A 57671-nucleotide genomic window follows, 5' to 3' on the forward strand; every position below is an offset into this window, starting at 1 on the left:
TCGGGATCCGCGCGGTCGCCGAGAGCGAGGAAGTAGGCCGCGTGGGCGTCGCGGGCCCGTGCGAGCGCGCCATCCTGCTCCAGCTGCTCGAGCGCGTACTCGCGGACCGTGGCCAGCAGCGAGAACCGCGTCGTCTCCACCCGGTCGTGCTGTCGGACGAGGCTGTTGTCCACGAGCGCGGCCAGCGAGGAGAGGGTGTCGGCCTCCTCGGCCGCGGGCTCGGCGGTGGCCGCGATGACGGACTCCGCCGCCTCCAGGCTGAAACCGCCCTCGAACACGCCGAGGCGGGACAGGGCCACCCGCTCGGACGGCTCCAGCAGCTGGACGCTCCAGTCGATGGTCGCCCGCAGCGTCCGCTGCCGCTCCGGCAGGTCGCGGGCGCCGCCGACGAGCAGCGGCAGGCGGCGGTCGAGGCGGCGCGCCAGCTCGGCGGGAGGGAGCACCCGGATGCGGGCTGCGGCGAGCTCCAGGGCGAGCGGGACGCGGTCCAGCGCCGCGCAGATCCGCTCGACGTCGGCCGCGTTCGACTCCGTGACCTCGAAGTCCGGGCGGACGGCGCGGGCGCGCTCCACGAACAGCGCGACCGCGTCGCCGTCGGGGAGCGGGCCGAGGTCGTAGCCGCGCTCGCCTCCCACCCGGAGCAGGGACCTGCTGGTGACCAGGGCGGCGACGCCCGGTGCGGCGGCGAGGAGGGCGGTGACCGCGGGCGCCGCGGCGAGCGCCTGCTCGAAGTTGTCGAGCACGAGCAGCAGGCGACGGTCGCGGAGCGCGGTCGTCACCTTGTCGTCGAGCGGCGCGTCGCCGGTGTCCCGCACGCCGAGCGAGCGGGCGAGGGCGACGGTGAGGCCCGCGGCGTCGTGTACGGGCGTGAGGTCGACGAAGACCGACCCATCGGGGAAGCGCTCCGCCATGCCGGCGGCCGTCGCGATGGCGAGCCGGCTCTTGCCGATCCCGCCGGGGCCGAGGACGGTGACGAGTCGTGCCCCTTCGTCGAGCATCCGCCGGACCGCGGCGATGTCGTCCTCGCGACCCACCAGCGGAGTGAGCGGCACAGGGAGGGACGTCGCCGGTGCGCTCGCGGGGACAGCGGGTGCCGAAGGTGCGGCTGCAGGGCCCGCCGCCGCCCGGCTGAGCTCGAACCGCTCGGCGAGCAGCACGGCGAGGTCCGCCTCCAACAGCACCTCGAGCTCCCCGGCCGACTCGAAGTACTTGAACGAGGCGTGGTCGTCGTCCCGGATCCGTGCCAGCAGCTCCGACAGCCGCTCCTCACGGGCCGGGGCCGGATCCTTGATGTAGATGAGCCGGGGGAGGTCGGGCGGGCAAAGGTTGTACTCGTCCTCCAGCCCCGACACCTCTTCGTCGGGCGCGACCCAGCCGTAGCGCTCCCAGTACAGCCCGACGAAGACGTCGCTCTGCTCCAGGTACGCGCGGTAGAGCTCCCGCGGCGGATGCGGGCGCGCACCCAGCTCGAACATCACCGGCGCCAGGTGCAGACGCTCGATCGCGGAGCGCGCCGCCCGGCGTTCGGCGGCGAGCTCCTTGAGGGTCGAGCTGACGAAGATCCGCAGCCGCTGGTCGGGCGTCCGGATCACGGGAGGCCCCGGAGTCATGCCCGCATTGTGGGACACCCGACCAGGCGTGCAACAGGGGGCGGATGCGGCGGGTGCGCCCCGGACAGGGGCTGACGTCGGCGGCCCCTCGCCGGAAGACTGGGCGGAGATCCCGAGAGAGGTGGACGATGACCGCAGTGCCCGGATGGTATGCCGACCCGAGCGGACCCGGCGGGCTTCGGTACTGGGATGGCGTGGCGTGGACCCAGCACGTGCAGCCGGCGCAGCCCGTGCCGGTCGCTCCTGCGCCCACGTACCCGCCTCAGGCGTACCCGTACTACGCGCCGACCGTGCCGGCCAAGAACAGCAAGGCGACCAGCGCGTTCGTCTGGGGCATCATCAGCATCATCAGCATCGTCATCAACCCGTTCGCCCTCCCGTCCATCCTGGCGATCGTGTTCGGCGCGCAGGGGCGCCGGGTGGCCGAGCAGCTGGAGGCGGCGGGTCAGCCGAACTCCGGGCGGGCCCGCGCGACCTCCGGACTCGTCGTCGGCATCGTCGGCGCCGCGCTCTTCGTCGTGTGGATGTTCCTCTACTTCAACCGCAACTGACGGCCGTGGGCCGGCTCGTCCCGGTCGCGCGGCACGTCATCCAGGAGGGTGCTGAGCGCCGCGGCCGATGCCGACCCCGGATCGGCGTGGTAGATCACGAGCAGCTGACCCCCAGAGTCCCCGATCGGCAGCTTCTCACGACTGAGCTCAAGCATCCCGAGCCGCGGATGGTCGAGCCGCGCGACACCGCCGCCCAGACCGCGCACGTCGTGGCGCGCCCACAGGCGGCGGAAGTGCTCGCTGCGCAGTGACAGCTCGCCGACCAGTTGGGCGATGCGGGGGTCCGCGACGTCGCTGCCGATGGAGGCGCGGAACGAGGCGATCAGACCGGCGGTGGCCTGCTCCCACTCCGGGTAGAGCGCACGCTCGGCGTCGTCGAGGAACAAGGACCGCAGACGGTTGCTCCCGGGCGCAATGGCGGGGGAGAGGGCCGTGGCGAGCGGGTTCGCGGCGAGCACGTCGAACATCCGGTCCTCGACGAAGGCGGGGAGATCCAGGGAGTCGAGCAGCTGCAGGATTCCCTTCGGCACCGTGCGGCGGACGGCGCGGCGGGCCGCAGGCGGCTTCGGCTCGGCCAGGCTCAGCAGGTAGGCGGTCGCGTCGGGGTCGAGGTCGAAGACGCGCGCCAGGGCGGTGAGCACCTGCGGGGACGGATGCCGATCGCGTCCCTGTTCCAGGCGCAGGTAGTAGTCGGCGCTGATCCCCGCCAGCGTGGCCACCTCCTCGCGGCGCAGCCCCGGAGTGCGGCGCACCCCTGTCACGCGCAGGCCGACCGCCGCCGGATCGACCAGCTCGCGGCGGGCGCGGAGGTACTCGCCGAGGGAGTTGGGATCGGAGCGCGTCGCCACGTGCCGAGTCTAGAAGTGTCCACAGGCCGCAGCCAGGTCCTCTCATCCCCAGGATCGCGGCGGCACTGCCTGTTCGCTTGACGGGCGCGCAGAGTGGATGCATGACCGATTCCGAACAGACCCTCTCCACCCTCCCCGGCGGCACCTACCGCGCCGGAGACCTCGACCTCACCCGCGTCGGCTACGGCGCCATGCAGCTCGCAGGCCCCGGCGTGTTCGGCCCGCCGGCCGACCGCGACGAGGCCATCGCGGTGCTGCGCGCCGTGGTCGAGGCGGGCATCACCCACATCGACACGGCCGAGTTCTACGGGCCCCACGTCACCAACGAACTCATCCGGGAGGCGCTCGCCCCCTATCCGGAGCAGCTCCACATCGTGACCAAGGTCGGCGCGGAGCGCGACGCCGACGGTGGCTGGCCCCACGCGCGCTCGCCGCAGCAGCTGCGCGATCAGGTGCACCAGAACCTCCGTTCGCTCGGGCTGGAGGCGCTCGACGTGGTCAACCTGAGGGTGGGAGGCTTCGACCGCCCGGAGCCCGGGTCGCTCGCCGACCAGTTCGGCGCGCTGGCCGACCTGCAGCGCGAGGGGCTCATCCGGCACCTGGGGTTGAGCACGGTGTCCGCCGAGCAGCTCTCCGAGGCCCAGTCGATCGCGCCGGTCGTGACGGTGCAGAACTTCTACAACATCGCCAATCGACACGACGACGCGCTGATCGAGCAGACGGCGCGCGAGGGGATCGCGTACGTGCCGTACTTCCCGCTGGGCGGCTTCAGCCCGTTGCAGTCCGGGGAGCTCGCAGCCGTCGCGACCCGGTTGGAGACGACGCCCCTGGCCGTCGCGCTCGCCTGGCTGCTCCAGCGATCGCCGAACCTCCTGCTTATCCCGGGCACGTCCTCGGTGGCGCATCTCCGTGACAACATCGCGGCCGCAGGGCTCGTCCTGCCCGAGGACGTGGTGCGAGAACTGGACGCGATCGGCTGACGAACGGGGAGCGCACATCGCCCGTTGCGTCGGATGCGAAATCGTATATCATTGCCGCACGGAGCGCCGCTCCGGACGATGATGTCAGCATTCCGGGAGTACACGACGATGAGCACATCCCCTTTCACGCCGACCGGCAGCTTCCGGTCGCCGACCGACCGCCGCCGCGTGGTCTTCGCCACGGTGATCGGCACCACGGTCGAGTGGTACGACTTCTTCATCTACGCGTCCGCCGCCGGACTCGTCTTCGGGCAGTTGTTCTTCGCCCCGGCGGGACCGCAGTTCGCGACCGTGCTGTCGTTCCTCACCGTGGGCGTCAGCTTCCTGTTCCGTCCGCTCGGCGCGTTCCTGGCGGGGCACTTCGGCGACCGGTACGGCCGGCGCCGGGTGCTCGTCGCCACGCTCATCCTGATGGGCCTGGCGACGGCGCTCGTCGGCCTGCTGCCGACGTACGAGGCGATCGGGATCGCCGCGCCCATCCTGCTGGTGCTGCTCCGCGTCCTCCAGGGCATCTCGGCGGGCGGCGAGTGGGGCGGCGCCGTCCTGATGGCGGTCGAGCACGCGCCGACCGCCAAGCGCGGCCTGTTCGGTGCGTCGCCGCAGATCGGCGTTCCGCTCGGGCTCCTGCTCGCATCCGGGATCATGGCCCTGATGACGGTGATCGCGCCTGGCGACGCCTTCCTCGCGTGGGGATGGCGGGTGCCGTTCCTCCTGTCGGTCGTACTCATCCTCATCGGCTACTGGGTACGCCGTCGCGTCGAGGAGAGCCCGGTGTTCACCGAGATCGCCGAGCGCCGGGCGCGCACCCGCATGCCGATCGTGCAGCTGTTCCGCAAGCACTGGCTGCTGGTGATCGTCGCCGCGTTCGTCTTCGCCGGCAACAACGCGGTCGGCTACATGACCACGGGCGGGTACATCCAGAACTACTCGACCAACCCGGAAGGTCCGCTGAAGCTCGAGCGCGGTCCGGTGCTCTGGGCGGTCGCCGCGTCGGCGGTGACCTGGCTGGTGGCGACGTGGGTCGCGGGCTGGCTGAGCGACCGCATCGGCCGTCGCACGACCTACATCGTCGGCTGGATCCTGCAGCTGGTCGGGGTGTTCACGCTGTTCCCGCTCGTCAACACGGGCAACGTCGGGCTGCTGTTCCTCGGGCTGGCGATCCTGACGATCGGTCTCGGCTTCACCTACGGACCGCAGGCGGCGCTGTACTCGGAGCTGTTCCCGGCCTCGATCCGCTTCTCGGGGGTGTCGATCTCGTACGCGATCGGCGCCATCCTGGGCGGGGCCTTCGCGCCGACCATCGCCACCGCGCTCGTGCAGGCGACCGGCAGCACGCTCTCGGTGACGTGGTACCTCGCCGGCATGACCGTGCTCGGCCTCCTCGCGACGCTCGTGCTGCGCGACCGCACCGGCATCCCGCTCGGCCCGGACCACGAGGCCGAGCAGGAGGTCAGCCCCATCCGCGGCATCCGCACTGCCGAGCCCGCCCCCGAGCGCGCCTCCGCGCGCTGACGCACCCGCTCGGCTCCGCCCCCATCCAGTCCGCCCCGCTATCGAGTCCGCAAAGAGTGCCCGCGACACGCCGTCGCGAGGTGCATTCTTTGCGGACTCGATGGCGTGTGGCGCCGCCGGCTCAGAGGGTGAGGAAGCGCATCAGGTGCGGGGCGAGGGCATCCGCCGAGACGTCGTGCGTCTGGCCGGCGACGATCTCGTAGGTCCCGTCCTGGGCGCCGGACGCGACGCCCTCCGCGCCGAGGCGCAGGAAGTCGGGGGTCTGCTCACCGGCGAGACCGAGAATCGGCACGGAGACCGCCTGCAGGAGATCGTCCGGCACACGGCTGTCGCCCATGGCGGCGTCGTCGTAGGCGAGCGTCGGCGCGAGCGCCAGCGTCGCGTCCCAGCCGGGCGAGTGGCGCATCCCCTCGATGCCCGCCTCCGGCACCCCGACGCGACGGAGGAACAGCGCGACGGCGCCCTCCCGGTCGTCCGCCGCGAGTGCGGCCTGCAGCTGCTGGGTGTACGCCTGCGCGGACGGCAGCATCGGGTCGGGCAGGTACGGCGGCTCGTAGACGGCCACGCGGGGGACCCGGTCCGGTCCGAGCGCGGCGGCCGCCGCCAGCGCCAGAGCCCCGCCCGACGACATCCCTAACAGCGACGCCGATCCGCCGGCCGCGTCGATCAGCGCGGCCAGGTCGTCGATCTCGCGTGCGACGGCGGTCGCGCCCGCGGCGGGGTCGGCCAGCGCGTCGGTGCTCTCGCCCCGGCCACGCCGGTCGTAAAGCACGACAGTCAGCCGGTCGCGCAGCGCTGCGGCGATGGGACGCATGGGGCCGGCATCACGGAAGCAGAGCGCGCCGTCGACGAGGATGACGGCCGGCCCGCTCCCGTCGAGCTCGTATGCGAGGGAGGTGCCGTCGGAGGAGGTGACCGTGCTCATGGCCGCCAGCGTATCCCTCCGCCCGCTCTCAGCGCCCCTGACGCCGCCGCACCCCGAAGCCGATGAGCACCGCGCCGCCGATCGCGACCAGCACTCCGGCGCCGCGGACGAGCCACTGCACGTCACCGGTCGCGGCGTCCACCAGCAGAGGTCCGACCAGTCCGACGACGACGAGCGCCACTCCGAGGATGAAGAACCAGGGTGACCCGTTCGTCCGCTCGACCATGCCCCGAGCCTACCGGCGACGGTCGCCCGGGGCACGGCCGAGCGGACCCGTCACGGCAGGTAGTACGTCGGGTTCGGCAGCTTCACGGTCCGGTCGGCGGAGCCGCCGATCAGGTCGCTGTACTGGTCGCCGAAATTCGCGACGATGTCGTACTTCCCGCCCGCGGCCGACTCGATGTGGGCCCGCGTCTGCGACTTGTACTCGATCGTCGTGCACTTCGCCGTCGCGCAGTGGATGTACGCCGGCTGCTGGGAGGCGCCGACGCCCGTCCACTTCGTGTAGAAGTTCTGCGCGGTGAAGCCGGTGTAGCCGACCTTCGCAAGGTTGCCCAGGGTGGCGGCCTTCTGGTCGTCGTTGCGCCCGGTCAGCCCGATGAGCGTGCAGCCGGCCTTCTGGGCGACCGCGGCGAGCGTGGTCATGTGCGGCGTGGCCGGGAAGCGCTGCTCCTGCACCCACACGTTCTGCTCGACAGGGTCGAACGTGAAGTGCATGTCGGAGACCTCCATGTCGTACGTCCACAGCGTGGTGTCGTCGGTGTCGAGGACGATCGCCGGATTCTTGTGCAGCTTCTTCTCGACGAAGCACTGCGCGGCGACCACGGGCGCCTGACGCTGGACGATGGAACGCAGCTCGCGGATGTACGGGGAGTCGGTCTTGTCGGCGATGCCCGTCCCGGGGTCGCCGTAGTAGGTCGCGATGGTCTTCTTCACGGAGTCGATGTTCGGGATGCCCTCACCGCCCTGCGTCGCGCCGCTGGAGCCGTCCGGCGCCATGGTGAAGCGGGTGCGCGGCGACAGCTGCGGCTCGTTGACGCCGGGGAGGTCCGGCGAGGGCAGGTAGTACGTCGGGTTCGGCAGCTTCAGCGCCTCCTGGGCGTAGCCGCCCTGCAGGTCGGACCACTGGTCGCCCACGTTGAGGGTGATCGTGTACCCGAGGTCCTGGATGTGCTTCCGCGTCAGCGCCTTGTACTCGACCGTGGTGCACTTCGCCGTCGCGCACGTGACGTACGACGGCTGCTGCGATGCGCCGACGCCCGTCCACTTCGTGTAGAAGCGGTCGGCGGTGAAGGCGGTGTACCCATCCTTCGTCAGGTTGCCGAGGGTCGCGGCCTTCTGGTCGTCGTTCCGGCCGGTCAGGCCGAACACGGTGTAGCCGATGGCGGCGGCCTGGTTGACGAAGTCGACCATGCCCGGAGTCGCGGGGAAGCGCTGGTCCTGGACCCAGACGTCCTGCTCCTTCGGGTCGAAGGTGAAGTGCATGTCCGCGACTTCCATGTCGTACGTCCACAGCGTGGTGTCGTCGGCGTCGAACACGATCGCCGGCTTCTGCCCGTGCTTCACCGCGCGGTCGTAGCCGGCCTGCAGCTGGGCCCTCTCCCGGGCGAGGATGCCGGCGAGCTCGCGGATGTAGGGCGAGTCGGTCTTATTCGCGATCCCGGTTCCGGGGTCGCCGTAGTAGGTGGCGATCGTCTTCTTCACCGAGTCGATGTTCGGGATGCCCTCACCGCCGGCGGTTGCGCCACTCGAGCCGTCGGGCGCCATGGTGAACGACGTCCGCGGCGCGAGCGCCGTATCGCCGTGGCCGCCGCCGTGGCCGGGATCCCAGGCCAGCGCCGCGGGCGCATCCGCGAGTCCGACGCCGAGCGCCAGGGCCAGAGCGCCGGCGCCCGCGACGAGCGCGCGCCGGAGCCGGGAGGGAGTGGGGAGAGAGTTCGCCATGGACCGCACCTTCGCCATCGGGTCGTCGGATTCCACCCCCGTACGGGGGCCGGGTGCAGCCTAGCCACCCTGCGGCATCGACGCCAAGCGCGCGGATGAGCACGGATGCGTGCAACGCACAGCGGGATTGAAGCGGACCCCGGTAACGTTGTGGCCCGTATGCGCACCGAAACCCTCGACACGGCCGCCCTCCGCGCGGACTTCCCGATCCTCTCCCGCGAGGTGAACGGGCATCCCTTCGTCTACCTCGACTCCGGCGCCACGTCGCAGAAACCGCGCCAGGTCCTGGATGCGGAACGCGCCTTCGCCGAGCGCTACACCTCGGCCGTGCACCGCGGCGCGCACACCGTCGCGGGTGAGGCCACGGAGCTGTTCGAGGACGCCCGCGCCCGCGTCGCCGGTTTCGTCGGCGCGCAGCCGGAGGAGCTGGTGTGGACCTCGAACGCCACCGAGGGCATCAACCTGCTCGCCTACGGGATGTCGAACGCCTCCCTCGGCCGCGGCGGAGCCGCCGCCGAGCGCTTCCGCCTCGGCGCGAGCGACGAGATCGTCGTCACGGAGGCCGAGCACCACGCCAACCTCGTCCCGTGGCAGGAGCTCGCCGCGCGCACCGGCGCCACCCTCCGCGTCATCGGACTCAGCGACGACGGCATGCTGCGCCTCGACCAGGCCGCCGAGCTGATCGGCCCGCGCGCCAAGGTCGTCGCCTTCGCCCACGTCTCCAACGTCCTCGGCGGCATCAACCCGGTCGCCGAGCTCGTCGAGCTGGCTCACGCGCAGGGCGCGCTCGTCGTCCTCGACGCGTGCCAGTCCGTGCCGCATCTCGCCGTGGACTTCCCGGCGCTCGACGTCGACTTCGCTGTGTTCTCGGGCCACAAGATGCTCGGCCCGACCGGAGTCGGCGCGCTCTACGGCCGCAGCGAGCTGTTGAACGCCCTCCCGCCGTTCCTCACCGGCGGCTCGATGATCACCCAGGTGACCCTCGAAGGCGCCGAGTACCTGCCCGCGCCGCAGCGTTTCGAGGCGGGCACGCAGCGCGTGTCGCAGGCGGTCGCGCTGGCCGCCGCCGTCGACTACCTCGAGGGCGTCGGGATGCCGGCGATCGAGGCGCACGAGGAGGCGTTGGGCGAGCGGCTCCTCGCCGGGCTCTCCGAGATCGAGGGGGTCCGCATCCTGGGTCCGGGCGCGGGTGTGCCGCGGGTCGGGCTGGCGAGCGTCGTCGTGGACGGAATCCACGCGCACGACGTCGGCCAGTTCCTCGACGACCGCGGTATCGCGGTGCGCGTCGGCCATCACTGCGCGCAGCCGGTCCACCGCCGCTTCGGCGCGACGGCGAGCACGCGTGTCAGCACCTACCTCTACAACACGGCCGACGAGGTGGATGCGGCGGTCGAGGCGATCGCCGACGCCCGCGTCTTCTTCGGCGTGGCGGGAGGCGTCCGATGAGCGACCTGCAGAACCTGTACCAGCAGGTGATCCTCGACCATGCGCGAGAGAAGCACGGCTACGGGATCGTCGGCGACGAGGCGGCGAGCTCGCACCAGTTCAACCCGACCTGCGGCGACGAGGTGACGGTCGGAGTCCGCACCGACGCCGACGGGCGCATCCGCTCGATCGGTTGGGAGGGGCACGGCTGCTCCATCTCGACCGCCTCCGCCTCGCTGCTGAGCGATCTGGTGCACGAGGTCGACCGGGAGGAGCTGGCCGCATCCATCGCCGCCTTCCGCGAGCTGATGCACTCGAAGGGCGCCCTGGAGGGGGACGAGGAGCTGCTGGGCGACGCGGTCGCTTTGGCGGGCGTCTCGAAGTACGTCACGCGCGTCAAATGCGCGATGCTGCCCTGGGTCGCTCTCGAGGACGCGCTGCTCAAGTCCGCCTGACGGCTACGGCACGGGCGACAGATCGACCTCGGCCGCGATCGCTTCGAGCGCCGACGGCAGCGACGGGAACGTCGTCCCGTAGACGAGACCCGACGGTCCCGCTGCGACCCAGGTCTCCGACCCCTTCGTCACCCGGCCGACGAGGTACCGCTTGTGGCCGCCGCGCGCCTGCCGCTGCGCGATGGGCAGGGTCAGCGGGAACGCGTAGACATCGCCCTGGGGGCTGACGACCAGCTCCCAGCGGGCGCGGCCGGGGTTGAACGTGCTCGTGAAGATGCGCGACATGATCGACTGTTTGTATCGCGCCGGGGCAACCCGTCGCCATGAAGATGACGACCTGTTGCGTCACCCTTCGCCGCGTTACGCGATCGGCTCGGCGAAGCGGGCGAGGAAGGCGCGCGTGCGGTCCTCCTGCGGTGCGCCGAACAGCTGCGCGGGCGGCCCCTGCTCGGCGATGACGCCCGCGTCGAGGAACACGACGCGGTCGGCGACGTCGCGAGCGAAGGCCATCTCGTGGGTCGCCATGACGATCGTGGTGCCGGACGCCTTGAGCGAGCGGATGAGCTCGAGCACCTCTCCGACGAGCTCCGGGTCGAGGGCGCTGGTCACCTCGTCGAGCAGCAGCAGCTCGGGGTCGGTCGCGATCGCGCGGACGATCGCCGCGCGTTGCTGCTGGCCGCCGGAGAGCCGGTCGGGGAAGTCCTTGGCCTTGTCGCCCAGGCCGATCCCGTCGAGCAGGGCGAGCGCCTTCCGCTCGGCCTCCGCCTTCGGGAGGCGGTGCACGCGGCGGGAGGCGAGCGTCACGTTGTCGAGCACCGACAGGTGCGGGAAGAGGTTGTAGTGCTGGAAGACGACGCCGATCCGCCCGCGGACCGCGTCCGCGTCGACGCGCGGGTCACTGATGTCCTGCTGGCCGAGAAAGATCTGCCCGTCGTCGAGCTGCTCCAGGAGATTGACGGTGCGCAGCAGCGTCGACTTGCCCGAGCCGCTCGACCCGATGAGGGCGACCACCTCGTGCTGGTGCACGTCGAGATCGATGCCGCGGAGCACCTCCACGTCCCCGAAGCGCTTGCGCACGCCGCGCAGGCGCAGGACCGGCCCGCTCATACGATGCTCCCGATCTGCTCGCGGCGGCGGATGCGCGCCGCGTACCAGTCCGTCAGCCGGATCATCGGGAGCGCGAGCAGGACGAACAGCAGCCCCGCCAAGACGTACGGGGTGAAGTTGTACGTCGCCGCGGTCTCGATCTGGGCGGCGCGCACCGCATCCACCGCTCCGAGCACCGAGATCAGGCCGACGTCCTTCTGCATCGCGACGAAGTCGTTCATCAGGGCAGGGGTCACCTTGCGGACAGCCTGGGGCAGGATCACGAGCCGCAGTGTCTGCGAGTGCGACAGCCCGAGCCCGCGGGCGGCGAGCCGCTGCGAGGGGTGCACGGCCTCGATGCCCGCCCGGAACACCTCCGAGACGTACGCCGAGTAGACCAGGATGAGCGCGATAGTGCCCCAGAACTCCGGTGGCATGCGCGGGAAGACGCCCAGCCCGGGCAGGCCGAAGCCCACGAGGTAGAGGACGATGATCAGCGGCATCCCGCGGAACAGGTCCGTGTACCCGGCGGCCAGCGCCCGCAGCGGGAAGAAGATGGGCCCGCGCAGTGTGCGCGCGGTGGCGAGCAGGATGCTGACGATCAGCACGCCGATCGCGGCGACGATGAGCACCCGGATGTTGAGCAGCAGCCCGTCGAAGACACGCGGCCACGCCTCGACGGCGACCGCGGGGTCGAAGAACGTCTGCTGCACCCGCGCCCACCCGGGCGTATTGATCACGAACACCCAGGCCAGGACCGCGACCACCAGGGTGCTGGCCAGGCTGATCAGCACCGAGCGCGTGGTCTGACGCTTGCGGTAGAGCCGGCGGTCGAGCTCCACCGCGCTGGGCGGAGGAGAGCCGGTCGACGCGGGAGGGGTGGACGTGGTGGTGCTCACCGTCGAAGGCTACTTCAGGACGGGCGCGTCGCCGTCGGCGGCGAGCCACTGCGTGGCGAGCTTGTCGAGCGTGCCGTCGGTGCGGAGGGCGTCGACCGCCTCGGTCACCTTCTTCGTCAGCGGGCTGTCCTTGGCGAGCACGAGGCCGAACTGGTCACCCTGCTGGCCGTCGACCTTGGGCAGCTGGCCCACGATCTTGCCGTCCTTGAGCTCCGCGTCGCGCAGGTAGAAGGCGGTCGGGAGGTCGACGACGATGGCGTCCACCTGCTTGTTCTCGAGCGCGAGCTTCGCGTCGTCGTTGGTGTTGAAGGCCTGCACGCCGCCGGTCGGGGCGATCTGCTTCTCGGCCGCGTCGAAGCTGGTCGTCGCGGTCTGGGCGCCGATGGTGAGCTTCTTGAGGTCGGCGATCGAGGAGGCCTTCGCGGCGGGCGATCCGGCCGTGGTCACGACGACCTGGCTGGTCTCGTAGTACGGCGACGAGAAGTCGACGGCTTTCTTGCGCTCGTCGGTGATCGAGAACTGCTGCAGGTTGAAGTCGAAGGTCTTCGGTCCGGGGGCGATCGCCTGGTCGAAGGTGGTGCGCACCCAGGTGACGTCGCCCTTCGTGAAGCCCAGCTTGTCGGCGACGGCGTACGCGACGGCGGCCTCGAAGCCCTTTCCGGATTGCGGCTTGTCGTCGAGCACCCACGGCGAGTACGCCGGCTCGGCGGTGCCGATGGTGAGCTTGCCGGCGGTGACGTAGCCGTCGCCGCTGGACGAAGAGCCGCTCCCGGCGGATCCCGCGGAGCAGCCCGCGAGGGCGAGCGCGGTGGCGGTGACGGCGGCGGCGACGGCCAGGATGCGGCGCGAGCGGGACATGGATCCTCCGGGTGGATGCACGGTGCGGGGCAGGGGGTCCTGTCAGGCTCTCGCACGCGCGCGCGAGGGGCAACTTCCTTGCGCTGTGTTACGCGCCGAGCCGGTCCAGCCAGACGGTGAGGATGCGCTCGAGTTCGGCCGCGTCGCGGGGGTCCAGCTCGTCGACCAGCCGGCGCTCGTTCGCCATGTGCTCGGTGAAGGCGGCGTCGATCGTCTCGCGGCCGCGCTCGGTCAGGGCCACCACGCGGCCGCGCCCGTCGGTCTCGGAGGCACGCCGCGTGACCAGGCTCGCCCGCTCGAGGCGGTCGATGCGCTTCGACATCCCGCCGGTGGTGATCATGGTGTGCTCGGCCAGCTCGCCGGGGTGCGCTCGAACGGGGCGCCGGCGCGCCGCAGGGTGGCGAGCACGTCGAAGTCGCCCTCGGCGAGCCCGTGCCGGTCGTAGACGGCGGTGAGCTCGTCGGTCAGCCGGGCGGCGACGCGGTGCAGGCGGCCGATCACTCCCTGGGGCGAGACGTCGAGTTCGGGCCGCTCGCGCCTCCACTCGGCCTGGATGGCGTCGACGGCGTCCGGTTCGCGTTCCATAGCCTTCACAATACCTTCCATGGAAGCTAAACTAACTTCCATGGAAGATACATCGCTTCGTGCATCCTGGCGATGGATGCTCGTGACGGCGATCGCGCCGGTCGCCTGGGGCTCCACGTATGTCGTCACCCGTGCCGTGCTCCCGGCCGAGCCGTTGTGGGGCGCCGTGATCCGCGCCCTGCCCGCGGGGCTGATCCTGCTCCTGATCGCGCGTCGGCGGCCGCACGGGGCGTGGTGGTGGCGGGCGGCGATCCTCGGCGTCCTCAACACCGGGGGCTTCTTCGCCCTCGTCTATGCGGTGGCCCAGCGGCTGCCGTCCGGCGTGGCCGCGACGGTGATGGCCGCCTCGCCGCTGGCGCTGATGGCCGCGGCGCGGATCGTGCTGGGCCAGCGGGCGCGCGCGGTGGCGCTGGTGGGCGGCGTGGCGGGCGTCGCCGGCGTGGGCCTGATGCTGTTCGGCGGCGACGGGCCGGTCGACCCGGTGGGCATCCTGCTGGCGCTCCTCGCTCTCGCCGGCTCGGCGACCGGCTACGCGCTGGCGACCCGCTGGGGCGGCGTCGACCTCGTCGCCTCCACCGCCTGGCAGCTGCTGGCCGGCGGTGTGCTCGTCCTCCCGGCCGCGCTCGTCGTCGAGGGGCCGCCTCCGGCGCTCGACGGTCCGGCGCTGGTGGGTTTCGCCTACGTGACCGTCGTCGCGACGGCGCTGGCGTTCGTCGCCTGGTTCGCGGGGCTGCGCCACCTGCCCGCGGGCACCGTCGGCCTCATCGGGCTGCTCAACCCCGTCACCGGCGTCGTCCTCGGCGCGGTCGTGGCGGGGGAGGAGCTCAGCGGCCGTCAGCTCGCCGGGCTGGCGATCGTGCTGGCCGGCATCGCCGTCGGGCAGGTGCGGCGGAGGTCTCAGTCGCCGAGCGACTCCAGGAACGTCCTCGTCGGTGCGAAGAACGTGACCCCGGTCACCGCCGTCGAGAAGTCCAGGATGCGGTCGTAGCTGCCGACCGGGTCGCCGACGAACATCCGCTCCAGCATCCGCTCGATCACCCAGAGCGCGCGCGAATAGCCGATGAAGTACGTCCCGAACTCGCCGTGGCCCGGGCGACCGAAAGGCATGTTGTCGCGCAGGATGTCGTGCTCGACGCCCGCCTCGTCCACGATCGTCGCGAGCGTCTTGTGCGACTTCTGGCCGTGCTCCGCATCCGGCAGCTCGATGTTCTCGACCTTGGTGCGGCCGATCACGCCCTCCTGCGAGGGCACGGGGAGTTTGCCCCACTTCGACAGGTCGTGCAGGTACTTCTGGATCACGACGTAGCTGCCGCCGGCGTGCTCCGGGTCCTCGTCCCCGACGGTCGTCGCCTCCGTCATGTCGCCTCCGGCCGGGTTGGCGGTGCCGTCGACGAAGCCGAGCAGGTCGCGAGCGTCGAAGTAGCGGAACCCGGTCACCTCGTCCACGACCTCCACCGCGTCGCCGAGCGCGTCGAGCAGCTGTCGTTCCAGCTCGAACGTGAAGTCCGCACGCTCGGCCCGGATGTGGAACAGCAGGTCGCCGGGCGTCGAGGCGGCCGTGTGCACCGGGCCCGCGATCTCGCGGAACGGGTGCAGCTCCCGCGGCGGCGCCACGTCGGTGAGGCGCGACCACAGGGCGGCGCCGATGCCGACGTTGCACGACAGTCGCGCGCCGAGGTCGCGGAAGCCGACCGTCTTGACCTGGTCGGTGATGCCGCTGAGCACATCCTTCACGGTGGCCAGGGCCTCGTCGGAGTCGCCGACCGTGACCACGAGGAAGACCGCTGCGCGCGACAGGGGCGCGTCGACGCTCTGCGGATCGATGGGGACGCGCTGCCAGGGCTGGTCGCCGGTGTTCGCCATGCCGCCATGCTGCCGTACCGGGGCGGCGCTCCGCCACTCGCGCGCGACTCTAGGCTGGGTGGATGACGTACCCCGCCACCGACACCGTCGTCACCTACCCCGACGGCGACCTCACCTCGACAGGCACTGTGCTCCACGTGGAGCCGCTGGAGGACGGCCGCACCGCCGTCGTGCTGGACCGGACGGCGTTCCACCCGGTCGACCCGGTCTGGCCCGACCAGCCGGCCGACGCCGGGTCGCTCTCGGTCGACGGGCGCACGTACGAGATCGTCGACGCGGTGGTCGGCGCCACCGACGGAACCGCGCTGTACGTCGGGAACGCGCCGGTGCGCACCGGCACCGAGGGCTGGGCGTTCGTCGTCTGCCACCTGGTCGAGGACGCGTCCGGGCTCGAGCCCGGCGCGACGGCGACGGTGACCGTCGACGCCGCGCGACGGCGGTCGCTCTCCGCCGGGCACACCGCCTGCCACCTGGCCTCGCTCGCCCTGAACGACGCCCTCGCCCCGCTGTGGACGAAGGACGCGCCGGAGGATGGACGCGGCCGTCCGAACTTCGACCAGCTCGCCATCACGACCTCCCGCATCCTGCCCGACGGGTCGCTCGACGAGTACCGGATCGGCAAGAGCCTGCGGAAGAAGGGCTTCGCCGCGGCCGAGCTCGCCCGGCGGATCGAGGACGTCTCCGGGACGATCGACGGGACGCTGGCGGGATGGGTGACGGCCGGTGCGCCGATTGCCATCGTCCGCGACGGGTACGGCCACGGGCTGGGGGAGCGCCGCCGCTGGCGAGCCGAGCTGCCCGACGGCGTGGTCGAGATCCCGTGCGGTGGCACGCACCTGCGTTCGCTGTCCGAGCTCGCGTCCGTCACGGTCGGCCTCGAGCTGTCGGAGGCGGAGGGCGCGCTGGGCCTCACCATGCGGACGACGGCGCACCCAGCCTGAGACGCTGCGGCTCGGCCCTGCTCAGTGCGGCAGGAACGGCAGCGCCACCGCGACCATCCCGAGCGCGGCCGCCAGGCCCCAGCCGAGGCGCACCCACTGCGCGCTGCGCACCTCCCGCTCGATCGCGCCGAAGCGCTCCAGGGTGTCGTCCGGGGCTGCGACCGGCCGCCAGGTGGCGGGGTCGTCGAAGAGGGAGGCGGCGCGAGCGACGGTCTCCGCATCCAGCCGGGCCGGGCGCCGTGAGAGCCAGCGCAGCAGGCCCCCCGAGCGGAGGACGGCCGCCCGCGCGGGCTTCTGCCGCATCCGCAGCTCCTTGGCGCCGACGACGACGATGACCGGCTCGACGGGCGCCTCGATGCCGGCTCGGAGCAGCAGGCCGCGGACGCGGGACGCCTCCAGGTCGGAGTTGCGGAGGTAGGGCTGCTTGACGCCGTTCACGAGGACAGACCGCTCGTAGACGGTGAGCGCGGCGCCGCGGTGGTGCTTGGTGTTGATCACGAAGACACCGCCCGGCCCGACGACGAGGTGGTCGACGTCGGCGTCGCCGGAGCCGACCGGCACGGCGTGGAATGCGCTCCAGCCCTGCGGCAGGCGCGACAGCAGAGCCCCGACCTCGCGCTCGCCGAGCGCCCCGTGAACCACGGCTGCGCGTCGTCGCTGAGCGGATGGCGCCCCAGGACCCGCGCGACCGGCGAGCGGGGCGGGGTCTGCGCGTGGAGCCGCACGACCTGCTCCATCACGGCCGCTCCGGGGGCCCTGTCGCGCATCCGCTGTCCACTCACCCGGCCACCATACGGAGGTCTCGGGCGGCGCCCCAGTCCCCAAGGCTGGGACGGAGCGAGGAGGCTACCCCTGTTCCGGGGACCCGTGTGTGCGGGGCAGGTCGTCGTCGCTCGGCAGGCGCTCCTCGAGGGACTCGTTGTGCTCGCGGACCGCCTCGAGGCGGTCCTCGTCGGTCTCGCCCAGCTCGCTGACGGCGTCGGTCAGCTCGTCGGCGTCGCGGGGGGCTGCGGTGTCGTCCGGTCGATCGCTCATGGCCCGCACTGTACGCCGAGGTGAGGGGATACCATGCGGGCATGAGCCGCATCGAAACCGGGATCGTCTCCTACACCCTCTCCGGCGACTACATCGCCCGCGTCGGCGCCGACTTCGACACCGAAGCGGTGGACGACGCCATCCTCGCCGAGCTCAACCGGATGCTGCCCGCCGGCGTCGTCGTCGAGCGGAGCGGCAAGGTGTTCGCCGAGGAGGAGGCGGCCGACGAGGCCCGGTCGCTGGACTGGGACGCCCTGCTGCAGCGCATCGACGTCGACCAGATCCTGGCCGAGCACGGGCGCTGACCCTTCCGTCAGCGTGACCGCTTGACCGCGTCGTAGGCGGCGAGGGCGGCCTGGCGCGTCTCCTTGAGGTCGACGATCGGCTCCGGGTACTCGTCCGTGTCCCACTCGGGGACCCAGCGGCGCACGTAGTCGCCGTGCGCGTCGAACTTCTCGCGCTGCAGCTCGGGGTTGAACACCCGGAAGTAGGGCGCCGCGTCCGCGCCGCTGCCGGCGACCCACTGCCAGTTGAACGGGTTGTTGGCCGGATCCGCGTCCACCAGCGTGTCCCAGAACCACTGCTCCCCGTGCCGCCAGTCGATCAGCAGGTTCTTGATCAGGAACGACGCGGTCACCATGCGCACACGGTTGTGCATGACTCCGGTTCTCCACAGTTCCCGCATCCCGGCGTCCACAAGGGGGATCCCGGTGCGACCCTTCTGCCAGGCCCTCAGCGCGGACGGATGCAGTCGGGGCCACGGGAAGGAGTCGTACTCGCGATGGATGTTCACGGTCGCCATGTCGGGGTGCTCGAAGAGCGTGTGGTAGGCGAACTCGCGCCAGCCGAGCTCGGAGGCGAAGGTGGCGGCGCCCTGCGCGGTCGCTTGGTCGCGGCGCTCCTCGGTCGCGTGCCAGACCTGGTGCGGGCTCAGCTCGCCCCAGCGCAGGCGCGGGGAGAGCCGCGAGGTGGCGTCCACGCCGGGGACGTCGCGCTCCTTGCGGTAGGCGCCCAGGTCGTCGGCCAGGAATCTCTTCAGCTGCTGGTGCGCAGCCTTCTCGCCGGGCTCCCACGCCTCGCGCAGGCCCTCGGCCCAGTCCGGATGCGTCGGCAGCAGGCCGAGGGCGTCCAGCGTCGTCGCCTTGACGGTCCCTGGGAGCGCCGCGCCGTGGAGGCTCCGCGGCGCCGGACCGGGCTTGCGCGGTGCCGGGGCCGCCAGGCACGCGCGCCAGAACGGCGTGTAGACCGAGAACGCCGTGCCCTGGCCCGTGCGGATGGTCCACGGCTCGAAGAGCAGGTTCGCGCCGAAGCTGGTCGCCTCGCGCCCGTCCTCGCGAGCCGTCGACTTGACGGCTTCGTCGATGCGGCGCTCGACGCCGCCGTAGCGGCGGTTCCAGAAGACGGCGGCGGCGTCGGTGTCCCGCAGCAGGCCGGTGATCGTCGGCTCGGACGGTCCGCGCAGGATGCTCAGGCTCGCGCCCAGGTTCTCCAGGTCGTCCGCGAGGGACGCCAGGCTGTGGTGGAGCCACCACCGGCTCGCGGCGCCGGGCGCCCGCAGCCCGGGCGTCTCGTCGTCCCAGACGAACACGCACAGCACGGGCCGGCCGGTCTCGGCGGCCGCGTGCAGCGCGGGATTGTCGGCGATGCGGAGGTCGTCGCGGAACCAGACGACGGCGGGGCGGTCCTGCTCGCGGGGCTCGCTCATCCGGTCGCGGTCACAGGTCGAGCGAGTCGCCGGGCTCGAGCGCGTAGAACGTGCCGCCGCCCTGTTCGGTCGCCCACTGCAGGCGCGCGTTCGCCATGTCCTTGCCGGCGCGCGCGAGCACCATCTCGTGGATGGGGAAAGCGCGCTTGGGCTTCACGGCCAGCACGTAGTCCATGGTCTCGGAGATCTTCATCCACGGGGCGCCGGCAGGTGCTGCAAGAACGTCGACCTCGACGCCCTCCGGGATGAAGAACGAGTCGCCGGCGTAGTAGAGCTGGTCGTTGATCAGCACGCCGAGGTTGTCCACCACCGGGATGCTCTCGTGGATGACGGCGTGACGTCCGCCGAACAAGCGGAGGGTGAAGGGCTCGACCTCGACGGTGTCGCCTGCGCTCACCACGGTGATGTCGAAGTCGGAGGCCGCGCGGGCGACGCCCTCCGGCGCGAAGATCTTCACGCCGGGGGAGAGGTCGAGGACGCGGTTCAGCTGCTCCGGCGTCCAGTGATCGGCGTGCTCGTGGGTGATGACCACGGCGACGGCGTTCGCGGTGTCGGTCAGCGGCGAGGTGAAGCTGCCCGGGTCCACGAACAGCTTGCGTCCGTCCTCTTCGAGGAGGAGTCCCGAGTGTTCGAACTTCGTGAGTCTCATGGGTCCCAGGAAATACCGGATGGGATGCGCACGCAAGCGCGGAACGGTTGAGGAATATACCCCTAGGGGGTACTGTTGGAGGCGTTATGGACGAAAGAGAACAGCACGCACCGGTCGCCGAGCACGAGCACGCGCATGAGCACCACGCCCACGAGCACCACGACCACGGTGAGCACGACCACTCGGGTCACGCCGGGCACGACCACTCCGGTCACGCCGGCCACGACCACTCGGGTCACGCCGGGCACGACCCTGCCATCTTCAAGCGCAAGTTCTGGCTCACGCTCGTCCTGACCATCCCGACCCTGGTCTTCTCCCAGGGGCTGCAGGAGATCCTCGGCCTCAGCGGGCCGCGCTTCCCCGGCAGCCAGTACATCCCCGCCGTCTTCGGCGTCGCCATCTTCTTCTACGGAGGCCTCGTCTTCCTCCGAGGCGCGGTCGACGAGCTGAAGGCGAAGCAGCCGGGCATGATGACCCTGATCTCGCTCGCCATCGTGGTCGCCTTCGGCTACAGCATCGCGGTGACCCTCGGTCTCCCGGGCATGGACTTCTGGTGGGAGCTCGCGACCCTCATCCTGATCATGCTGCTCGGCCACTGGATCGAGATGTCCGCCGTCATGGGCGCACAGGACGCGCTGGGCGAGCTGGCGAAGCTGCTCCCGGACACCGCGGAGCGCGTCGCGAACCCGCACGCCGAACCGCAGACCGTTCCGGTCTCCGAGCTCCGCGTCGGCGACCTCGTCCGCGTCCGTCCGGGCGCCGCCGTCCCCGCCGACGGCGAGATCGTCGACGGCCGCAGCGACATCGACGAATCCCTGTTGACCGGCGAGTCCGCCCCCGTCACGCGCACGACGGGGGAGCAGGTCGTCGCCGGCAGCATCTCCGGCAGCGGGTCGCTCGTCGTCCGCGTCACCCGCACCGGCGGCGACACCGCTCTCGCCGGCATCATGAAGCTCGTCTCGGAGGCGCAGGCCAGCAAGTCCGGAGCGCAGATCCTCGCCGACCGGGCGGCCGCCTGGCTGTTCTACGTCGCGCTCGCGGTCGCCGTCGTGACGCTGGTCGTGTGGACCATCCTCCGGCCGGGCGACCCCGCGTTCATCCTCGAACGGGTCGTCACCGTCCTGATCATCGCGTGCCCGCACGCACTCGGCCTCGCCATCCCGCTGGTCGCCCAGATCTCCACCGCCCTCGGCGCCCGCAACGGCCTCCTCATCCGCGACCGGCACGCCATGGAGGACGCCCGCCGCATCGACGTCGTCCTGTTCGACAAGACCGGGACGCTGACCGAGGGGCGACAGGGCGTCGTCTCCGTCGTCGCGGCCGACGGCGACGCCGACCGGCTGCTGGCGCTCGCCGCGGCCGTGGAGGCGCCGGCCGAGCACCCGATCGCGGCGGCGGTCGTCCGCCAGGCGCGCGAGCGCGGCCTGACGGTCGTGCCCGTCGCCGAGTTCGAGGCGCTCGGCGGACGCGGTGCGTCCGCCAGTGTCGCGGGCGAGACCGTCACCGTGGGCGCGCCGCGCCTGCTGGTCGAGCGCGGGCTCGAGCCCTCCGCCGAGCTGCGCGAGGCCGCCGACGCGGCCGCACGCGAGGGCCGCACGGTCGTCTACGTGCTCGCCGACGGCCGCGTCCTCGGGCTGATCGCCCTGGCCGACGTCGTCCGTCCCGAGTCGCAGGAGGCGGTGCGGTCGCTGCGCGACGCCGGCGTCCGCGTCGCGATGCTGACCGGCGACTCCCGAGCGGTGGCGGAGTCCGTCGCGGCGCAGCTCGGGATCGACGAGGTGTTCGCGGAGGTGCTGCCGGGCGACAAGTCGGCGACCGTGGCGCAGCTGCAGGCCGACGGCTCCCGAGTGGCGATGGTCGGTGACGGCGTCAACGACGCCCCCGCGCTGGCGCAGGCCGACGTCGGCATCGCCATCGGCGCCGGAACGGACGTCGCCATCGAGTCCGCCGGCGTCGTGCTCGCCTCGAGCGACCCGCGCGGCGTCGCTAAGGTGATCACGCTGTCCCGGGCGACGTACCGCAAGATGCTGCAGAACCTCGGCTGGGCCACCGGCTACAACGTCATCGCGCTGCCGCTCGCGGCGGGCGTAGCCATCGGCCTCGGCATCCTGGTGTCGCCGGCGTTCGGCGCCGCGCTGATGTCGGTCTCCACGATCGTTGTCGCGCTCAACGCCCAGCTGCTCCGCCGCCTCCGCCTCTGACGTCGGCGCTGCATAGCCGGGGTATCGGCGGCGCGTGTGTCATCATCGTGCACTGTGACCGTGACTCCGCGGGCCGTGGTCGTCGCGGTCAACCCGATGGCCTCCTTCGGCCACCGCCGTGACGTCGGCCCGCGCGTGGTCGAGCGGCTGCGAGCGGCCGGCCACCGAGTGGTGGCGATGGACGAGGCGAACATCGAGCTGCTGCGCCGCGAGACCGCCAAGGCGATCCAGGATGGAGCCGACGCCCTGATCGTCGTCGGCGGCGACGGCATGGCGAATCTCGGCATCGACCTGGTGGCCGAGACCGGACTGCCCCTCGGCATCGTCCCGAGTGGAACCGGCAACGACCTCGCGGACGGCCTCGGCATCCCCGTAAACGACACCGAGGCGGCGATCGGCGTGCTCCTGGCCGCGCTGCAACGGGAGCCGCGCACGATCGACGCGGGCACGATCCGCCACGGCGAGCTGACCACCTGGTTCGGCTGCGTCGTCTCGGCCGGATTCGACGCGACCGTCAACGAGCGCGCCAACCTCATGACGCGCCCGCGCGGCCGCAGCCGCTACGTCGTCGCTCTGATCCGGGAGCTCGCGACCCTCCACCCGCGTCCCTACCGCATCCAGGCCGACGGCCGCCTCATCGAGGTCGACGCCATGCTGGTCTCGGTCGCCAACAACCGCTCGCTCGGCGGCGGGATGCGCATCGCCCCCGACGCGGATCTCTCCGACGGGATGCTCGACCTGTTCATCGTCGAGCGGATGTCGCGCCTCCGGTTCTTGCGCATGTTCCCGAAGGTCTTCCGCGGCGAGCACACCGACCTGCCCGAGGTCACCCTGCTTCGCGCCGCTTCTGTCCGCATCGAAGCGGACGGGATCGTCGCCTACGCGGACGGCGAGCGCATCGGCCCGCTGCCGATCGACGTCACGGTCGCGCCGGGCGCCCTCCGCGTCCTCGCGTGAATCCTGCCGAACACCCCCGCGCGACGCGCCCGGGACGCCGCCCTCGTTTTGGCACCCGCATCCCATCTGTGGCATGATCTTCTAGTTGCAAGACGGCCCCATCGTCTAGCGGCCTAGGACGTCGCCCTCTCACGGCGGTAACGCGGGTTCAAATCCCGCTGGGGTCACCATCGCCCGCTTCCCTTGTTTTTCAAGGGAAGCGGGCCTTTTTAGTTTTCCACTCTCCATTCCTGTTCGGCTGGCTCCTGCAACTTAAGTCGGTTTCGTGTAAAAGTAGACCGAAATTGGACCACACGGACGGAGCCGGAATGACAGCATCGTTGGTCGTCGATGGACGCCCTTTTCTCGCCATCGGTGGAGAGGTGCACAATTCGAGCTCGTCGGACGCCGCCTATCTGGCCACAGAGTGGGGTCGGCTCGCACGCACGGGAATCAACACGGTGCTGGTCTCCGTTGCCTGGTCCGAAGTGGAGCGTGCGGAGGGTGAATTCTCATTCGAGATCGTGGACGAGCTGCTCCGGTGCGCGCGCGACGCCGGTCTGCGGCTAGGAGCTATTTGGTTCGGTGCATTCAAGAACGCGCTCTCGACCTATGCACCGAGTTGGGTCAGGGCCGACACCGACAGATTCCCGCGCACTATTCCGCAGCGGGACCCGCTGCCCACGCCGTTCAATTACGACGGCGCCACGGCGAAGCCCGCGCTCTCGGTGTTCTCGCCGGAACTCGCCGCGGCGGATGCGCGGGCGTTCACGGCGTTTGTGGAGCACCTTGCCATGGTCGACGACACAGGCACGGTGATCATGATCCAGATCGAGAACGAGATCGGGCTGCTCGGCTCTTCCCGGGATCATTCTGAATTGGCCGCGGCAGCCTGGCGGGGTCCTGTCCCTGCTGCGCTGATCGCTTTGGCGCACGAGGAGCCTGAAGCCCTGCCCGCCGGCCTTGCCGCTGCTCTCGCTGACTCTGCTCAGGGTGTGACGTGGGCCTCGCTCGCCGGGTCGGAGGACGACATAGACGAGACGTTCATGGCATGGGCGTTCGCCGAATACGTCGAACGGCTCGCCATGTCGGCGCGCCCGGCGACGCACGTCCCGTTCTACACCAACGCATGGCTCGGGCCGCAGGCCGGCCAGGACCGGCCCGGTCAGTATCCGAGCGGAGGGCCGACCGCCCGGATGCTCGGGCTTTGGCAGGCTGCCGCGCCCTCGCTCGACTGGCTGTCGCCGGATATCTACATCGACGACACCCGCGCCGTGCTCGAGGCCTACGCGCAGCGCTCCAACCCTCTGTTCGTTCCCGAGTCGCGGTTCTCCGCAGGCGACCTGTTCGTGGCTGTCGGAGCCCTGAACGCGATCGGCTACTGCACCTTCGGGCTGGAGGACGGCCGCGACGACGCGTTATTCTTCCGGGCCGCTCGCAGCCTCCTCGCGTTGTGGGATCTGATCACCACCCAGCGTGACAGCGCGGGCGTTTGGGGATTCGCCCTCGACGCGGACGAGGAGTCCGCGAGGCACGATTTCGGCGACGTCACCGTCACCGTTCGGAACGGCCCAGCCCTTTTCGCCAGGATGCTGCTCGATGTGGGAGTGCAACTCCCTGAGCCCGCGCCGCCGGCGTCCGAGACGCTTCCCGGCGCCATCCCCGTTCCCGCCGACTCGCGTCCGTTCGGCATCGTCATCCGGACCGGAGCGGACCAGTTTGTCGTCGCCGGTCAGGGCGCGCTTTTCGATTTTGACTCGGAGAATGGGCTTGTGGAGATAGACGAGGTACGCGAGCTCATCCCGGAGGGCGGCACCCTACGACCGGCGCGCTTCCTGAACGGCGACGAGTGTCTAGAGGTGGTTCCGCAATCGGGAATCGGGATCGCCGAGATCACACTCGTCCGGCCAGTCCCGGCACCGATAGGGGTCTCAGCGTGAGGCCCGGGCCGTCCTGATCACGCGTCGGTGGGTCCGCTCTTCGCTGCCCGCGCAAGCATCCTCGCGCCGTGAATGCCCGCGTCAAGGGTGCAGCTCCGCTGGATCGCGAAGCGACGCGCAGCGCCCTTGACCCGGTCACTCACGGCGCCATCATCAGCTGTCGGGCCGCCGGGGAATTGAGATTTCTGGGGCCACGGCTGGTGGTCGCGCCCATGAGGCGCCAACAAAGGGCGCTAACGCGCAGCGGCAACAAAATGGCAAAAAATGAATGAGTTTGGTGCGATCTTGGTGAATCATCGAGATCTCAAATTCCGCCAATTCACTGGGATCCAGGCCGGGCTCGGTCAAGAATCTCAGCCTTCTTTCGCCCTCTCACGGCGGTAACGCGGGTTCAAATCCCGCTGGGGTCACCAACAGCCCGGATACCAGTCATTCACTGGTGTCCGGGCTTCTTCGTTTCGCCGTTGCGGCGCGCGCCATTCGGCCCGCTGGCAACACTTTGCAAAAAGTTGATTTCGTCACCGCGTCATTTCGCCCAGCCGATTCGCCCCAGCGCAGCCCGCAGTAGACGCGTGTGAGGACGAGGGTGTCGTAGCCGTACTCTGCCTTGGAGCGTTCCCCGACGGCCTGCGAGCGCAGCGACCTGATCATGAGTGAGATAGCGCCTGCCCCGGCAAAGGGTGCGACTGACACGGTCAAAATCGTTATGGATAGTCGGACTGGGCCCGAATGAAAACCATGGTTTTCCAGCCATCCAGCGAACCGCACGCAAGCGGATCCCTCATCGTTCGGTGGGCTCGTCATCGGTGTCGGTGCCGCAGTACTCAGCCTGTGGTCTCGGAATACATGCGCGGGGTTGCGCCTTTTATCGAGTGCACTCAAAATAGAGTAAACTCGAAAAAATAGGATATTCATGAAAGCCATCGTTCTCTCGTCGTACAAGAAGCCGCTTGCCGTGGGCGAGCTTGCTGAGCCGGTTATGGGACCGCGTGATGTTCTCATCGACGTGCACGCGGCTGGTTTGAACCAGCTCGATGAGAAGCTCCGGGCGGGCGAGTTTGCGCAGGTGATACCGCTCCGATTACCGGCAGCGCTGGGGCACGATGTGGCCGGAATCGTTCTCGATGTCGGATCGGAGGTGCGGTCGTTCCAGGCTGGCGACGCCGTGTACGGGCGGGCGCGGGACGGGCGCATCGGAACATTCGCCGAACGGATCGCCGTCGACGAGGACGACCTGGCTCCGGTCCCTGCTGCGCTCACGATGGTGGAAGCCGCGTCCCTGCCCCTGGTTGCGCTGACTGCGTGGCAGGCACTTGAGGTGCGGGCGAATGTGCGCCCGGGACAGAAGGTGCTCATCCATGCGGGAGCCGGGGGAGTGGGTTCGATTGCGATCCAGCTCGCCAAGCACCTGGGTGCCACGGTCGCCACGACCGCGAGTGCCGGCAACGCCGAGTTCGTGGCGTCGCTCGGTGCCGACGTCGTCATCGACTACCGGACCGACGATTTCGAGAAGCAGCTCAACGGCTACGACGTTGGTCTCGACAGCGTCGGCGGTGAGAACCTGATGAAGTCGCTGCGCATCCTCCGGCCCGGGGGTCGAGCGATCGGCATCGCGGGACCTCCCGACGCGGCCTTCGCCCGTCAGCTCGGCCTGAACCCGGTGTTGCGGGCCGGCATCGCGGCGATCAGCCGCGGAGTGCGCCACGCGGCGCGGAAGTCGGGGGTGGACTACTCCTTCCTCTGGATGTCCGCGAGCGGCGATCAGCTGCGCGAGATCTCGGCGCTCACGGAGTCGGGTGCGATCCGCCCGGTCGTCGGTCGTGTGGTCCCGTTCGACGAGATCCCTGACGCGCTCGGAACGAGCGGGGTCCGCGGCAAGACCGTCGCCGCCATCCACCGCGATGCTGCCCGTCCATGACCCTGAGCGCCGACGCCGATGGCCCGTGCGCACCCTCAGCCCGAATCACACAGAACGGAGTCATCATGAACACACAGAAACCGATCATCACCTCATACGCGCAGGCACCGACCCGGAGCGTGAGCACGGGCGGAGTCACCTTCGCCTACCGTGAGCTGGGCCCGGAAGGCGGCATCCCCGTCGTCTTCTTCGTCCACCTGGCGGGCACGCTGGACAACTGGGACCCGCGGATCGTCGACGTGATCGCCCGTGAGCGTCACGTCATCACCTTCGACCAACGTGGCGTGGGGGCATCATCCGGCACCGTCCCGCGGACCATAGAGGAGGCAGCTGACGACGCTTACACCTTCGTCCGTGCGCTCGGACTGGACCGGATCGACGTCTTCTCGTTCTCCATGGGCGCCATGATCGCGCAGGACCTGGTGCTGAAGCACCCGGAGCTCGTCCGCCGACTCGTCCTCACCGGCACCGGACCCCGCGGCGGTGAAGACATGGACAAGGTGGTGCTCACCACTTACCTGGACGTCATTCGGGCCGCTGTGCGCCGCACCGATCCCAAGGAATTCCTCTTCTTCAACCGCAACGAGACAGGGAAACGCGCCGCGAAGTCGTTCCTCGCCCGCCTCCAGGAGCGCACGACCGACCGCGACACGGACATCGCGCTCCGGGCGTTCAACACCCAGCTGTTCGCGATCCGGAGGTTCGGCCGCGCCAAACCGTCCGACCTCTCCGCGATCACGCAACCCACCCTCATCGCCAACGGCGACAACGACCGCATGGTCCCATCGAGACTGTCTGAGGATCTGCACCGTCGGATCGCGGGGTCACAGCTGGTCATCTACCCGGACTCAGGGCACGGTGGCATATTCCAGTACCACGAAGAGTTCGCCCCGCTGGCGGCGGCGTTCCTGCGAGAGTGAACGGCACGGGCCCAGCGGGTTATGGTGATCACCTGTCGTTCCGCGAAAGGGATGAAATGACCGCCACCCCCGCCGTCCCCGGCCGGCGAGAGCGCAACAAGCAGGAGAAGCTCGACCGCATCATCGCGGCCGCGAGCACGCTCTTCGCTGAGCGTGGCGTCGACGACGTCACAACACAGGAGGTGGCCGAGGCCGCGGACATCGGGGCGGGCACGCTCTTCTTCTACGCGCGCACCAAGGGCGAGCTGTTGCTGATGGTGCAGAACGCGCTTTACGCCGATGCTCTCCAGGAAGGCCGGCATGCGGCCCAGGCGCTGGACCAACCAGTTGACGCGCTCCTCGCTATCGCGGCGCCGATCATCCACTGCAACCGCACGCAGGTCGAGAACGGGCGTACCTACCTCCGCGAGATGGTCTTCGGCGACCCGACGGAGCCCCACCATGCGAAGGCGCTCGAAATCGCCTCCGAGACCGAGCAGGTCATGGCCGAGACGATCGCACGCACAACCGGTGTAGCCGCCGACCAGGCCGCGGTCCTTGCCCACATCGCCTCCGCGGTCCTCTTCCTCGCGATGTCCACCAGCCCGGCCGACACCGACAGCCGGACCATCGCGGAGAACGTGCGCCGCCAGATCGCCGCCCTTTTCGTACCGGAATGCCCGTGACTCCGTGCTCCACTCATCCCGGTAAATCTGGTCGGCCATGTCGCCCTCTCACGGCGGTAACGCGCGTTCAAATCCCGCTGGGGTCACACGGAGAAATCAGCCGGGAGCGGGGTTTTTTCATGGGCTGACCGGTCCGTCGGTCACATCCCAGGAGTGCTGCTGCGGCCAGCTCGATGGGATCATCCCTGTCGTGCGTCGATGCAGACCGCCCGCTTCATCGACCCAGATGTGCATCCGCCGGTGGACGGTCGGGTAGGTCGGCCCCAGGAACCATGCCACCGGGTTCACCAGTTCGAGTGCGATACGCCACGCGGGCGGCATGACGAGGTGAAGCATCCACATCTCCGTGGGGCCGATGTCGCCGTCGAGATGCCAGTCGTCGTTCATGCGCCGCATCATCTCTGTGCGGAGTCTCTGGCCTGCGATCGTGTGCACGCCACCAATCATGACTGGTGCGGGGTCGCGCCACGTACGGCGGCGCGCATGTGGACGTCACCCTCGGCGACGTCTACGACGGCCGCTGACACTCGCCCTCACCGCGTCCCGCCCTCCGGCATCCACTCCTCCGGGTACCGGCCGCGGATCGCCGCCCCGAAGTAGCCGCCGGCCGACTCCGCCGCCTGCAGCTCCCGCCACACCCGCGCCGGCACGAGGAAGTACCGGTACACCGCCCCCGAGCTGAACTCCACCTCGAGCATCCGCAGGCCGGCGTCGTAGCCCGCCGACGCGATGACCGCGCTGTCGAACCCCACCCGTTGCACACCCGCACATTACGCTGTCCCGCGCGGCGACCCGGAGCCGACTAATATGGCCGAAGCGAAGGGGAGTATCCCGGACGGGCCCGCAGGGTTCCGGCGCTGCGCACGTCATCACGGCCCTCCATGTCGGCGGACCCGGGCGCAGGGGCACCGCGAGGTGCGGGAGAGACTTTCGGCCATGCCGCACGCCCTCCGAAAGGTTCCCCCGTGGAAGTCGCTTTGCCCCTCTGGTTCGAGATCGGCTCGTTCGTCGTCCTGCTCGCCATCCTCGCGTTCGACCTCATGATCATCTTCAAGCGGCCGCACATCCCGAGCCCGAAGGAGGCGGCCCTGTGGGTCACCTTCTACGTGGCCCTCGCGCTGGTGTTCGCGCTGCTGATGCTGCTGATCGGGGATGCGGAGCACGCCGGGCAGTTCCTCGCCGGCTGGCTGACCGAGTACAGCCTGAGCATCGACAACCTGTTCGTGTTCGTCATCATCATGGCCAGGTTCCAGGTGCCCCGGAAGTACCAGCAGGAGGTGCTCATGGTGGGCATCATCCTGGCCCTGATCTTCCGCGGCGTCTTCATCCTGCTGGGCGCCGGGCTCATCGCGAGCTTCAGCGCGATCTTCTACCTGTTCGGCGCGTTCCTGCTGTGGACGGCGTTCAACCAGGCGTTCCGCAGCCACGACGACGAGGGCGAGGAGGACTCCTGGTTCATCCGGTTCGCTCGCCGCCACCTCAAGGTCTCGAACCAGTACGAGGGCAACAAGCTGCGCACCACGGTGAGCGGGCGGAGGATGTTCACGCCGCTGATCATCGTGTTCCTCGCACTCGGCACCACGGACCTGCTGTTCGCCCTGGACTCCATCCCGGCGATCTTCGGCATCACGCAGAGCCCGTTCATCGTCTTCACCGCGAACGTGTTCGCCCTGATGGGCCTCCGGCAGCTGTACTTCCTGCTCGGGCACCTGCTCGACAAGCTGGTGTACCTCAAGTTCGGGATCGCGTTCATCCTCGCCTTCATCGGCGTGAAGCTCATCTTCCACGCCATGCACGAGAACGAGCTGCCGTTCATCAATGGCGGCGAGCACATCGAATGGGCGCCCGACATCAGCACGTGGACCTCGCTCGCGGTGATCGTCGGTGCGATGCTTGTCGCTACGATTGCAAGTCTGGTGAAACTGCGGATGAGCGGCATCACCGTCGCCGAGGCCATGCACGACGGCGACACGGAAGACACCGAAGAGGACGAGACCGAGACCGCGGCCGTCGACGGCATCCAGGAGGACCCCCGCACATGAGCTCTCTCGTCGGCGTGAGCGTCCGCAGCGACACGGGTGCGGTGCGGCACGTCAACGAGGACAGCGCTCTGGCGCAGGACCCGGTATTCGTCGTCGCCGACGGCATGGGCGGGCACGCTCGCGGCGACCTGGCGAGCAGCACGGCGGTCGAGAGCCTGGCGCGCACCCTCCAGGCGGGGACGAGGCCCACCCCCGACGAGGTCATCCGCGCGATCGACGAGGCCAACGCGGCCGTCCGCGCGCTGTCGGGCGCGGACGAGTCCGGGGCCGCGGTCGCCGGCACGACGCTGACCGGCATCGTCCGGGTACGCGTGCCCGAGCTCGCCGCCGAGCAGTGGATGGTCGTCAACGTCGGTGACTCCCGCGTCTACAGCTGGGACGGCCGGGCGCTGCGGCAGCTGACCGTCGACCATTCGGCGGTGCAGGAGCTGGTGGATGCGGGCCTGATCTCCGAGGCGCAGGCGGCCGTGCATCCCGAACGAAACGTCATCACCAGGGCGTTGGGCGCCGAGGACTTCGTCGACACGGACAGCGCCCTCATCCCCGAGCAGGGGCGGCAGATCTTCCTCATCTGCTCCGACGGACTGACCCGCGAGCTGAGCGACGCGCAGATCGCCGCGATCCTCGCCGAGGGTCCGACCGACCCGGCGGCGGCACTGGTGGCGGCCGCGAACGCGGCAGGCGGCCACGACAACATCACCGTGATCGTGGTTGAATCGGTGACCGGGGAGGATGCTCCGGCTCCCGTCGACACGCGCGACCGCGTGGACGGCGCAGGCGGCCGCGAGCTCGAAGACACGCAGCCGAGGGAGTAGGTCGTCCGTGTTCGAGGTTCAGCAGACGGCAGCAGGGGAGTGGGCGGTCGTCGCGGGCGGTGGACGCGCGCTGCTCGTCGCCGAGACCGACGCCGGCCGGCTGCAAGCCCTGCTGGACGCTGTCCGCGCGGGCTTCGCCGAGACGCTGGATGCGCTGGTCGCGCGAGGACTGAGCCGCACGCCGTCGTTCGCGCTGCTGGACGCGTCCGCCGAGACGGTGCTGCTCGCCGTGCGAGGCGGCGCGTCCGCGACGGCGACGGAGGGCGGCCGCGACCGTGAGGTGCGCGCGACCGGCGTCTCGTCGTGGGTCGAGACCCAGCTGGCCGAAGCGCAGGCAGTCGCGCTGGGCGAGCGCGCCGACGCCGGGGCCCTGCCTCTCGTCGAGGGCGTCGTCCGTGCGTCGGGTCTCGCGTGGTCGGCGGCCGACCCGGCGGAGGAGGTCGGCGCCACGGTGGCGGCGCCGCCGAAGCGCGAGCGCGACACCGGGCCGGTGGATGCGGTCATGGCCGAGCCCGATCCGCAGACCCGCGTCCCCGAGGCGACGCTGGCGGACGTCGCGCCCATCGCATCCGCGCCCACGGTGGCCGCCCCGGTCGCCGAGACCACCGGCTACGACCACCTCTTCGGCGCCACGATGGTCCGCAGCGTCGAGGACGCCGCCGTGCGCCCGGACGAGGAGGAGGCGGCGCCGCCTCGCATCGACCTGCCGGGGTTCATCACCGACTCGTTCCCGCCCGCCGCAGGGAGACTGGAGGGCGACCACGACGGCCTCACCGTGATGAGCGGCGACCTGCCTCAGCGCACAAACGGCACTCCGGCCGACCCGGATCCCGCGCCCGCTGCTCCCGACCGCCTCGCGTACGCGCTCCTCCTCTCCGACGGCCGCCGCGAGCCGCTGACGGTGCCGATCGTCGTCGGCCGGGCGCCGAGTGTCTCCGCGGTGCCGTCGCTCTCCGGCGCCCGTCCGGTCACGCTGACGAGTGCCGAAGACGACATCTCGCGCTCGCATGTCGCCGTCGCCGTCGAGGGCGACAGCGTCGTGGTGACCGACCTGCACTCCCGCAATGGCACCGTCATCGTGCTCCCGGGTGCGTCCCCGCAGAAGCTCCGCAGCGGCGAGCCGACGACCGTCGTTCTCGGCACGCTGATCGACCTGGGGAGCGGCGCGACGCTGACGGTCGAGGCGGCCGGATGAGGCGCATGGCGTCGCAGCCGCCCGAGCTCGACGGCTTCCACTTCATCCGTCTGCTCGGGTCCGGCGGGTTCTCAGACGTCTTCCTGTACGAGCAGGAGCTGCCCAAGCGGAGCGTCGCCGTGAAGGTGCTGCTGACCGACGGCGTGGACGACGCGGCCCGCGCGCGGTTCGTGGCCGAGGCGAACGTGATGGCGCGGCTCTCCGCCCATCCCTACATCGTCACCATCTTTCACGCGGGTGTCGCCGGCGACGACCGTCCGTACCTGGTGATGGAGTACTGCTCCGGCCCGTCGCTCGCCGACCGGCTGAAGCGCGAGCGGATCGGTGTCGAGGACGCCCTGCGCACCGGCGTCCGCCTGTCCAGCGCTGTCGCGACCGCGCACGCCGCAGGCATCCTGCACCGCGACATCAAACCGGCGAATGTGCTCACCACCGCGCTCGGCTGGCCGGCGCTGACCGACTTCGGCATCGCGTCCGCGCTCGAGGAGCTGCCGGTGCACACGACGACGCTGTCAGAGCTGCGGCGCGAGCCGTCGGACACGGCCACCTCGGGGAGCCGCAGCGTGGGCCTCAGCGTGCCGTGGTCGCCGCCGGAGATGTTCTCCGACGACCCGGACCCGGACGTGCGCAGCGACATCTTCTCCCTTGCCGCGACGGTCCAGACGCTGCTCGCCGGGCGGACTCCGTTCGAGGTCCCGGGCCGGTCGAACGGCACCCTCGATCTGATGGGCCGCATCGAGCGCGGGATGATCACACCGCTCGACCGCACCGACGTCCCGTCCTCGCTCACCGCCTCCCTCCGCCGCGGCATGGCGACACGGCGCGAGGACCGCTACCAGTCCGCCGTCGACTTCGCCCGCGCTCTTCAGCGGGTCGAGCTGGAGCTGGGCCTGGCTCCGACCAGCATCGACGTGCCGAATCTCAGCGTCGGGGATGCGCGTCCGGCACCCGGGGGAGCGGCGACGAGCAGGAGACCCGGGCGCGGTCGGTGGCGACCATCCGCGCGCAGCCCGGGGAGCGCCCCGCGCCGCCCGTCCGGGACGTCGTGGAGCCGGAGGCGCCGGAGCCCGCGGCGACCCGTGTGCGCGGCGTCGCCGAGGTGGCCCCGCAACCGACCTCGACGCCCGCTCGCCAGAGCGCGGTCGCCGAGCACACCGTGCTGCGTTCGCGACCGACCCCGCCGGCGGACGACGTCGCCGCACCGCCGTCGTCCGACGGCGCTCTCGTCATCGCCCCGCGCGACCCCCGCCGCCGTCTCCTCACCTGGATCGGCGTCGGTGCCGCCGCGGTCGTGGTCCTCGGCGTCGCGGCCACGATCCTCGCGAGCGTCCTCGCCCCGGCCGCCGCACCGCGCACGCCCGCCGCGGGCCCCGGCGGCGACGACGGCGGCATCGCCGTGACGGTGGTCCCGCCGCCGGTCCTGGTCTCCGCCGTCCGCGCCCCCGACGGCGCCAGCGCCGCCTTCACGTGGAAGACCGAGGGCGCGAAGAAGGGCGATCAGTACACCTGGGTGCAGGAGGGCACGACCAACGGCCCCTCGGTCACGACCGACCCGACAGTGACCGTGACCGGACTCACTCCCGGCGTCCCCGTCTGCATCGACATCGCCACCGTCCGGGCCGGACGCACCTCCGAGCAGCTGAAGGCGTGCGCCTCGTGACCGGCGCGGCCACCCGCTCACGGTCGAATACTGCGGCGAGCTGTACACCGTCGATCCGGGCACGGAGTTCGGCATCGGCCGCGAGGCCGAGCTGACCATCGACGACAACCCGTACCTGCATCGCCGCTTCCTGACGGTGGTGCACGACTTCGGGATGTGGTGGCTGAGCAACGTCGGCACCCTCCTGACCGCTACGGTCACGGATGCCACCGGCACCATGCAGGCGTGGCTCGCTCCCGGTGCCAAGCTCCCGATCGTCTTCCCGACCATGCATGTCATGTTCAGCGCCGGCGCGACGACCTACGACTTCACGATCACGAGCGACGAGGACTGGTACGCCACCGCCGTCCAGGTGGACGCCTCGCACGGCTCCACGACGGTGCTCCCGGTCACGCTGACCACGAGTCAGCGGCAGCTCATCGTCGCCCTCGCCGAGGGCGTCCTGACGCAGACCGTGCCCGGCCGGGGCACCATCCCGAGCTCGGCCGAGGCGGCGGAGCGGCTGGGCTGGAGCATGACCACGTTCAACCGCAAGCTCGATAACGTCTGCGACAAGCTCGACAAGCTCGGCGTGGCCGGTCTCCGCGGCGGCCGCGGCAAGCTCGCGACCAATCGTCGCGCGCGCCTGGTCGAGTATGCGGTGACCACACGACTCGTCGGCGTGGAGGACCTGCCCCTCCTTGAGGGGGACCCCGCACGCCTTGACCCTGCCGCGACTCCGCGGGAGGGTGGGGCGGACGACTGACGCGCGAGGCGCGTGGCCCGGCGGGAATGGGGAGTCCTCCCCATTCGGACGCGTCACCGGGCCGTGTTAGCGTGGACGCGTTTCCAGCCCGGGGGATAGCAGAGTCTTGGTTTCGTTGAGCAGGTGGATCCGTGAGCGCAAGACGCTCGCGATGATCACCGCAGTCGCCGTCGTCGCCGGCGTCCCGCTCGCCATCGCCGTGCTGCACAGGGGCTTCCCGGTGAACGCCGTCGAGCTCGACACCCGTGACGTGTGGGTCACCAACGGTGAGAAGCTGCTCGGCGGCCGGCTGAACCACCAGATCGACGAGCTGGACGCGGCGGTCACGGGCGCGAGCGCCGACCTGGACGTGCTCCAGGACGGGTCGGCGTACTTCCTGACCGACCTCCCGCACGGCACGGTCGACCGCATCGACCCGGCCTTCGTGTCGCTCGGCGGCCGCATCCAGATCCCGGAGGACTCGCAGGTCGGCTACGGCGGCAACACCCTGTCGGTGCTCGCGCCGAACGGCTCCCTCTGGGTGCTGGATGCGTCCGGCCGCCTCGACTTCGATAAGGCGAAGACCAAGCCGGTCGCCAAGGTCGGGAGCGGGGCGAAGCTGGCGGTCGCGAAGTCGGGCAAGACCTTCGTGGTCGCCCCGAAGAGCAAACGGCTCGTCACCGTGGACCACCCGAACGCGACGCCGCAGACCCGCGACTTCCCGGTGCCGGGAGCATTCCAGCTGACCGCGGTCGGCGACCAGCCCGTCCTGCTGGACACGCAGCGCAACCGGGTGATCACCGGCTCCGGCACGACGGTCGACCTGCCGGCGAAGGGGTTGAAGCTCCAACAGCCTGGGCAGGACGATCCGGCGGCGCTGGTGGCCACCGCGAACAGCCTGCTGACGGTCCCGCTCGGCGGCGGGAAGGTCGTCGCCGCTCCCGCGGGCGCCACGGCGAAGGGCGGCCCGGATGCGGTGTCCGCGCCCGTGCGGCTCGGCACCTGCTCCTACGGCGCGTGGTCCGGCTCGGGCCGCTACCTCTATTCGTGCGACGGCAAGAAGCCCGTCGGGCTGGACATCGACCAGCCGGTCCAGGGTGACGACCTCGAATTCCGCGTCAACCACGACGTGATCGCGCTCAACAACCTCCGCGACGGCAACGCGTGGGTGGTCTCCTCCGACATGCGGCTGGTGCAGAACTGGGCGCAGCTGAAGCCCAACGACACCACCGTGCAGGGCGACACCGGCGAGGAGAAGCCGGTGGTGCAGTCCTTCGCCGACACCCTCGCGCAACGCACCGAGGTCAACCGGCCGCCGGTCGCGGTGAACGACGCGTACGGCGTGCGGCCCGGCCGCTCCACCGTGCTGCACGTGCTGGCGAACGACACCGATCCGGACGGTGACGTGCTGACCATCTCGGACGTCTCCGCCATCCCTGCCGCGCAGGGCGTGCTACAGCTCGTCGAGGGAGGCCGCGCCATCCAGTTCACGCCGAAGGAGGGGCTGAGCGGGACGATCTCGTTCCGCTACTCCGTCGACGACGGCCGCGGCGGCACCGCCGGAGCGCAGGTGGATGCGACGCTCAAGCAGCCGGCCGAGAACGCGGCTCCCGCCTCCACCCGGTCGAGCACCGCGCAGACCGAGGTCGGCCAGTCCGTCACCTACAACGTCCTCAACGACTGGATCGACCCGGACGGCGACGACCTCAGCCTGGTCGCCGCGACGGCGACCACCGAGGACGACGTGCGGTTCAAGCCGAACGGCGACGTCACCTTCACCAGCAAGACCGGCCAGGCCGGATCGAAGGAGGTGCGGGTCACCGTCTCGGACGGCCGCGCGTCCACCACCGGCAGCCTGATCGTGACGGTCAAGCCGGCCGGCACCCTGGACCCGGTGGCGGTCACCGACTTCGCGGACGGCTTCACCGGACGGCCGGTGGTGCTGCATCCGCTCGACAACGACCAGTCGCCGTCAGGCGAGCCGCTCACGCTCGTCGGAGCCTCCCTCGACGGATCGGGCGCCCAGGTGACCGCCGACGCCACCAAGAGCACGATCACGGTGAAGACCAACTCCCCGGGCCAGTACTACATCGAGTACACGCTCGGCGCGGGCCCCAAGACGACGACCGGCCTCGCCCGCGTCGACATCGCGGCGCAGGGCGCCAGTGAGGCGCCGCCGATCGCGGTCACCGACAAGGCGTACGTGCGGCCCGGCGAGCCGACCTCGGTCGCCGTGCTGGACAACGACGTGTCGCCGTCGGGTCGCGTGCTGGCCGTCCGCTCGGTGGCAGTAGGGAAGGGCGCGGAGGACCTCAACGTCGAGGTGCTCGACAACGCGGTCGTCAAGATCACCGCCCCGACCGTGCTCACGCAGCAGGTGCAACTGACGTACGTCGTCTCGGACGGCGTCGCCGAGGCGACGGCAGGGATCACGGTCGTGCCTGTCCCGCCGCTGGTCCAGCACCAGCCTCCGGTCGCCGTCGACGACCAGGTGCCGGTCCGCGCGGGCGATGTCGCCACCGTGCCCGTGATGGACAACGACTACTCGCCCGACAACGCGCCCTTCACGCTGGATGCGCAGCTGCGGGATGCGAGCGGCGCCGGCGATGGCGCGACGGCCTTCGTGAGCGGTGAGACCGTCCGCTACCAGGCGCCGACCACGTCGGGCCAGTACAACGTGGTCTACGGCATCACCGACAAGTACGGGCAGAAGGCGCAGGCGACGGTCACCTTCGTGGTCGAGGCGCCGACAAGGGGTCCGACCGCGCCCCGCAGCCGGCGCCGCTGACGGTGCGTGCATTCGCCGGCTCGTCCGTGCCGGTCGATGTGCCGCTCGACGGCATCGACCCGGACGGCGACTCGGTTACGCTCTCCGGCCTCGCCACCCAGCCGACGCTGGGACGCATCTCCGACTCCACCAGCCGGTCCTTCACCTACGAGGCCTACCCGGACTCGGCGGGCACCGACACCTTCACCTACCAGGTGAAGGACACGTACGGGAAGACCGCCACCGGCACGGTATCGATCGCCGTCATCCCTCGCCCGGACCAGGTGCGGCCGCCGATCGCGGTCAACGACCCGGTGCAGGTCAAGCCCGGCCGGACGATCGCGGTGCCGGTGCTCGACAACGACTCGGACCCGAACGGCTACGCCATCGCACTGCAGAAGAAGCTGCTCCAGGTGGACGACGGACTCAAGGCGTCGGTGCACGGCAAGATCGTGCTCGTCACCGCGCCGAAGGAGGAGGGCTCGTTCGTCGTCCGCTACCAGATCACGAACGGTCAGGGCGGAGTCGCGAGCGCGTTCATCCAGGTCACGGTCACGCCCAACGCGAAGGACGTACCGCCGACCGCGGTCGACCACGTGCTGGAGGCCGACGAGGTCGCGGACAAGAGCAGCGTGAAGGTGAACGTCCTCGACGGGGCGACCAACCCGTCCGGGCTCGTCGATGCCCTCAAGGTGGATGTGACCGGCCCGAACGCATCGGCGGCGACGGTCGGCGACGACGGCACCCTGACCGTCAAGCCGGGCGAGCAGCGGATCGCGATCGCCTACACCCTCACCGACCCGGTCACCTCGCTGAAGGGCACCGCGTTCGTCGTCGTGCCGCCCAAGGGCGACGCGACCGCCCCTCCTCGCCTCCGCGACGGACTGCCGCAGCAGATCGTGCAGTCCGACGGCTCCAAGAGCTGGAGGCTGTCCGACATCCTCACGGTGCCCTCCGGCCGCGGCTACAAGCTCACCGGCGCCTCGGGCGTCAGTGCGACGAACAGCGCGGGCGGATCGTCCTACGGCGACGAGCAGACGCTGACCTTCACGGCGGCGAAGGGCTACCGCGGGCCGGCCGCGATCACCTTCAAGGTGAACGACGGTCGCGAGGCGGGGACGACGGCCGACCGCGTCACGACGCTCGTGCTGCCGATCACCGTGGGGGAGCCTGACCAGTCCGACGTCGCGCCGACGTTCACGTCGCCCAGCGAGAGGATCGAGCCGGGCGAGGCTCCGCTCTCGGTCGACCTGCGGGCGTCGAGCTTCCACCCGAACCCGGACATCCTGAGCAAGCTGACGTACGCCGGCGGGACGTCGCCGAACCCGAGGATCCAGTCGTCCCTCAGCGGATCGACGCTCACCCTCTCGGCGCCGCTCGGCGCACAGGCGGGCGAGACCGCGTCGATCCCGGTGACGATCAGCTCGGGCACGCACACCATCCAGGGCACGGTGAACGTGCAGGTCGTGAGCTCCAGCCGGCCGGTCGCCACGCAGAAGAACCCGCCGCAGACCGAGGAGGTCAAGCGCGGGCAGACGGCCACCCTGAACGGCGCCGCGAGCGACGACCAGTGGGTGAACCCGTTCCCCGGGCAGGCGCTGATGATCACCGACGCCACGGCGCAGAGCGCGCCGTCGGGGGTCACGGTGACGCACACCGGGTCGTCGATCAGCGTGAGCGCATCCTCGGGTGCGGCGATCGGCGCGGTCAGCGTCGTGTACCACGTCGAGGACGCGACCAAGGATCCGAAGCGGACCGCCTCGGCCATCGGGCAGCTGCGGGTGACGATCCACGACGTGCCCGCGAAGCCGAGCGCGCCGTCGAACCCCCGGGCGAGCGACGGGAAGGTCACGGTGGCGATCAAGGCCCCGGCCGACAACGGCAAGCCGATCACGAATTACCAGGTCACCGACGGCACGCACACGGTGACGACGCAATCGGTCGGGGATGTGACGATCGGCGGCCTGACGAACGGGAAGTCGTACTCCTTCACGGTGCGCGCGCAGAACGCGGACGGATGGAGCGAGCAGTCCGCGGCGAGCCCGGCGGTCACGCCGTACGGCACCCCCACCGCGGTCGGCAACGCCAAGATCAGCAGCAGCGGCAACGCGCCGAGCGACCTCACGCTGAGCTGGAGCGCGCTCTCCGACCCGAACGGCACCGGAGGCGGGAAGGCGACCTATCACTGGCGGCTCAACGGCGGCGGCTGGAACGACACCACCTCGACCTCGGCGAAGGTCAACAACAAGGGCGCCGGGAGCTACTCCTTCGAGATCTACGCCTCCAACCCGGGCGGCAAGGACGGTCCGCACTCCACGTCGAACACCGTGCAGGTCAACGACCCGCCGCCGCCGTCGCCCTCGGTGGACCTCGCGAAGGGCGACCTCAAGCCCGGATATGTCCACAGCTACACGTACGACGTGACTCTCCACAATTTCAAGGCGAACTCGTCGTTCAGCATGCAGGTGCACTGCAATGGAGGAACGCTGTCCACCCGCACGATCAACACGGACGGCAGCGGATATGGGCACTACCACGGCGACCCCAACAGCAGCATCGAGCCGTGGTGCGGCTACCCCGGTGCGTACGTGGTGGTCGGCGGCGTCCAGAGCAGTGTCCAGGACTGGTCCAAGTAAGGAGAACACGCAGTGGCAGTCACACAGGAGCAGGCGGACTGGTTCGCCGGGGCGTTCGCGCAACTCGTCGCGAACGTCGACAAGGCGATCCTCGGCAAGGAGCACAGCATCCGCCTGGTGATCACGGCGATGCTCTCCGGCGGCCACGTGCTGCTCGAGGACGTGCCCGGCACGGGCAAGACGGTGCTCGCGAAGGCGCTCGCCAACACGGTCGAGGGCACGCAGTCGCGCATTCAGTTCACTCCGGACCTGCTGCCGTCCGACGTCACCGGTGTGACCATCTACGACCAGTCGACCGGGCGCTTCGAGTTCCACGCGGGTCCGATCTTCGCGACCGTCGTGCTCGCCGACGAGATCAACCGCGCCAGCCCGAAGACGCAGTCCGCGCTGCTCGAGGTGATGGAGGAGGGGGTGGTCACGGTCGACGGCGTCGGACATCCCGTCGGATCGCCGTTCGTCGTCATCGCCACGCAGAACCCGGTGGAGCAGGCGGGCACGTACTCGCTCCCCGAGGCGCAGCTCGACCGCTTCCTGATCAAGACGTCGCTCGGCTATCCGGACCACGCGACGACCGTCGATCTGCTGCTCGACTCGTCCAACCGGGCGCGCGCGTCCGCGGTGCGGCCGATCATCGCGGCGGACTCGGTGTCGACGCTGGCCCAGCTCGCCTCCGAGGTGCACACCGACGCCAGCGTGATGGGGTACCTCAGCGAGATCGTGACGGCCACGCGCGACGACAAGGACTCGGCCCTCGGTGTGAGCATCCGAGGCGCCCTGGCGCTCGCCCGCGCGGCGAAGACGTGGGCGATCGCGGCCGGACGCACCTACGTGACGCCGGACGACATCCGAGACCTCGCTCTGCCGGTGCTGGCCCACCGGGTGATCGTCGACCCCGAGTCGGAGTTCGCCGGGGTGACCGCGGCCGACGTGGTCGAGCGGGCGGTGGCGTCCGCGACGCCGCCGGCGTACCGCGCGGCCTGAGAGCCCCTTCCCGAAGCCGACCCGACCTCCGACACGACAGGACCGAATGACCACCGACAGCCCCGCCCGCGCCCGGCGCCGCCGCGCGTCGGCCGCCGACCAGGCGCGCATCGCCGTGTCGCAGGTCGGCGTGGCGCTCGGGCACGCTGCCGGTCGCGTCGGCGGGTGGGCGGCGCCGTTCGGTCGTGCGGTCGGTGTCCGCGTCCGCCCCGTCGTCGGGGTCGTGAGCACGCTCGGGTGGATCGTGCTCGCGTCGGCCGTCGTCTCGGTCGTCCTGGCGGTGTGGCTCGGCTGGGCGGAGTTCGTCTTCATCGCGGCGACCCTGCTCGCGGCGCTCGTGATCGCGACGGCCTTCGTCTTCGGGCGGTCGACCTACCGAGTGGGCATCGAGCTCAACCCACGGCGCGTCGTCGCCGGTGACCGGGCGCTCGGCAGGCTCACGGTGGCCAACAGCGGAGCGCGGCCGGTGCTGCCGACGCGGATGGAGCTGCCGGTCGGCGAGGGTCAGGCCGACTTCACCATCCCGCGACTCGCGCCCGGGGCCGAGACGGAGGAGCTCTTCGCCGTCCCGACCGCGCGGCGGGCGCTGATCCTGGCAGGCCCGGCGATCTCGGTGCGCGGGGACCAGCTGGGGCTGCTGCGGCGCACCAACCGGTGGACGGACCAGATCGAGCTGTTCGTCCATCCCAAGACCGTCCGCCTCGCGGCCACGGCGCGCGGCCTGGTCCGCGACCTCGAAGGCCAGACCACGAAGGTCATCACGGACAGCGACCTGGCATTCCACGCGCTGCGCACCTACGAGCCCGGCGACGACATCCGCAACGTGCACTGGCGGACGTCGGCGCGCACCGGCCAGCTCATGGTGCGGCAGTACCAGGAGACGCGCCGTTCTCAGCTGCTGCTCGCGTTCGACGCGGAGCGGTCGCATTTCGCGTCCGACGAGGAGTTCGAGCTCGGCGTCTCCGTGATGACCTCCATCGGGTGCCAGGTGATCCGCGAGGAGACGGAGATGGACGCGGTGTGGCAGGGCGGCCCCATGCGCGTGGCGACGCCGACGGCACTGCTCGACGACTCCTGCCGCATCCAGCCGGTGGAGGGGGCGCACGCGAGCATCCGCGAGTTCCTGCGCCAGGCCACGCTGCGGCTGGCCGCACCGAGTCTCGCCGTGACCGTCGCCGGCTCGCAGGTCGACCCCGCCGAACTGCGCGGCGCCGCAGCGCTGTGGGGCACCGACACCGAGACGATCGTCATCCGCGTCGACGAGGCCGGGGAGCCGCGGCTCGCGCGACTCGGGCGCTCGATGCTGATCACCGTGTCGACGCTGCCGGAGCTTCCGGCCCTGCTGAAGCGGGCCGGCCGATGACCGCCGCGACCGGCACGACCCGGCGCACGACGGCGCGAGACGGGGCGACGGGCCGCGCCGCCGCCGCGCCGACGCTCGACAGGCTGCCGACGACGACGTGGATCGACGTCGTCGTGCTCACACTGCTGAGCCTCGTCGCCGTCGTCGGCTTCGAGCCCGCCTTCGGCCATTACGCCTTCGTCCCCGCGGCCGTCGGCGGCATCGTCGTCGGCGGGGGAGTCGCCCTGCTCGGGCGCCTCTTCCGTCTGTCGTGGCCGCTCACCGTCGTGGTGGCGCTGGCCGCATACTTCCTGCTCGGGACGCCGCTGGCGCTTCCCGGCCTCGCGCTCTACGGGGTGCTGCCGTCGCTCGACAGCCTCTCCGGCCTCGTGCTGGGCGCGGTCTTCGGATGGTCGGACGCGGTCACCCTCCAGGCGCCGCTGGAGGCGCCGCCCTATGTCGCCGTCGTGCCGTATGTCGCCGGCTGGCTCGTCTCGCTCGTGTCGGTGACCCTCGCAGTGCGCTGGCTGCCCCTTGTCCGCCGGCCGTCCGCCGGTCGCGCGGCCGTGCTGCTGACCGGACCGGCGCTGCTGCTGCTCGCCGCGATCCTGCTCGGCACACGCGATCCGTTCTTCGCGGGTATCCGCGGCGTCCTCTTCGCGGCTATCGCGCTCGTCTGGCTGTCCTGGCGCCGCGGCCGCTTCGCCCGGGACCGCGTGGAGACCGACTCCGCAGTGCGTCGCAGCCGACTGCTCGGCGGCGCGGCCGTCGTCCTCGGCGCAGTGCTGGTCGGCGCGCTGGCCGGGTCTGTACTCGCCCCGCCTGCGGCCTCCCGTTTCGTCGTCCGCGACGAGATCACGCCGCCGTTCGATCCGCTCGACTACCCGAGCCCGCTCGCCGGGTTCCGCAAGTACACCAAGGACCTCCAGAAGACGAAGCTCTTCACGGTCACCGGCCTCCGGCAGGGCCAGGTCATCCGCCTCGCGACGATGGACAGCTACGACGGCGTCGTCTGGTCGGTTGCGGCCCCGGGCAGCGACGCGGACGCCTCCGGCGCCTTCGAACTGCTCGGCAGCACGATTCCGAAGCCGCCGCTGTTCACGCCGGGCGCCTCGTCCACCGCGTCCATCGACGTGCTCGGATACTCGGACGTCTGGCTCCCCACCCTCGGCTACACGAACCGCCTCACCTTCGACGAGCACACGGGTCAGGATCCAGCGGCCACCGTCCGGGTCAATACAGCGACCGGGACGGCGGCCGTCACGAGCGGCGTGCGCGACGGTCTGACCTACACCGTCGGCGCCACCGCCCAGAAGGTGCCCAGCGACCGCGCGCTCGCCAAGGTCCCTCCGGCGAAGCTGACGCTGCCGCCCGTCACGAACGTCCCCGACGTGGTGTCCGCCAAAGCGGAGGAGTACGCGGGGTCGGCCGACACGGCCATCCAGAAGCTGCGGAACATCGAACGCTCGCTCAAGTCGCTCGGCTACCTCAGCCACGGCCGGGCCTCCGACCCGGTGCCGTCGCGCGCGGGCCAGGGCGCGGACCGGATGACGGACCTGCTCTCGAAGGCCCCGATGGTGGGCGATCAGGAGCAGTACGCGGGCGCTTTCGCCCTGATGGCCCGGCAGCTGGGCTACCCGACGCGGGTGGTGATGGGCTTCGCCCCCAAGGTGACCGGGAGCACCACCACGGTCACCGGCGACGACGTGACCGCCTGGGACGAGGTGGCGTTCGACGGGGTCGGCTGGGTGCCGTTCTTCCCGACGCCGACCAAGACCGACGCCCCCAAGAACCAGACCACCAAGCCGAAGCTCGAGCCGCAGCCGCAGGTCCGGCAGCCGCCGCCCGCCGATCCGCGCGCCGAAGACCTGCTGACGCCGGTGAAGACGAAGGACAACGATCCGAAGGACAAGGCGAAGCCGTTCCAGCTGCCGGCCTGGGCGTGGGTGGTGCTCGGTGTGATCGGCATCCCGCTGCTGGCCTACTTCGTGCCCCTCCTGATCGTGGCGGCGCTCAAGCGTCGGCGACGGCGCCGGCGCGAGACGACTGGACCGCCCGACCGACGCGCCGCGGGCGCCTGGGACGAGCTGGCCGACGGCTACGCCGAGCTCGGCCTGACCCTGCCCGAGAGGGCGACGCGCATCCAGACGGCCGATGCGCTCGAGCAGCAGTCCCGGGCCCAGAGCCTGCCCGTCCCGGACGGCGGACTGCGCGACCTCGCTCAGCACGTCGACGCCGCCGTCTTCGACGGGTCCGTCGTGACGGAGGAACGGGTCGATCGGGCGTGGCGCACGACCGACGACGCCCTCGCGCAGGCGACCACCGCCGCCGGGCCGCTGCGCGCCCGCCTCGCGGCGTTCCGCTACCGCCGCCCGCGCCGCGCCTGACGCCCCTCGTATAGTGGGGCGCATGGACGACAGCGGGTTCATCGTGCCTCCGCCCGGTCTCATCCCGTCGCGAACGGAAGCCGGAGATCCGACGGGCGATGCCGACTCCGTCCCCGGCCGTCCGCTGCCCGTCTTCACCCCGCCGCCCGGCCCCGGCGCGCCCGTCGCCCCTGCGCGCCCCGTCTGGCGGCTGCACCTGCCCGGCGACCGCAGCCTGCCGCTGACGCGCCCGGTCCTCCTCGGCCGCAACCCGGCTGCTTCCGCGGCGCCGCCCGGGGTCGCGGACGCCGAGCTCATCGCGCTCGACGACCCCGCGTCCACCGTCTCGAAGACCCACGCCGCGCTGCTGCCGGACGGTGACGCGCTCACCGTGATCGACCTCCACTCGACCAACGGCGTCACGCTCGCCGGCGTTCGCATCCCGGCGGGGGAGCCCGTCCCGGTCGCCCCCGGCAGCGAGCTCCTGCTGGGTGAGCTCCGGGTGCGCGCCGAACGCTCCTGACCCGGACCGACGCTGCTCGGGTGATAGCCTGTGACTCGTGTACGCGGGTCTTCTCCTCCTTAGCCGCCGCGGCGAGTCCTAGACATCAGGCCACTCTCGCCGCGGAGTCCGTCGACGGCTGATCCGTTCACACGCTAAGGAGTTCGCAGAACATGAGCACCATCGAACCCACCTCCGGGCCGCTGACGCTGGCCGAGAAGGTCTGGAACGACCACCTGGTCAAGAAGGGCGAGGACGGCTCGCCCGACCTCATCTACATCGACCTGCACCTCGTCCACGAGGTCACCAGCCCGCAGGCCTTCGACGGCCTGCGCATGGCCGGGCGCCCGGTGCGCCGTCCCGATCTGACGATCGCCACCGAGGACCACAACACGCCCACCATCGGCATCGACAAGCCGATCGCGGACCTCACGAGCCGTACCCAGATCGAGACGCTGCGCCGCAACGCCGAGGAGTTCGGCATCCGCCTCCACTCGCTGGGGGACGTCGAGCAGGGCATCGTCCACGTGGTCGGCCCGCAGCTCGGCCTGACCATGCCGGGCATCACGGTCGTCTGCGGCGACTCCCACACCTCCACGCACGGCGCGTTCGGCGCGATGGCCTTCGGGATCGGCACCAGCGAGGTGGAGCACGTGCTCGCCACGCAGACGCTCCCGCTGAAGCCGTTCAAGACCATGGCCATCACGGTCGAGGGCGAGCTGCGGCCCGGCGTGACCGCGAAGGACATCATCCTCGCCGTCATCGCCAAGATCGGCACCGGCGGCGGCCAGGGCTACGTGCTCGAGTACCGCGGCAGCGCCATCCGCGCGCTCTCCATGGAGGGCCGCATGACGATCTGCAACATGTCGATCGAGGCCGGCGCCCGCGCGGGCATGGTCGCACCCGACGAGACCACGTTCGCCTACCTGAAGGGCCGCCCGCACGCGCCCGAGGGCGCCGACTGGGATGAGGCGGTCGCCTACTGGAAGACGCTCCAGACCGACGACGCCGCGGTGTTCGACGCCGAGGTGTACCTCGACGCGGACGAGATCGAGCCGTTCGTCACCTGGGGCACCAACCCGGGCCAGGGCGTCTCGCTCAGCCAGGCCGTTCCGGACCCGTCCGTCATCGCCGACCCGAACCAGCGGGCCGCTGCCGAGCGGGCGCTGGAGTACATGGACCTCGAGCCCGGTACGCCGATGAAGAGCATCCCGGTCGACGCGGTGTTCATGGGCTCGTGCACCAACAGCCGCATCGAAGATCTCCGCGCGTTCGCGTCCATCATCAAGGGGCGCACGAAGGCCGACAACGTCCGCGTGATGGTCGTCCCGGGCTCCGCCCGCGTCCGCATCGAGGCCGAGGCCGAGGGGATCGACAAGATCGTCGAGGAGTTCGGCGCCGAGTGGCGGTTCGCCGGCTGCTCCATGTGCCTGGGCATGAACCCGGACCAGCTGGCTCCAGGGGAGCGCTGCGCCTCGACCTCGAACCGCAACTTCGAGGGCCGTCAGGGCAAGGGCGGCCGCACGCACCTCGTCTCGCCCCTGGTGGCCGCGGCGACCGCGATCCGCGGAACGCTTTCCAGCCCCTGGGACCTGGAGCACGAAGGCGGCGACACGCCGCAGGATGGCGGCACGGATACGCGCGTCGGAGAGAAGGTGGGCGCCTGATGGAGAAGTTCGAGACCGTCACCGGTACGGCCGTCCCGTTCCGGCGCAGCAACGTCGACACCGACCAGATCATCCCGGCGGTGTTCCTCAAGCGCGTCACCAAGACCGGGTTCGACGACGCCCTCTTCCACGCCTGGCGGCAGGACCCCGACTTCATCCTCAACCGGCCCGAGTACGCCGGCGCCACGGTGCTCGTCGCCGGCCCCGACTTCGGCACGGGTTCGTCACGCGAACACGCCGTGTGGGCGCTCCGCGACTACGGCTTCCGGGTGGTCCTCAGCCCCCGCTTCGCCGACATCTTCCGCGGCAACTCGGGCAAGCAGGGCCTGCTCACCGGCGTGATCTCCGAGGAGGACGCCGAGCGGCTCTGGGAGGCCATCGAGGCCCAGCCGGGAATAGCCGCGACCGTGGATCTGGTTGCCAAGACTGCGACCGTCGGAGAAGTCCAGGTGTCTTTCGACATCGACGACTACACTCGCTGGCGTTTGCTCGAAGGGTTGGACGACATCGCCCTGACCCTGCGCGACGAGGCGCTCATCTCCGAATACGAATCGGGCCGCGCGAGCTGGCGGCCCACGACCCTCCCGGTGAAACTTTGAACTCACTTCTTCAGGACGCCCAGGCAGCTGGGGCACGCGTCGGCCTCAAGGGCGACCGCATCACGATCAACGGCGGCATCCCCTGCGGGGCCGCATCGAGGTCCGCGGCGCCAAGAACTTCGTCACGAAGGCGATGGTCGCCGCGATCCTCGGTGAAGGCCCGAGCGTTCTGCGGAACGTTCCCGACATCTCCGACGTCCGCGTGGTCCGCGGGCTGCTCGAGGTGCACGGCGTCAAGGTGACCGACGGCGCCGAGGAGGGCGAGCTCCTGCTCGACCCGAGCGCGGTCGAGTCGGCGCACATGGCCGACATCGACGCGCACGCCGGCTCCAGCCGCATCCCGATCCTGTTCTGCGGCCCGCTGCTGCACAAGCTGGGCGAGGCGTTCATCCCCGACCTCGGCGGCTGCCGCATCGGCGACCGCCCGATCGACTACCACCTCGAGATGCTGCGCAAGTTCGGCGCGATCGTCGACAAGCTGCCGAGCGGCATCCGGATGACGGCCCCGAACGGCCTCAAGGGCGCCAAGCTCGAGCTCCCGTACCCGAGCGTCGGCGCGACCGAGCAGGTGCTGCTGACCGCCGTCCGCGCCGAGGGCATCACCGAGCTCAAGGGCGCGGCGATCGAGCCCGAGATCATGGACCTCATCAACGTCCTGCAGAAGATGGGCGCGATCATCTCGGTCGACACCGACCGTGTGATCCGCATCGAGGGCGTCGACCGGCTCGAGGGCTACAGCCACACCGCGCTGTTCGACCGCAACGAGGCCGCCAGCTGGGCCGCCGCGGCGCTCGCGACCGGCGGCGACATCTACGTCGGCGGCGCCCGCCAGCCCGAGATGCTCACCTTCCTCAACGTCTTCCGCAAGGTCGGCGGCGCGTTCGAGATCCACGACGACGGCATCCGCTTCTTCCACCCGGGAGGCCCGCTGAAGCCCGTCGTGATCGAGACCGACGTGCACCCCGGCTTCATGACCGACTGGCAGCAGCCGCTCGTCGTGGCGCTCGCCAAGGCGGAGGGCGTGTCGATCGTCCACGAGACCGTGTACGAGCAGCGCTTCGGCTTCGTGGACGCGCTCAACGACATGGGCGCCAAGATCCAGGTGCACAAGGAGTGCCTCGGCGGCCACCCGTGCCGCTTCGGCCAGCGCAACTTCAACCACTCCGCGGTCATCATGGGCCCGGTGCAGCTGACCGGCGCCGACATCGAGGTCCCGGACCTCCGCGGCGGCTTCAGCCACCTCATCGCGGCGCTGACCGCCGAGGGCCGCTCCACCGTGAGCAACGTCGGCATCATCAGCCGCGGCTACGAGAACTTCATCACCAAGCTGGAGCTCCTCGGCGCCGACTTCACGATGGAGGGTTGATCCTCCCGTCCGCGGCCGGGCATGCGCCGAGCGCCATGCCGGGTCGCGGATAATGGGATGGTGCCTGAAACCGTGACGCCTCCGAAGAAGCAGCGCTCCGAGAAGAGCCGCCCGTCCATCTTCTGGGTCCTGGCGGGACTCATCATCCCGATCGGGAGCCTGCTCGCGCGGTTCCGGATCGTGGATGGCGACAAGCTTCCCCGCACCGGCGCTTTCATCCTCACGCCGAACCACTACACCGAGATCGATCCGGTCATGATCGGCATCGTGTCGTGGAAGCTGGGGCGCCTGCCGCGCTTCCTCGCGAAGGACAGCCTGTTCAAGGTCCCTGTGCTCGGATGGTTCCTGCGCAAGTCCGGTCAGGTCCCCGTCTCCCGCGGGGGAGCGCCCGCGGCGCGGCGCCCCTCGAAGCCGCGCAGAAGATCGCCGAGGAGGGGCGGATCGTGATCATCTACCCCGAGGGCTCCCTCACGCGCGACCCCGACATGTGGCCGATGCGCGGCAAGAGCGGCGCGGCCCGGATGGCCCTGGAGCAGGACATCCCGGTCATCCCGATCGCCCACTGGGGCACCCAGCAGGTCATGGCGCGCTATGCCAAGAAGATCAGCTGGTTCCCGCGCAAGACGATCGACGTGAAGGTGGGCGACCCGGTCGATCTCTCCGCGTTCCGCGGCCGGCCGCTCGACAACTCCACACTGACCGAGGCGACCGCGGTGATCATGGACGCGATCACCGCTCTCCTCGAGGACCTGCGCGGCGAGAAGGCCCCGGCCGAGCGCTGGGATCCGACCAAGCACGACCAGAAGGAGACGGGCCGCTTCGATGGCTAGAGCAGTGAAGCCTCCTGTCGCCCGTCCCCGCCGCATCGCCGTCCTCGGCGCCGGCAGCTGGGGCACCACGTTCGCGAAGATCCTCGCCGACGGCGGCTCCGATGTCGTGCTGTGGGCGCGGCGTCCGGAGATCGCCCGTGAGATCAACGAGGTGAAGCGCAACAGCGACTACCTGGAGGGCATCAACCTCCCGCGCAACCTCCGGGCGACCGCGCGTCTCGGCGAGGCGATGCGGGATGCGGAGCAGGTGTTCGTCTCGATCCCCAGCCAGACCCTCCGGTCGAACCTGGAGGCGATGGTCCCGTTCCTGGGGCCCGAGACCGTGGTCGTCAGCCTGATGAAGGGCGTCGAGAAGGGCACCGGCCTGCGGATGAGTGAGGTGATCGCCCAGGGCCTGCCGATCGAGCCGGAGCGGATCGCGGTCGCCTCCGGCCCCAACCTCGCGCTCGAGATCGCCCGCGAGCAGCCGACCGCCGCGGTCGTCTCCTCGGCGAGCCTCGAGACCGCGCAGGCCGTCGCCATCTCGGCGACCAACCGCTACTTCCGCAGCTTCGTCAACACCGACGTGATCGGCACGGAGTTCGGCGGCGTGCTCAAGAACCTCATCGCCGTAGCCATCGGCATCGTCGACGGCGTCGGCTACGGCGAGAACACCAAGGCCTCGATCATCACGCGCGGCCTGGTCGAGATGACCGACTTCGCGGTGGCGTACGGCGCGCAGCCCGAGACGCTCTCCGGCCTCGCCGGGCTCGGCGACCTCATCGCGACCTGCGAGTCGCCGCTCAGCCGCAACAACACAGCCGGGCGCCTGCTCGGCCAGGGCTACGGCTTCCACGACGTCGTGAAGCAGATGAACCAGACCGCGGAGGGCCTCGCGTCGGTGGCGCCCATCCTGAGCCTGGCCGAGGCGCGCGGCGTGGACATGCCGATCGTCCGTCAGGTGAGCCAGGTGCTCGCCGGTACGCTCGATCCGAAGGACATCGCGCCGCATCTCACGACGGATTCGGACGAGCCGCAAGGCGAAAGGACATTGGATGACGGACAAGGTCGCGGTCGCGCTTCTCTTTGGGGGACGCTCAAGCGAGCATTCGATCAGCTGCGCGACGGCGGCGGGCGTCCTTGAGGCGATCGACCGCGAGCGGTACGACGTCATCCCGGTCGGGATCACGCACGAGGGTGCTTTCACCCTGCAGCCGGACGACGCCGCGCGCTTCGCGCTGAACGCCGAGAAACTGCCGGAGGTCGAGGACAACGGCACCCGCATCCTGTGGCCCGACAGCGTCGCCACGAAGGAGCTCACGGTCGTGGAGGCGGACGGCACACGCCGATCGCTGGGCGCCGTCGACATCGTGTTCCCGATCCTCCACGGCCCGTGGGGCGAGGACGGCACGCTGCAGGGGCTGCTGGAGCTGGTCGGCCTGCCGTACGTCGGCAGCGGCGTGCTGGCGAGCGCGCTCGGGATGGACAAGCACTTCACGAAGACCGTGCTGCAGCAGGCGGGCATCCCCGTCGCGCCCTGGCGCACCGTGAGGGCGTACGAGTGGAGGTCGGACGCCGACGCCGTCCGCGACGACGTCCGCGAACTGGGGCTCCCCGCGTTCGTCAAGCCGGCGCGCGCCGGGTCCAGCGTCGGCGTCACCAAGGTGACCGACTGGTCGGGCCTGGATCAGGCCATGGCGACGGCCCTGGCCGAGGACGACCACGTGCTGATCGAGTCCATGGTCACCGGCCGCGAGGTCGAGATCGCCGTGCTCGGCGGCCGACCGGGGGAGCCGGCGCGGGCGTCGGTCGCGGGCGAGATCGTCCTGAGCGGGCGCGACTTCTACGACTTCGCCGCCAAGTACCTGGACGCGCCCGGCATCGACCTGGTCTGCCCGGCCGACCTGACGGATGCGCAGCTGGCCGAGATGCGCGAGCTGGGCATCCGCGCGTTCGACGCGATCGGCGCGGAGGGGCTGTCCCGCGTGGACTTCTTCCTCACCGCCGACGGGTTCGTCGTGAACGAGATCAACACCATGCCGGGCTTCACCCCGATCTCGATGTTCCCGCGCTGCTGGCAGGAGAGCGGCCTCAGCTACCCGGCTCTCATCGACGAGCTCATCCAGGTCGCCCTGGCCCGCGCCGCCGCCTGAGCACGGGTGCCGGCCTACGGCGCCGGCGTCTCCGTCGGGTCGGTGTCCAGCGTCGACAGGCACTTCTGCGTCTGCGGCACGGTCTGCACCGCGCTCGCGAACTCGGGCAGCACTGAGGAGTCCGAGACCCCTGCGACGTGGTCGATGATGACCTCGGTTGCCGGGGTCCGCCCGAACGTCTGGTAGACGATGGTCTTGGCCGCCGGGTCGGTCATGAGCACCCAGTCCACGCCATTCACGTTCACGCACGGTTTCGTCGTCGCCCCGATCGGCGGCACCCCGCAGCGCAGGATGACGGCGGCCGGGTCGCCCCAGGCGCCGGTGGCCTGCGCGTCGGTCTCGCGCTTCGCCTTGTCTGCCACGGTGTCGGGCAGGCGGACGCTGATCTCGGCGCAGCCGGGCGCGTTGCTGTCGGCCGCGGGGTCGAGCGAGACGGTGGGCGCGCATCCCGCGAGGAGCAGAGCGGCGCCGGCGAGCAGGAGGGCCGGCAGGGCATGGCGACGAGAGGACATCCGTTTCAGGCTACCGTTTCAGATCATGGGAAACTCTGGGAGCGACGCGGCCGGCCTCACCCTCGGGAGGCGTCGGAGCGCGAGGCGCTTCGCCGCATCTTCCCGCGGCTGCCGGAGTCCCGGGCGACGCTGGTCGGGCCGGGCGACGACGCGGCCGTGCTCGCCGCCCCCGACGGCCGGTTCGTCGTGACGACGGACATGATGGTGCACGGCCCCGACTTCCGCCTTGCCTGGTCGGGCCCGGTCGACCTGGGCTGGAAGGCCGCCGCCACGAACCTTTCGGATGTCGCCGCCATGGGCGCCGTGCCCACCGCGCTGGTCGTGGCGATCGCCGCGCCGCCGGAGACGGAGGTCGCCTGGTTGGAGGGCGTCGCGGACGGCTTTCGGATGGCGTGCGCCGAGCTGGCCCCGGGCTGCGGGGTCGTCGGGGGCGACCTCTCCGTCTCGGCGACCCTGACGTTCGCCGTCACCGCGTTCGGCGACCTCGAGGGACGCGCGCCCGTCCTGCGGAGCGGCGCGCGCCCCGGGGATGTCGTGGCGGTGTCCGGCACGCTGGGGGAGGCCGCCACCGGACTGCGCCTCCTCTTCGCAGAGGCCGTGGATGCCGCGGGCGAGCCGGATGCGGAGCGCTTCGCCGCCGTCGCTGCCGCGCATCCCGAGACCGTCGGCGCGCAGCTGCGGCCGCGACCCCCGATCACCGACGGACCGCTCGCGGCGGAGGCGGGCGCGACCGCGATGCTCGATCTCAGCGACGGACTGGCGCTCGACGCGCGGCGCGTGGCCGAGGCGAGCGGCGTCGCGATCGACCTCGACGCGACCGCGCTGGGACCCGACCCCCGGACCGCGCTCACCGGCGGTGAGGACCACGGCCTGTTCGCCGCCTTCCCGCCGGACGTCCCGCTCCCCGGCGGCTTCCGCCGCGTCGGCGTCGTCCGCGCGGGCGAGGGCCTCTTCGTCGACGGCCGCCCTTTCTCCGAGCGCGGCGGGTGGGATCCCTACCTCGAATGGGACGGCTACCGCGGCTAGGCCGCCGAGGGGACGGGGGACATCCAGAAGATCGCGGTCTCGCCGTAGTCCTTGCGGCGTTCGAGTCTCAGGCCGGCGGGGAGCGTCGGCTCGGGGTCGCGCGCGCTGCGCTCGACGCACACGATGGCGTCCTCCGCGAGGAGCGAAACCAATACGCTCAACACGTCGAGCAGCTCGTGGTCGGGCAGGTCGTACGGCGGGTCGATGAAGACGACGTCGAACGGGCCGGAGGCGCCGGTCAGGTATGACGACACCGTTCCGGCCCGCACGTCGATGGTGGGCAGCGGATGCGGTGCGTGCCGCGACGCCGCGCGGGCGGACACAGCGAGCGCAGCGGCGTTGCGGCGGCACACCTGCGCCGCGGCCGCGTTCTTCTCCACCAGCACCGCGGACGCCGCCCCGCGGCTCACCGCCTCCAGCGCGAGCGCCCCCGACCCGGCGTACAGGTCGAGCACCCGGGCACCGTGGACGGCGTCCCGCGCGTCCAGGGCCGAGAAGATCGCCTCGCGCACCCGGTCGCTGGTGGGGCGCGTGCCGTTCTTCGGGACCTGCAGGGTGAGCGATCCGGCGAAGCCGGCGACGATTCGGGTCATAGCCCCACTAACCTAGCGTCGCGCGGGACCAGCGGCCAGAATGTGGGCATGGAGGAACGCCTGGAGCAGGCAGAGCTCGACGCCCTGTGGCTCCCCGGTGACCCGATCGCCTCCGCCGAACGGCTGGCCGCTGCCGCCGCCGAACCGGCACGATCGGAGGTCGTCCGGGCCGAGCTGCAGACGCAGCGCGCCCGCGCGCTCGGCCTCCAGGGCCGCATCGAGGAGGCGGAGGCGCTGCTCGACTCCCTGGAGCCCGCGAGCGGCGTGCTGGAGGTGCGGGTGCTGCTCGAGCGGGGCCACGTGCGGCTCGCCGCCGATCGACCCGACGAGGCCGTGCCGCTGCTCGAGGCGGCGCTGCGGGCGGCGCGGCGGGATGCGGACATCGCCCTAGCGGTCGAGACGGCCCTCGCGCTGGCCGAGGCCGACCGTCCGCACACCGACCAGTGGATCGAGGAGGGACTCGCCGATCTGGCGGGCACCGGCGACCCGCGCGTCCTTCGATGGGGCGTCGTCCTGCACGACGTCCGCGGTTGGGCCCGTCTCGATGACGGGGACGCGGAGGCGGCTCTGGTCTCGTTCGAGGACGCGGCGGACTACGCCGAACGCTACGGCACCGCCGACCAGCGGTTCGCCGCACAGTGGGCGACGGGCCGTGCGCTGCGGGACCTCGGCCGGGTCGAGGAGGCGTTGAGGCTGCAGGAGCGGCTGTACGCCGACCGGCCCGGCGAGAAGGCGGTCGAGGAGGAGCTCGCCCTGCTGCGCGCGATCGTCGCGCACCGGGACGCGGGGAGCGCGGGCGAGACGTCGGACGAGGCGCATACGATCGAGTCATGACCTCCGCTTCCGCCCCGGCCGGCACCGGGTCCGCTGACGCGGGCGCGCTGTCCCTCGACGCCCGGCTCACCGGCGTGCTCGGCGGTCGTACGGCCTCGGCCTTCGAGAAGGCGTTCGGGATGCGGACCCTCGCCGACCTGCTCAGCCACTATCCGCGGCGCTACGCGAAGCGCGGCGAGCTGACGGCTCTCGCGAACCTCCCGCTGGATGAGAACGTCACGATCATCGCCGAGGTGCTGCGCGTGCAGGAGCGGCCGATGCGGGCGCGGCGCGGCAGCATCCTCGAGGTGAAGATCTCCGACGGCGAGGGCATCCTCACCCTGACGTTCTTCAATCAGGCGTGGCGCTCCCGCGAGCTCGTGCCGGGGGTGCGCGGGATCTTCGCCGGCAAGGTGTCCGCGTATCGCGGCGCCCTGCAGCTGGCGCACCCGGACTACGAGCTGTTCGAACCGGACGCCGAGAACGCCGTGAGCCCCGGCAGCGCGGCGGCGAAGGACTGGGCGATGACGCCCATCCCGATCTATCCGGCGACCGGTACCGTGGCGAGCTGGCAGGTGCAGAAGGCGGTCGGCCTGGCCCTGGACGCGCTCGGCTCCGTTCCCGACCCGGTCCCGGACGCCGTGGTCGTCGAATGCGGGCTGGTGCCGTTCCGGGAGGCGCTGGAGGGCATCCACCGCCCGCAGAAGGACGCCCAGTGGCAGCGGGCGCGCGATTCGCTGCGGTTCCAGGAGGCATTCGTGCTGCAGGCGGCTCTGCTGCAGCAGCGGGCGGCGACACGGCAGGTCGCGGCCACGCCGCGCGTCGCAGCCCCCGGCGGACTCCTGGAGCGGTTCGACGCCGCGCTGCCCTTCGCGCTGACCGGCGACCAGGATGTGGTGGGCGGCGAGATCGAACGCGACCTGGCCGGCACGGCGGCGATGCACCGGCTGGTGCAGGGCGAGGTCGGCTCCGGCAAGACGCTCGTGGCCCTGCGGGCGATGCTCGCGGTCGCCGACTCCGGCGGCCAGTCCGCCCTGCTCGCTCCCACCGAGGTCCTCGCCGCTCAGCACCTGCGGTCGATCGCCGCGATGCTCGGCCCCGACCTCTCCGCGCAGCTCATGCCGACCCTCCTGACCGGCCAGCTCTCCGCTGCGGAGCGCAAGCGCGCGCTGCTCCGGACGGTGTCCGGCCAGGCGCGGATCGTCGTGGGCACGCACGCCCTGCTGGGGGACGCGGTCACGTTCTTCGACCTCGGGCTCGTCGTCGTCGACGAACAGCACCGCTTCGGCGTCGAGCAGCGGGAGGCGCTGCGGGCGAAGGGCGGCACGCCGCCGCACGTGCTGGTGCTGACCGCCACGCCCATCCCGCGCACGGTCGCGATGACGGTGTTCGGCGACCTGGACGTGTCGACCATCGCCCAGCTTCCCGCCGGCCGGCAAGGGATCGAGAGCTTCGTCGTGCCGCTCGCCGACCGCCCCGGCTGGGAGCGGCGCATCTGGGAGCGCGCGTCGGAGGAGATCGCGAAGGGCCGCCAGGTCTTCGTCGTCTGCCCGGCCATTTCGGGCAAGGATGTCGAAGACGACGGCGAGGAGCCGGAACCAGCGGACGAGACGGGCGACGGCGCCCCTCCGCGCCCGATCGCGAACGTGGAGTCCGTCGCCGCGCATGTGCGCGCCGACCCGCTGTTCCGCGACGCCCGCATCGGCGTCCTCCACGGGCGCCTGCCGTCCGAGGAGAAGGACGAGGTGATGCGGTCATTCGCCGCGGGCGCCATCGACCTGCTGATCGCGACGACCGTGATCGAGGTCGGCGTCAACGTCCCGAACGCGTCGGCGATGGTGGTGCTGGATGCGGACCGCTTCGGCGTCTCGCAGCTCCACCAGCTGCGCGGCCGCGTCGGCCGGGGCGACATCCCGGGCCTGTGCCTGCTGGTCACCGCCGCCGAGCAGGGCAGCCTCGCGCGAGAACGGGTGGATGCGGTGGCCGCGACCCTGGACGGCTTCGAGCTGGCGAACGTCGACCTCGAACTGCGCCGCGAGGGCGACGTGCTCGGCAGCCGCCAGTCCGGTGGCCGGTCGTCGCTGCGGCTACTGCGCGTGGCCTCCGACGGCGAGCTCATCGCCGAGGCCCGGGTCGCGGCGGAGGAGACCCTCGAGGGCGACCCCGCGCTCGCGCAGCATCCCGCGCTCGCCGCGGCGCTGGCCCGCCGCCTCGACGAGAGCGAACGGGCCTTCCTGGGCAAGTCCTAGGGTGCGTCGCTGAAGGCCCTGGCGCTGTGACGGGCAGCTCTCTTCACCTCGACCGGCGGAGCGGGTGGTGTGAAGACCGAGGACCGCCGCCGGTGAGTCCGGCGACGGTCCCTCTGGTGTTTCGTGTTGTTCAGTTCGTTGGTAGGTCACGCCTCGGCGATGTGGCGGCGGCGGCGCCGGACGCCCTCGGCTCCGGCGGCGGCCAGCAGCACCCCTCCGGCGAGTGCGAGGCCGCCGGGCTCGACGATCGGCCCACCAAGCGGTTGGGCCACGTTGAGCACCACGGTCGCGGTCGTGATCGTGCCCTTGTCGTCCTGCTGGACTGTGATCTTCGATCCGTCGGCGGGGGTCAGCGCTCCCGAGGCGGGCTGGCAGGACCAGGTCCCCGTCGCGCCGACGGTGG

47 protein-coding genes, 1 tRNA gene and 7 pseudogenes (2 of these 55 cut by a window edge) are annotated in these 57671 nt (G+C 71.0%); 35 read left to right on the plus strand and 20 right to left on the minus strand.

All coding sequences use genetic code 11. The features are described from left to right. A protein-coding gene (locus A0130_00610) for a hypothetical protein (GenBank protein ANF30381.1) crosses the window boundary here: on the minus strand, nt 1-1592 show its 5' portion. 970 nt of this gene lie to the left of the window's left edge; only the first 1592 of its 2562 coding nucleotides appear in the window; the start codon lies at nt 1590-1592; its stop codon lies off the left edge, out of view. A gap of 155 nt (nt 1593-1747) precedes the next feature. On the opposite strand from A0130_00610, the gene A0130_00615 reads away from it, so the two are divergent. After that, nucleotides 1748-2161, plus strand: coding sequence for a hypothetical protein (locus tag A0130_00615; protein ID ANF30382.1), 414 nt, complete (start codon nt 1748-1750; stop codon nt 2159-2161). On the opposite strand, the gene A0130_00620 is transcribed toward A0130_00615, so the two are convergent. Continuing rightward, complete coding sequence (locus A0130_00620) at nt 2143-3009, minus strand: transcriptional regulator (GenBank protein ANF30383.1); 867 nt, start codon at nt 3007-3009, stop codon at nt 2143-2145. The genes A0130_00615 and A0130_00620 overlap by 19 nt on opposite strands. A 101-nt stretch (nt 3010-3110) precedes the next feature. Between A0130_00620 and A0130_00625 the strand changes: the two genes are divergently transcribed. Together A0130_00625 and A0130_00630 are read left to right on the plus strand one after the other, a co-directional pair. Next, entirely contained in the window at nt 3111-3989 is an 879-nt protein-coding gene (locus A0130_00625; GenBank protein ANF30384.1) for an oxidoreductase, read from the plus strand. A gap of 108 nt (nt 3990-4097) precedes the next feature. Beyond that, nucleotides 4098-5501 carry an MFS transporter gene (locus A0130_00630; protein ID ANF30385.1) on the plus strand — a complete coding sequence of 468 codons (1404 nt, stop codon included), beginning with the start codon at nt 4098-4100 and terminating at the stop codon, nt 5499-5501. A gap of 121 nt (nt 5502-5622) precedes the next feature. On the opposite strand, the gene A0130_00635 is transcribed toward A0130_00630, so the two are convergent. From A0130_00635 to A0130_00645, 3 genes are read right to left on the minus strand one after another with little or no spacing between them, the layout of a single operon-like run. Continuing rightward, complete coding sequence (locus A0130_00635) at nt 5623-6426, minus strand: hypothetical protein (GenBank protein ANF30386.1); 804 nt, start codon at nt 6424-6426, stop codon at nt 5623-5625. 28 nt (nt 6427-6454) lie between these two features. After that, entirely contained in the window at nt 6455-6652 is a 198-nt protein-coding gene (locus A0130_00640; GenBank protein ANF30387.1) for a hypothetical protein, read from the minus strand. A 50-nt stretch (nt 6653-6702) separates the two neighbouring features. Continuing rightward, a complete protein-coding gene (locus A0130_00645; GenBank protein ID ANF33234.1) occupies nt 6703-8370 on the minus strand; it encodes a hypothetical protein in 1668 nt (555 codons plus the stop codon). A 159-nt stretch (nt 8371-8529) separates the two neighbouring features. On the opposite strand from A0130_00645, the gene A0130_00650 reads away from it, so the two are divergent. Continuing rightward, nucleotides 8530-9816 (plus strand): cysteine desulfurase, encoded by a 1287-nt coding sequence (locus A0130_00650; GenBank protein ID ANF30388.1) that lies wholly within the window; start codon nt 8530-8532, stop codon nt 9814-9816. Continuing rightward, nucleotides 9813-10250, plus strand: coding sequence for an iron-sulfur cluster assembly scaffold protein (locus tag A0130_00655; protein ID ANF30389.1), 438 nt, complete (start codon nt 9813-9815; stop codon nt 10248-10250). Before A0130_00650 ends, A0130_00655 begins: the two co-directional genes overlap by 4 nt. A gap of 3 nt (nt 10251-10253) precedes the next feature. Here the strand turns inward: A0130_00655 and A0130_00660 are convergent, their stop codons facing one another. The 5 genes and pseudogenes from A0130_00660 to A0130_00680 all read right to left on the minus strand — a co-directional run bounded on the left by A0130_00660 (nt 10254) and on the right by A0130_00680 (nt 13678). Beyond that, entirely contained in the window at nt 10254-10535 is a 282-nt protein-coding gene (locus tag A0130_00660) for a hypothetical protein (GenBank protein ID ANF30390.1), read from the minus strand. 75 nt (nt 10536-10610) lie between these two features. Next, a complete protein-coding gene (locus tag A0130_00665; GenBank protein ID ANF30391.1) occupies nt 10611-11357 on the minus strand; it encodes a peptide ABC transporter ATP-binding protein in 747 nt (248 codons plus the stop codon). After that, nucleotides 11354-12235, minus strand: a complete 882-nt coding sequence (locus tag A0130_00670) for an ABC transporter permease (GenBank protein ANF30392.1) — start codon at nt 12233-12235, stop codon at nt 11354-11356. The genes A0130_00665 and A0130_00670 overlap by 4 nt, the downstream gene beginning before the upstream one ends. A gap of 9 nt (nt 12236-12244) precedes the next feature. Next, a complete protein-coding gene (locus A0130_00675) occupies nt 12245-13093 on the minus strand; it encodes an ABC transporter substrate-binding protein (GenBank protein ID ANF30393.1) in 849 nt (282 codons plus the stop codon). 88 nt (nt 13094-13181) lie between these two features. Beyond that, nucleotides 13182-13678: pseudogene (locus A0130_00680) on the minus strand (transcriptional regulator). Nucleotides 13679-13754: 76 nt separating this feature from the next. Between A0130_00680 and A0130_00685 the strand changes: the two are divergent. Next, nucleotides 13755-14666, plus strand: a complete 912-nt coding sequence (locus A0130_00685) for an ABC transporter permease (protein ANF30394.1) — start codon at nt 13755-13757, stop codon at nt 14664-14666. Here the strand turns inward: A0130_00685 and A0130_00690 are convergent. Continuing rightward, a complete protein-coding gene (locus A0130_00690) occupies nt 14576-15541 on the minus strand; it encodes a peroxidase (GenBank protein ID ANF30395.1) in 966 nt (321 codons plus the stop codon). The genes A0130_00685 and A0130_00690 overlap by 91 nt on opposite strands. A 62-nt stretch (nt 15542-15603) precedes the next feature. Between A0130_00690 and A0130_00695 the strand changes: the two genes are divergently transcribed. After that, nucleotides 15604-16482 carry a metal-dependent hydrolase gene (locus A0130_00695; protein ANF30396.1) on the plus strand — a complete coding sequence of 293 codons (879 nt, stop codon included), beginning with the start codon at nt 15604-15606 and terminating at the stop codon, nt 16480-16482. A 21-nt stretch (nt 16483-16503) separates the two neighbouring features. On the opposite strand, the pseudogene A0130_00700 reads toward A0130_00695, so the two are convergent. Together A0130_00700 and A0130_00705 are read right to left on the minus strand one after the other, a co-directional pair. Next, nucleotides 16504-17249 (minus strand): annotated as a pseudogene (locus tag A0130_00700) (hypothetical protein). A gap of 79 nt (nt 17250-17328) precedes the next feature. Then, nucleotides 17329-17517: a hypothetical protein gene (locus A0130_00705; protein ID ANF30397.1), complete on the minus strand. Its 189-nt coding sequence runs from the start codon at nt 17515-17517 to the stop codon at nt 17329-17331. 41 nt (nt 17518-17558) lie between these two features. Between A0130_00705 and A0130_00710 the strand changes: the two genes are divergently transcribed. Then, the gene (locus A0130_00710; protein ID ANF30398.1) at nt 17559-17822 is read left to right on the plus strand and encodes a hypothetical protein; all 264 of its coding nucleotides are present in this window, start codon (nt 17559-17561) and stop codon (nt 17820-17822) included. A gap of 8 nt (nt 17823-17830) precedes the next feature. On the opposite strand, the gene A0130_00715 is transcribed toward A0130_00710, so the two are convergent. Together A0130_00715 and A0130_00720 are read right to left on the minus strand one after the other, a co-directional pair. Further along, nucleotides 17831-19222, minus strand: a complete 1392-nt coding sequence (locus A0130_00715; GenBank protein ID ANF30399.1) for a deoxyribodipyrimidine photolyase — start codon at nt 19220-19222, stop codon at nt 17831-17833. Nucleotides 19223-19232: 10 nt separating this feature from the next. Then, the gene (locus A0130_00720) at nt 19233-19871 is read right to left on the minus strand and encodes an MBL fold metallo-hydrolase (protein ANF30400.1); all 639 of its coding nucleotides are present in this window, start codon (nt 19869-19871) and stop codon (nt 19233-19235) included. An 86-nt stretch (nt 19872-19957) separates the two neighbouring features. On the opposite strand from A0130_00720, the gene A0130_00725 reads away from it, so the two are divergent. The 7 genes from A0130_00725 (at nt 19958) to A0130_00755 (ending at nt 28451) form a co-directional block, all read left to right on the plus strand. Next, nucleotides 19958-22072, plus strand: a complete 2115-nt coding sequence (locus A0130_00725) for an ATPase P (protein ID ANF30401.1) — start codon at nt 19958-19960, stop codon at nt 22070-22072. 54 nt (nt 22073-22126) lie between these two features. Then, entirely contained in the window at nt 22127-23029 is a 903-nt protein-coding gene (locus tag A0130_00730) for a diacylglycerol kinase (protein ANF30402.1), read from the plus strand. A gap of 94 nt (nt 23030-23123) precedes the next feature. Further along, nucleotides 23124-23199 (plus strand) — tRNA-Glu (locus A0130_00735). A 192-nt stretch (nt 23200-23391) separates the two neighbouring features. Then, nucleotides 23392-24948: a hypothetical protein gene (locus A0130_00740; GenBank protein ID ANF30403.1), complete on the plus strand. Its 1557-nt coding sequence runs from the start codon at nt 23392-23394 to the stop codon at nt 24946-24948. Between the two features lie 913 nt (nt 24949-25861). Next, nucleotides 25862-26866: an NADPH:quinone oxidoreductase gene (locus A0130_00745; GenBank protein ID ANF30404.1), complete on the plus strand. Its 1005-nt coding sequence runs from the start codon at nt 25862-25864 to the stop codon at nt 26864-26866. A gap of 65 nt (nt 26867-26931) precedes the next feature. After that, nucleotides 26932-27786 (plus strand): alpha/beta hydrolase, encoded by an 855-nt coding sequence (locus A0130_00750; protein ANF30405.1) that lies wholly within the window; start codon nt 26932-26934, stop codon nt 27784-27786. Between the two features lie 56 nt (nt 27787-27842). Next, nucleotides 27843-28451 carry a TetR family transcriptional regulator gene (locus A0130_00755; GenBank protein ANF30406.1) on the plus strand — a complete coding sequence of 203 codons (609 nt, stop codon included), beginning with the start codon at nt 27843-27845 and terminating at the stop codon, nt 28449-28451. Nucleotides 28452-28568: 117 nt separating this feature from the next. Here the strand turns inward: A0130_00755 and A0130_00760 are convergent, their stop codons facing one another. Then, nucleotides 28569-28850: a hypothetical protein gene (locus A0130_00760; protein ID ANF30407.1), complete on the minus strand. Its 282-nt coding sequence runs from the start codon at nt 28848-28850 to the stop codon at nt 28569-28571. Between the two features lie 134 nt (nt 28851-28984). Then, nucleotides 28985-29212 carry a KTSC domain-containing protein gene (locus tag A0130_00765; protein ANF30408.1) on the minus strand — a complete coding sequence of 76 codons (228 nt, stop codon included), beginning with the start codon at nt 29210-29212 and terminating at the stop codon, nt 28985-28987. Between the two features lie 204 nt (nt 29213-29416). Between A0130_00765 and A0130_00770 the strand changes: the two genes are divergently transcribed. The 17 genes and pseudogenes from A0130_00770 (at nt 29417) to A0130_00850 (ending at nt 52075) form a co-directional block, all read left to right on the plus strand. After that, nucleotides 29417-30493, plus strand: coding sequence for a tellurium resistance protein TerC (locus A0130_00770; protein ID ANF30409.1), 1077 nt, complete (start codon nt 29417-29419; stop codon nt 30491-30493). Continuing rightward, nucleotides 30490-31308, plus strand: a complete 819-nt coding sequence (locus tag A0130_00775) for a hypothetical protein (GenBank protein ANF30410.1) — start codon at nt 30490-30492, stop codon at nt 31306-31308. Before A0130_00770 ends, A0130_00775 begins: the two co-directional genes overlap by 4 nt. Before the next feature lie 7 nt (nt 31309-31315). Next, nucleotides 31316-32503 (plus strand): hypothetical protein, encoded by a 1188-nt coding sequence (locus A0130_00780; protein ANF30411.1) that lies wholly within the window; start codon nt 31316-31318, stop codon nt 32501-32503. A 5-nt stretch (nt 32504-32508) separates the two neighbouring features. Continuing rightward, a pseudogene (locus tag A0130_00785) lies at nt 32509-34163 on the plus strand (hypothetical protein). A gap of 40 nt (nt 34164-34203) precedes the next feature. Further along, the gene (locus A0130_00790) at nt 34204-34908 is read left to right on the plus strand and encodes a hypothetical protein (protein ANF30412.1); all 705 of its coding nucleotides are present in this window, start codon (nt 34204-34206) and stop codon (nt 34906-34908) included. A 151-nt stretch (nt 34909-35059) separates the two neighbouring features. Then, on the plus strand, nt 35060-37675 hold the full coding sequence (locus tag A0130_00795) for a hypothetical protein (protein ID ANF30413.1): 2616 nt from the start codon (nt 35060-35062) through the stop codon (nt 37673-37675). Between the two features lie 2 nt (nt 37676-37677). Continuing rightward, on the plus strand, nt 37678-40290 hold the full coding sequence (locus A0130_00800; protein ID ANF30414.1) for a hypothetical protein: 2613 nt from the start codon (nt 37678-37680) through the stop codon (nt 40288-40290). A 12-nt stretch (nt 40291-40302) separates the two neighbouring features. Further along, nucleotides 40303-41271, plus strand: coding sequence for an ATPase (locus tag A0130_00805; protein ANF30415.1), 969 nt, complete (start codon nt 40303-40305; stop codon nt 41269-41271). Between the two features lie 46 nt (nt 41272-41317). Beyond that, the gene (locus A0130_00810) at nt 41318-42634 is read left to right on the plus strand and encodes a hypothetical protein (protein ANF30416.1); all 1317 of its coding nucleotides are present in this window, start codon (nt 41318-41320) and stop codon (nt 42632-42634) included. Next, nucleotides 42631-45000 (plus strand): hypothetical protein, encoded by a 2370-nt coding sequence (locus A0130_00815; GenBank protein ID ANF30417.1) that lies wholly within the window; start codon nt 42631-42633, stop codon nt 44998-45000. Before A0130_00810 ends, A0130_00815 begins: the two co-directional genes overlap by 4 nt. A 22-nt stretch (nt 45001-45022) precedes the next feature. Beyond that, nucleotides 45023-45502 carry a hypothetical protein gene (locus A0130_00820; GenBank protein ANF30418.1) on the plus strand — a complete coding sequence of 160 codons (480 nt, stop codon included), beginning with the start codon at nt 45023-45025 and terminating at the stop codon, nt 45500-45502. A 152-nt stretch (nt 45503-45654) separates the two neighbouring features. Next, nucleotides 45655-47148 carry a 3-isopropylmalate dehydratase large subunit gene (locus tag A0130_00825; protein ANF30419.1) on the plus strand — a complete coding sequence of 498 codons (1494 nt, stop codon included), beginning with the start codon at nt 45655-45657 and terminating at the stop codon, nt 47146-47148. Beyond that, nucleotides 47148-47747 carry a 3-isopropylmalate dehydratase small subunit gene (locus A0130_00830; protein ANF30420.1) on the plus strand — a complete coding sequence of 200 codons (600 nt, stop codon included), beginning with the start codon at nt 47148-47150 and terminating at the stop codon, nt 47745-47747. Before A0130_00825 ends, A0130_00830 begins: the two co-directional genes overlap by 1 nt. After that, nucleotides 47744-49113: pseudogene (locus A0130_00835) on the plus strand (UDP-N-acetylglucosamine 1-carboxyvinyltransferase). Before A0130_00830 ends, A0130_00835 begins: the two are co-directional and overlap by 4 nt. Before the next feature lie 57 nt (nt 49114-49170). Continuing rightward, a pseudogene (locus tag A0130_00840) lies at nt 49171-49943 on the plus strand (acyl-phosphate glycerol 3-phosphate acyltransferase). Between the two features lie 4 nt (nt 49944-49947). Continuing rightward, a complete protein-coding gene (locus A0130_00845; GenBank protein ID ANF30421.1) occupies nt 49948-51066 on the plus strand; it encodes a glycerol-3-phosphate dehydrogenase in 1119 nt (372 codons plus the stop codon). Beyond that, entirely contained in the window at nt 50978-52075 is a 1098-nt protein-coding gene (locus A0130_00850) for a D-alanine--D-alanine ligase (protein ANF30422.1), read from the plus strand. The genes A0130_00845 and A0130_00850 overlap by 89 nt, the downstream gene beginning before the upstream one ends. 14 nt (nt 52076-52089) lie before the next feature. Here the strand turns inward: A0130_00850 and A0130_00855 are convergent, their stop codons facing one another. Next, nucleotides 52090-52587, minus strand: a complete 498-nt coding sequence (locus A0130_00855; protein ID ANF30423.1) for a hypothetical protein — start codon at nt 52585-52587, stop codon at nt 52090-52092. A 25-nt stretch (nt 52588-52612) separates the two neighbouring features. Here A0130_00855 and A0130_00860 point away from each other — a divergent pair. Beyond that, nucleotides 52613-53613 (plus strand): annotated as a pseudogene (locus tag A0130_00860) (thiamine-phosphate kinase). Here A0130_00860 and A0130_00865 read toward each other — a convergent pair. After that, a complete protein-coding gene (locus A0130_00865; protein ANF30424.1) occupies nt 53610-54206 on the minus strand; it encodes a 16S rRNA (guanine(966)-N(2))-methyltransferase RsmD in 597 nt (198 codons plus the stop codon). The pseudogene A0130_00860 and the gene A0130_00865 sit on opposite strands and share 4 nt — an antisense overlap. Before the next feature lie 48 nt (nt 54207-54254). On the opposite strand from A0130_00865, the pseudogene A0130_00870 reads away from it, so the two are divergent. Both A0130_00870 and A0130_00875 read left to right on the plus strand, forming a co-directional pair. Next, nucleotides 54255-54965 (plus strand): annotated as a pseudogene (locus A0130_00870) (hypothetical protein). A gap of 71 nt (nt 54966-55036) precedes the next feature. After that, on the plus strand, nt 55037-57268 hold the full coding sequence (locus A0130_00875) for an ATP-dependent DNA helicase RecG (protein ANF30425.1): 2232 nt from the start codon (nt 55037-55039) through the stop codon (nt 57266-57268). 146 nt (nt 57269-57414) lie between these two features. Here the strand turns inward: A0130_00875 and A0130_00880 are convergent, their stop codons facing one another. Next, a protein-coding gene (locus tag A0130_00880; protein ID ANF30426.1) for a hypothetical protein crosses the window boundary here: on the minus strand, nt 57415-57671 show its final stretch. It continues 352 nt past the right edge of the window; only the last 257 of its 609 coding nucleotides appear in the window; its start codon lies beyond the right edge, outside the window — the gene reads right to left on this strand; its stop codon occupies nt 57415-57417.

It is taken from the genome of Leifsonia xyli (assembly GCA_001647635.1).
In the GTDB taxonomy this organism is placed as follows: domain Bacteria; phylum Actinomycetota; class Actinomycetes; order Actinomycetales; family Microbacteriaceae; genus Leifsonia; species Leifsonia xyli_A.

Bases quoted from the DNA above. Each gene is read 5' to 3' on its own strand.
- A0130_00625 (ANF30384.1), top strand. From the start codon at position 3,111: ATGACCGATTCCGAACAGACCCTCTCCACCCTCCCCGGCGGCACCTAC.
- A0130_00630 (ANF30385.1), top strand. From the start codon at position 4,098: ATGAGCACATCCCCTTTCACGCCGACCGGCAGCTTCCGGTCGCCGACC.
- A0130_00635 (ANF30386.1), bottom strand. From the start codon at position 6,426: ATGAGCACGGTCACCTCCTCCGACGGCACCTCCCTCGCATACGAGCTC.
- A0130_00640 (ANF30387.1), bottom strand. From the start codon at position 6,652: ATGGTCGAGCGGACGAACGGGTCACCCTGGTTCTTCATCCTCGGAGTG.
- A0130_00645 (ANF33234.1), bottom strand. From the start codon at position 8,370: ATGGCGAACTCTCTCCCCACTCCCTCCCGGCTCCGGCGCGCGCTCGTC.
- A0130_00650 (ANF30388.1), top strand. From the start codon at position 8,530: ATGCGCACCGAAACCCTCGACACGGCCGCCCTCCGCGCGGACTTCCCG.
- A0130_00655 (ANF30389.1), top strand. From the start codon at position 9,813: ATGAGCGACCTGCAGAACCTGTACCAGCAGGTGATCCTCGACCATGCG.
- A0130_00660 (ANF30390.1), bottom strand. From the start codon at position 10,535: ATGTCGCGCATCTTCACGAGCACGTTCAACCCCGGCCGCGCCCGCTGG.
- A0130_00665 (ANF30391.1), bottom strand. From the start codon at position 11,357: ATGAGCGGGCCGGTCCTGCGCCTGCGCGGCGTGCGCAAGCGCTTCGGG.
- A0130_00675 (ANF30393.1), bottom strand. From the start codon at position 13,093: ATGTCCCGCTCGCGCCGCATCCTGGCCGTCGCCGCCGCCGTCACCGCC.
- A0130_00685 (ANF30394.1), top strand. From the start codon at position 13,755: ATGCTCGTGACGGCGATCGCGCCGGTCGCCTGGGGCTCCACGTATGTC.
- A0130_00690 (ANF30395.1), bottom strand. From the start codon at position 15,541: ATGGCGAACACCGGCGACCAGCCCTGGCAGCGCGTCCCCATCGATCCG.
- A0130_00695 (ANF30396.1), top strand. From the start codon at position 15,604: ATGACGTACCCCGCCACCGACACCGTCGTCACCTACCCCGACGGCGAC.
- A0130_00705 (ANF30397.1), bottom strand. From the start codon at position 17,517: ATGAGCGATCGACCGGACGACACCGCAGCCCCCCGCGACGCCGACGAG.
- A0130_00710 (ANF30398.1), top strand. From the start codon at position 17,559: ATGAGCCGCATCGAAACCGGGATCGTCTCCTACACCCTCTCCGGCGAC.
- A0130_00715 (ANF30399.1), bottom strand. From the start codon at position 19,222: ATGAGCGAGCCCCGCGAGCAGGACCGCCCCGCCGTCGTCTGGTTCCGC.
- A0130_00720 (ANF30400.1), bottom strand. From the start codon at position 19,871: ATGAGACTCACGAAGTTCGAACACTCGGGACTCCTCCTCGAAGAGGAC.
- A0130_00725 (ANF30401.1), top strand. From the start codon at position 19,958: ATGGACGAAAGAGAACAGCACGCACCGGTCGCCGAGCACGAGCACGCG.
- A0130_00745 (ANF30404.1), top strand. From the start codon at position 25,862: ATGAAAGCCATCGTTCTCTCGTCGTACAAGAAGCCGCTTGCCGTGGGC.
- A0130_00750 (ANF30405.1), top strand. From the start codon at position 26,932: ATGAACACACAGAAACCGATCATCACCTCATACGCGCAGGCACCGACC.
- A0130_00755 (ANF30406.1), top strand. From the start codon at position 27,843: ATGACCGCCACCCCCGCCGTCCCCGGCCGGCGAGAGCGCAACAAGCAG.
- A0130_00760 (ANF30407.1), bottom strand. From the start codon at position 28,850: ATGATGCGGCGCATGAACGACGACTGGCATCTCGACGGCGACATCGGC.
- A0130_00775 (ANF30410.1), top strand. From the start codon at position 30,490: ATGAGCTCTCTCGTCGGCGTGAGCGTCCGCAGCGACACGGGTGCGGTG.
- A0130_00795 (ANF30413.1), top strand. From the start codon at position 35,060: ATGATCACCGCAGTCGCCGTCGTCGCCGGCGTCCCGCTCGCCATCGCC.
- A0130_00810 (ANF30416.1), top strand. From the start codon at position 41,318: ATGACCACCGACAGCCCCGCCCGCGCCCGGCGCCGCCGCGCGTCGGCC.
- A0130_00815 (ANF30417.1), top strand. From the start codon at position 42,631: ATGACCGCCGCGACCGGCACGACCCGGCGCACGACGGCGCGAGACGGG.
- A0130_00820 (ANF30418.1), top strand. From the start codon at position 45,023: ATGGACGACAGCGGGTTCATCGTGCCTCCGCCCGGTCTCATCCCGTCG.
- A0130_00825 (ANF30419.1), top strand. From the start codon at position 45,655: ATGAGCACCATCGAACCCACCTCCGGGCCGCTGACGCTGGCCGAGAAG.
- A0130_00830 (ANF30420.1), top strand. From the start codon at position 47,148: ATGGAGAAGTTCGAGACCGTCACCGGTACGGCCGTCCCGTTCCGGCGC.
- A0130_00850 (ANF30422.1), top strand. From the start codon at position 50,978: ATGACGGACAAGGTCGCGGTCGCGCTTCTCTTTGGGGGACGCTCAAGC.
- A0130_00855 (ANF30423.1), bottom strand. From the start codon at position 52,587: ATGTCCTCTCGTCGCCATGCCCTGCCGGCCCTCCTGCTCGCCGGCGCC.
- A0130_00865 (ANF30424.1), bottom strand. From the start codon at position 54,206: ATGACCCGAATCGTCGCCGGCTTCGCCGGATCGCTCACCCTGCAGGTC.
- A0130_00875 (ANF30425.1), top strand. From the start codon at position 55,037: ATGACCTCCGCTTCCGCCCCGGCCGGCACCGGGTCCGCTGACGCGGGC.